This window comes from Acinetobacter sp. TY1, from assembly GCF_048551395.1.
Taxonomy (GTDB): Bacteria; Pseudomonadota; Gammaproteobacteria; order Pseudomonadales; family Moraxellaceae; genus Acinetobacter.
On record NZ_JBLYZK010000019.1, the window covers coordinates 1 to 57671 of the forward strand.

Annotated in this window: 52 protein-coding genes (1 of these 52 running past the window's edge); 25 read left to right on the forward strand and 27 right to left on the reverse strand. The window is 36.5% G+C overall.

Features of this window, described 5'->3' with window-relative positions; genetic code table 11:
* Window positions 1-1180: Ig-like domain-containing protein (locus ACK2M2_RS11240; RefSeq protein WP_419348454.1), on the reverse strand; the 1180-nt coding region annotated here is incomplete at its 3' end.
* 349 nt (window positions 1181-1529) lie between these two features.
* On the opposite strand from ACK2M2_RS11240, the gene ACK2M2_RS11245 reads away from it, so the two are divergent.
* Window positions 1530-2900 carry a phosphomannomutase CpsG gene (locus ACK2M2_RS11245; RefSeq protein WP_419348457.1) on the forward strand — a complete coding sequence of 457 codons (1371 nt, stop codon included), beginning with the start codon at window positions 1530-1532 and terminating at the stop codon, window positions 2898-2900.
* A gap of 76 nt (window positions 2901-2976) precedes the next feature.
* On the opposite strand, the gene galE is transcribed toward ACK2M2_RS11245, so the two are convergent.
* Genes galE through tviB form a run of 17 tightly spaced genes read right to left on the reverse strand, consistent with a single transcriptional unit; the run spans window position 2977 to window position 20936 of the window.
* Window positions 2977-3996 carry a UDP-glucose 4-epimerase GalE gene (galE, locus tag ACK2M2_RS11250; RefSeq protein ID WP_419348460.1) on the reverse strand — a complete coding sequence of 340 codons (1020 nt, stop codon included), beginning with the start codon at window positions 3994-3996 and terminating at the stop codon, window positions 2977-2979.
* 3 nt (window positions 3997-3999) lie between these two features.
* Window positions 4000-5652: a glucose-6-phosphate isomerase gene (pgi, locus tag ACK2M2_RS11255; RefSeq protein WP_419348462.1), complete on the reverse strand. Its 1653-nt coding sequence runs from the start codon at window positions 5650-5652 to the stop codon at window positions 4000-4002.
* Complete coding sequence (locus ACK2M2_RS11260; RefSeq protein ID WP_419348465.1) at window positions 5649-6905, reverse strand: UDP binding domain-containing protein; 1257 nt, start codon at window positions 6903-6905, stop codon at window positions 5649-5651. The genes pgi and ACK2M2_RS11260 overlap by 4 nt, the downstream gene beginning before the upstream one ends.
* Window positions 6906-6923: 18 nt before the next feature.
* Window positions 6924-7799 (reverse strand): UTP--glucose-1-phosphate uridylyltransferase GalU, encoded by an 876-nt coding sequence (gene galU, locus ACK2M2_RS11265; RefSeq protein ID WP_419348468.1) that lies wholly within the window; start codon window positions 7797-7799, stop codon window positions 6924-6926.
* Window positions 7800-7820: 21 nt separating this feature from the next.
* On the reverse strand, window positions 7821-8441 hold the full coding sequence (locus tag ACK2M2_RS11270; protein ID WP_409512221.1) for a sugar transferase: 621 nt from the start codon (window positions 8439-8441) through the stop codon (window positions 7821-7823).
* Window positions 8425-9585, reverse strand: a complete 1161-nt coding sequence (locus tag ACK2M2_RS11275) for a glycosyltransferase family 4 protein (protein WP_419348470.1) — start codon at window positions 9583-9585, stop codon at window positions 8425-8427. Before ACK2M2_RS11275 ends, ACK2M2_RS11270 begins: the two co-directional genes overlap by 17 nt.
* The gene (locus ACK2M2_RS11280) at window positions 9575-10669 is read right to left on the reverse strand and encodes a glycosyltransferase (RefSeq protein ID WP_419348472.1); all 1095 of its coding nucleotides are present in this window, start codon (window positions 10667-10669) and stop codon (window positions 9575-9577) included. Before ACK2M2_RS11280 ends, ACK2M2_RS11275 begins: the two co-directional genes overlap by 11 nt.
* Complete coding sequence (gene wzy, locus ACK2M2_RS11285) at window positions 10666-11844, reverse strand: oligosaccharide repeat unit polymerase (RefSeq protein WP_419348475.1); 1179 nt, start codon at window positions 11842-11844, stop codon at window positions 10666-10668. The genes ACK2M2_RS11280 and wzy overlap by 4 nt, the downstream gene beginning before the upstream one ends.
* A 7-nt stretch (window positions 11845-11851) precedes the next feature.
* Window positions 11852-12793, reverse strand: a complete 942-nt coding sequence (locus ACK2M2_RS11290) for a glycosyltransferase family 2 protein (protein ID WP_419348477.1) — start codon at window positions 12791-12793, stop codon at window positions 11852-11854.
* The gene (locus ACK2M2_RS11295; RefSeq protein ID WP_419348480.1) at window positions 12790-14301 is read right to left on the reverse strand and encodes an oligosaccharide flippase family protein; all 1512 of its coding nucleotides are present in this window, start codon (window positions 14299-14301) and stop codon (window positions 12790-12792) included. Before ACK2M2_RS11295 ends, ACK2M2_RS11290 begins: the two co-directional genes overlap by 4 nt.
* Window positions 14302-14865: a GNAT family N-acetyltransferase gene (locus tag ACK2M2_RS11300; protein ID WP_419348483.1), complete on the reverse strand. Its 564-nt coding sequence runs from the start codon at window positions 14863-14865 to the stop codon at window positions 14302-14304.
* The gene (locus ACK2M2_RS11305) at window positions 14862-15842 is read right to left on the reverse strand and encodes a hypothetical protein (protein ID WP_419348485.1); all 981 of its coding nucleotides are present in this window, start codon (window positions 15840-15842) and stop codon (window positions 14862-14864) included. Before ACK2M2_RS11305 ends, ACK2M2_RS11300 begins: the two co-directional genes overlap by 4 nt.
* A 34-nt stretch (window positions 15843-15876) precedes the next feature.
* Window positions 15877-16581: a WbqC family protein gene (locus tag ACK2M2_RS11310; protein ID WP_419348488.1), complete on the reverse strand. Its 705-nt coding sequence runs from the start codon at window positions 16579-16581 to the stop codon at window positions 15877-15879.
* Window positions 16582-16595: 14 nt separating this feature from the next.
* Window positions 16596-17696, reverse strand: coding sequence for a DegT/DnrJ/EryC1/StrS family aminotransferase (locus ACK2M2_RS11315; RefSeq protein WP_419348491.1), 1101 nt, complete (start codon window positions 17694-17696; stop codon window positions 16596-16598).
* Window positions 17696-18571, reverse strand: a complete 876-nt coding sequence (gene rfbA, locus ACK2M2_RS11320) for a glucose-1-phosphate thymidylyltransferase RfbA (RefSeq protein ID WP_419348560.1) — start codon at window positions 18569-18571, stop codon at window positions 17696-17698. The genes ACK2M2_RS11315 and rfbA overlap by 1 nt, the downstream gene beginning before the upstream one ends.
* Before the next feature lie 5 nt (window positions 18572-18576).
* A complete protein-coding gene (gene rfbB, locus ACK2M2_RS11325) occupies window positions 18577-19635 on the reverse strand; it encodes a dTDP-glucose 4,6-dehydratase (RefSeq protein WP_419348493.1) in 1059 nt (352 codons plus the stop codon).
* A 26-nt stretch (window positions 19636-19661) separates the two neighbouring features.
* Window positions 19662-20936: a Vi polysaccharide biosynthesis UDP-N-acetylglucosamine C-6 dehydrogenase TviB gene (tviB, locus tag ACK2M2_RS11330; RefSeq protein ID WP_419348495.1), complete on the reverse strand. Its 1275-nt coding sequence runs from the start codon at window positions 20934-20936 to the stop codon at window positions 19662-19664.
* A 216-nt stretch (window positions 20937-21152) separates the two neighbouring features.
* Here tviB and ACK2M2_RS11335 point away from each other — a divergent pair, with 216 nt between their 5' ends.
* From ACK2M2_RS11335 to ACK2M2_RS11355, 5 genes are all read left to right on the forward strand, one after another.
* The gene (locus ACK2M2_RS11335) at window positions 21153-22250 is read left to right on the forward strand and encodes a polysaccharide biosynthesis/export family protein (protein WP_419348497.1); all 1098 of its coding nucleotides are present in this window, start codon (window positions 21153-21155) and stop codon (window positions 22248-22250) included.
* Complete coding sequence (locus ACK2M2_RS11340; protein WP_409512212.1) at window positions 22250-22684, forward strand: low molecular weight protein-tyrosine-phosphatase; 435 nt, start codon at window positions 22250-22252, stop codon at window positions 22682-22684. Before ACK2M2_RS11335 ends, ACK2M2_RS11340 begins: the two co-directional genes overlap by 1 nt.
* A gap of 14 nt (window positions 22685-22698) precedes the next feature.
* The gene (locus tag ACK2M2_RS11345) at window positions 22699-24891 is read left to right on the forward strand and encodes a polysaccharide biosynthesis tyrosine autokinase (protein WP_419348500.1); all 2193 of its coding nucleotides are present in this window, start codon (window positions 22699-22701) and stop codon (window positions 24889-24891) included.
* A gap of 225 nt (window positions 24892-25116) precedes the next feature.
* The gene (locus ACK2M2_RS11350) at window positions 25117-25821 is read left to right on the forward strand and encodes an FKBP-type peptidyl-prolyl cis-trans isomerase (RefSeq protein ID WP_409512210.1); all 705 of its coding nucleotides are present in this window, start codon (window positions 25117-25119) and stop codon (window positions 25819-25821) included.
* Window positions 25822-26057: 236 nt separating this feature from the next.
* Window positions 26058-26744: an FKBP-type peptidyl-prolyl cis-trans isomerase gene (locus ACK2M2_RS11355; RefSeq protein WP_419348503.1), complete on the forward strand. Its 687-nt coding sequence runs from the start codon at window positions 26058-26060 to the stop codon at window positions 26742-26744.
* A gap of 79 nt (window positions 26745-26823) precedes the next feature.
* Here the strand turns inward: ACK2M2_RS11355 and murJ are convergent, their stop codons facing one another.
* A complete protein-coding gene (gene murJ, locus ACK2M2_RS11360) occupies window positions 26824-28374 on the reverse strand; it encodes a murein biosynthesis integral membrane protein MurJ (protein WP_419348562.1) in 1551 nt (516 codons plus the stop codon).
* A 77-nt stretch (window positions 28375-28451) separates the two neighbouring features.
* Window positions 28452-29024 carry a 1,6-anhydro-N-acetylmuramyl-L-alanine amidase AmpD gene (gene ampD, locus ACK2M2_RS11365; protein ID WP_419348505.1) on the reverse strand — a complete coding sequence of 191 codons (573 nt, stop codon included), beginning with the start codon at window positions 29022-29024 and terminating at the stop codon, window positions 28452-28454.
* Between the two features lie 177 nt (window positions 29025-29201).
* On the opposite strand from ampD, the gene nadC reads away from it, so the two are divergent.
* A complete protein-coding gene (gene nadC / locus ACK2M2_RS11370; RefSeq protein ID WP_419348508.1) occupies window positions 29202-30047 on the forward strand; it encodes a carboxylating nicotinate-nucleotide diphosphorylase in 846 nt (281 codons plus the stop codon).
* A 178-nt stretch (window positions 30048-30225) separates the two neighbouring features.
* A complete protein-coding gene (locus ACK2M2_RS11375; RefSeq protein ID WP_419348511.1) occupies window positions 30226-32097 on the forward strand; it encodes an LTA synthase family protein in 1872 nt (623 codons plus the stop codon).
* A gap of 83 nt (window positions 32098-32180) precedes the next feature.
* Here ACK2M2_RS11375 and rph read toward each other — a convergent pair whose 3' ends face one another.
* From rph to ACK2M2_RS11395, 4 genes are all read right to left on the reverse strand, one after another.
* On the reverse strand, window positions 32181-32897 hold the full coding sequence (gene rph / locus ACK2M2_RS11380) for a ribonuclease PH (RefSeq protein WP_409512204.1): 717 nt from the start codon (window positions 32895-32897) through the stop codon (window positions 32181-32183).
* 331 nt (window positions 32898-33228) lie between these two features.
* A complete protein-coding gene (locus tag ACK2M2_RS11385) occupies window positions 33229-35382 on the reverse strand; it encodes a TonB-dependent receptor (protein ID WP_419348564.1) in 2154 nt (717 codons plus the stop codon).
* Window positions 35383-35642: 260 nt separating this feature from the next.
* Window positions 35643-36782 (reverse strand): fatty acid desaturase family protein, encoded by a 1140-nt coding sequence (locus ACK2M2_RS11390; protein ID WP_419348513.1) that lies wholly within the window; start codon window positions 36780-36782, stop codon window positions 35643-35645.
* A 137-nt stretch (window positions 36783-36919) separates the two neighbouring features.
* A complete protein-coding gene (locus ACK2M2_RS11395) occupies window positions 36920-37939 on the reverse strand; it encodes a ferredoxin reductase (protein ID WP_419348516.1) in 1020 nt (339 codons plus the stop codon).
* 190 nt (window positions 37940-38129) lie between these two features.
* Here ACK2M2_RS11395 and ACK2M2_RS11400 point away from each other — a divergent pair, with 190 nt between their 5' ends.
* On the forward strand, window positions 38130-38777 hold the full coding sequence (locus ACK2M2_RS11400) for a TetR family transcriptional regulator (RefSeq protein ID WP_409512201.1): 648 nt from the start codon (window positions 38130-38132) through the stop codon (window positions 38775-38777).
* An 85-nt stretch (window positions 38778-38862) separates the two neighbouring features.
* On the opposite strand, the gene ACK2M2_RS11405 is transcribed toward ACK2M2_RS11400, so the two are convergent.
* Entirely contained in the window at window positions 38863-39477 is a 615-nt protein-coding gene (locus tag ACK2M2_RS11405) for a thiol:disulfide interchange protein DsbA/DsbL (protein ID WP_419348519.1), read from the reverse strand.
* Window positions 39478-39669: 192 nt separating this feature from the next.
* Between ACK2M2_RS11405 and ubiG the strand changes: the two genes are divergently transcribed.
* From ubiG to ACK2M2_RS11470, 13 genes are all read left to right on the forward strand, one after another.
* Entirely contained in the window at window positions 39670-40383 is a 714-nt protein-coding gene (gene ubiG, locus ACK2M2_RS11410) for a bifunctional 2-polyprenyl-6-hydroxyphenol methylase/3-demethylubiquinol 3-O-methyltransferase UbiG (protein WP_409512199.1), read from the forward strand.
* The gene (locus tag ACK2M2_RS11415; RefSeq protein ID WP_419348522.1) at window positions 40383-41069 is read left to right on the forward strand and encodes an HAD family hydrolase; all 687 of its coding nucleotides are present in this window, start codon (window positions 40383-40385) and stop codon (window positions 41067-41069) included. The genes ubiG and ACK2M2_RS11415 overlap by 1 nt, the downstream gene beginning before the upstream one ends.
* A 42-nt stretch (window positions 41070-41111) precedes the next feature.
* Window positions 41112-41858 carry a YciK family oxidoreductase gene (locus ACK2M2_RS11420; RefSeq protein WP_409512197.1) on the forward strand — a complete coding sequence of 249 codons (747 nt, stop codon included), beginning with the start codon at window positions 41112-41114 and terminating at the stop codon, window positions 41856-41858.
* Between the two features lie 162 nt (window positions 41859-42020).
* Window positions 42021-42176 carry a hypothetical protein gene (locus ACK2M2_RS11425; RefSeq protein ID WP_409512196.1) on the forward strand — a complete coding sequence of 52 codons (156 nt, stop codon included), beginning with the start codon at window positions 42021-42023 and terminating at the stop codon, window positions 42174-42176.
* Window positions 42177-42439: 263 nt separating this feature from the next.
* Window positions 42440-42832 (forward strand): RcnB family protein, encoded by a 393-nt coding sequence (locus ACK2M2_RS11430; RefSeq protein WP_419348526.1) that lies wholly within the window; start codon window positions 42440-42442, stop codon window positions 42830-42832.
* A gap of 196 nt (window positions 42833-43028) precedes the next feature.
* Entirely contained in the window at window positions 43029-43430 is a 402-nt protein-coding gene (locus tag ACK2M2_RS11435) for an RcnB family protein (protein ID WP_419348528.1), read from the forward strand.
* Between the two features lie 204 nt (window positions 43431-43634).
* Complete coding sequence (argA, locus tag ACK2M2_RS11440) at window positions 43635-44987, forward strand: amino-acid N-acetyltransferase (protein ID WP_419348531.1); 1353 nt, start codon at window positions 43635-43637, stop codon at window positions 44985-44987.
* 332 nt (window positions 44988-45319) lie between these two features.
* Complete coding sequence (locus ACK2M2_RS11445; protein ID WP_419348533.1) at window positions 45320-46294, forward strand: sulfonate ABC transporter substrate-binding protein; 975 nt, start codon at window positions 45320-45322, stop codon at window positions 46292-46294.
* 48 nt (window positions 46295-46342) lie between these two features.
* On the forward strand, window positions 46343-47332 hold the full coding sequence (locus ACK2M2_RS11450) for a sulfonate ABC transporter substrate-binding protein (RefSeq protein WP_419348536.1): 990 nt from the start codon (window positions 46343-46345) through the stop codon (window positions 47330-47332).
* Between the two features lie 30 nt (window positions 47333-47362).
* Complete coding sequence (gene ssuD, locus ACK2M2_RS11455; RefSeq protein ID WP_409512190.1) at window positions 47363-48568, forward strand: FMNH2-dependent alkanesulfonate monooxygenase; 1206 nt, start codon at window positions 47363-47365, stop codon at window positions 48566-48568.
* Entirely contained in the window at window positions 48565-49386 is an 822-nt protein-coding gene (ssuC, locus tag ACK2M2_RS11460) for an aliphatic sulfonate ABC transporter permease SsuC (protein WP_409512189.1), read from the forward strand. The genes ssuD and ssuC overlap by 4 nt, the downstream gene beginning before the upstream one ends.
* A 26-nt stretch (window positions 49387-49412) precedes the next feature.
* Complete coding sequence (locus ACK2M2_RS11465; protein ID WP_419348541.1) at window positions 49413-50252, forward strand: ATP-binding cassette domain-containing protein; 840 nt, start codon at window positions 49413-49415, stop codon at window positions 50250-50252.
* Between the two features lie 414 nt (window positions 50253-50666).
* Window positions 50667-51296 carry a TetR family transcriptional regulator C-terminal domain-containing protein gene (locus ACK2M2_RS11470; RefSeq protein WP_409512187.1) on the forward strand — a complete coding sequence of 210 codons (630 nt, stop codon included), beginning with the start codon at window positions 50667-50669 and terminating at the stop codon, window positions 51294-51296.
* Between the two features lie 83 nt (window positions 51297-51379).
* Here ACK2M2_RS11470 and ACK2M2_RS11475 read toward each other — a convergent pair whose 3' ends face one another.
* A complete protein-coding gene (locus ACK2M2_RS11475) occupies window positions 51380-51943 on the reverse strand; it encodes a 5'-nucleosidase (RefSeq protein ID WP_419348544.1) in 564 nt (187 codons plus the stop codon).
* Between the two features lie 117 nt (window positions 51944-52060).
* Window positions 52061-53197 (reverse strand): TDT family transporter, encoded by a 1137-nt coding sequence (locus ACK2M2_RS11480; protein ID WP_419348547.1) that lies wholly within the window; start codon window positions 53195-53197, stop codon window positions 52061-52063.
* A 203-nt stretch (window positions 53198-53400) separates the two neighbouring features.
* On the opposite strand from ACK2M2_RS11480, the gene ribF reads away from it, so the two are divergent.
* The 3 genes from ribF to lspA all read left to right on the forward strand — a co-directional run.
* The gene (gene ribF / locus ACK2M2_RS11485; RefSeq protein WP_419348550.1) at window positions 53401-54402 is read left to right on the forward strand and encodes a riboflavin biosynthesis protein RibF; all 1002 of its coding nucleotides are present in this window, start codon (window positions 53401-53403) and stop codon (window positions 54400-54402) included.
* A 64-nt stretch (window positions 54403-54466) separates the two neighbouring features.
* Window positions 54467-57313, forward strand: coding sequence for an isoleucine--tRNA ligase (ileS, locus tag ACK2M2_RS11490; protein WP_419348553.1), 2847 nt, complete (start codon window positions 54467-54469; stop codon window positions 57311-57313).
* A protein-coding gene (gene lspA, locus ACK2M2_RS11495; protein ID WP_409512182.1) for a signal peptidase II crosses the window boundary here: on the forward strand, window positions 57306-57671 show its 5' portion. It continues 174 nt past the right edge of the window; the window shows 366 of its 540 coding nt (coding positions 1-366); it begins with the start codon at window positions 57306-57308; its stop codon lies beyond the right edge, outside the window. The genes ileS and lspA overlap by 8 nt, the downstream gene beginning before the upstream one ends.

A 57671-nucleotide genomic window follows, 5' to 3' on the forward strand; every position in this document is an offset into this window, starting at 1 on the left:
CAATTACTTTACCAGTCGTATCTTTAACTTCGATGTCGCTGTTCGGCTGTGCTTTACCTGTGACAACTTCACCTGTCTTTTGATCTACAGTTGCTGTCGGTGCATTCGGTGGTGTTAAATCTGGTGCTTGTGCATTTGTCGCAGGTGATTTACCGCCTGCATCTGATGCTGTAACGGCAACCGTTTCACCATCTTTCTGTGGCACATCTAGTTTCACAGAATAATCACCATTTGCATCTGTTTTGCCCGTACCAATTACTTTACCAGTCGCATCTTTAACTTCGATGTCGCTATTCGGCTGTGCTTTACCTGTGACAACTTCACCTGTCGTTTGATCTACAGTTGCTGTTGGTGCATTTGGTGGTGTTAAATCTGGAGCATTCACTTCTGTTGGTGGTGATACCAATGTTGTATTTAAATCAGTCGCTGTTACAGAAACTGGTTCACCATTTTTTTGTGGAACATCCAATTTAATTTCAAAATTACCATTAGAATCAGTTATCCCTGTTCCAATATCTTTACCATTTGCATCTTTGATATCAATTTTTTGACCTGATTCAGCTTTACCTGTAACAGTCGTACCACCATCGACAACTTCAACATCAGTGGGTGACTTTGGTAAAATAACCACTGGAGCTTTCACCACTGCAGGCTCAGATATCAAGTCACTCAAGTCCATCGCTGTAACTTCGATCTCTTGACCATTTGTTAAAGCAGGTTTTATAGTTACTGAATACGTCCCATCCTTATCTGCAATTGCTGTAGCAATGATACGGCCTGAGGCTGAATCAACAATTTTAATTCGGGCATCAGGTTCACTCACCCCTGAAATATTACTACCAGCGGCATTAAACACAACAGACGGTGGTTCTGGTGGTGTAATATCTGGAGCAGTAGCTCCCACTGGCAATGAAGAATTTCCGTTCCCATCTGTTAATGTTGCAAATAATTTTTCACCATTTAGCTGTGGTTTTGTTAAATTAAATGAATAGCGGCCAAGGCTATTATATAAACCACTACCGACAATCTCGCCTTTCTGATTGGTAATTGTAACTGTACCTGTAAAGCCAATCTCCCCTAGTCCAGACACGTTAAGACCATTTAGACCTACGTTGAAAGTAGGTGAAGGAAGAATGCTTGCAGTGACTGCGTTCAAATTTGTAATATCTTGATTAGACATATTTTTATACCTTAAGCAAAGTTGCATGAATTTTTATAGATGTTGCAATATTTTTTGCATTTCTGTGATTTGGTAGGCATTTTTAACATTTTTATTTAAATTGATCAATTTTTTTTCAACCCCCTCCGAAATTTCCGATCAATAACATTTTCACGTATCACATCAATATTCATAACAATTTGTTTTTCTAAATCTTTTAATAATTTATAAAAATATCTGACAGTTTATCGGAATATATAAATTTAAGTTTTGCTTTACATTTCTGACCAACAAACAAGAATCTGATCATTTAATCCAATTTAAGCTATACTTTTGATATATGTCACTAACACTAAAGAACGATCGAAGAATGAATAAACTCACCTGCTTTAAAGCCTATGATATTCGTGGAAAGCTCGGGACAGAGCTGAATGAAGATATTGCCTATAAAATAGGTCGGGCTTATGGTCAGATCTATCAACCAAAAAAAATTGTAGTCGGATGTGATGTTCGTCTAACCAGTGAAGCTTTAAAACAAGCCACGATTCGGGGCTTAAATGATGCGGGTGTGAATGTTCTTGACCTAGGTTTGACAGGTACGGAAGAAGTTTATTTCGGTGCATTTCATTTAGATGTACAAGGTGGTATTGAAATCACTGCCAGCCATAATCCAATGGATTACAATGGACTTAAGCTTGTACGTGAAAATGCTCGTCCCATTGGTGCGGATTCTGGTTTAAAAGAGATTCAGACTTTGGCTGAATCTGAACAATTCATTGAAGTAAATCAAAAAGGCTCAACAGAAAAATTTAATATTCTTCCTGAATTTATTCAGCATTTGATGGGATATATTAATCCTTCTTCAATTCGTCCATTAAAACTCGTGATGAATGCTGGCAATGGTGCAGCAGGTCATGTCGTTGATGCAATTGAAGCTCAATTTAAGCAGCTCAATATTCCAGTTGAATTCATTAAAATTCATAATGATGCTGATGGTACATTTCCAAATGGTATTCCCAATCCAATTTTAATTGAGAATCGTGCAAGTACCTCAAATGCTGTACTTGAGCATCAAGCAGATATGGGTATTGCATGGGATGGTGATTTTGACCGTTGCTTCTTATTTGATGAGAAAGGGCAATTCATTGAAGGCTATTATATTGTTGGTTTACTAGCACAGGCTTTCTTATTGAAACAAGCTGGGGAAAAGATTGTTCATGATCCGCGCTTAGTTTGGAATACGCTTGATATCATTGAAAAATATCAAGGTATTGCTGTTCAATCACAATCTGGTCATTCATTTATTAAAGATAAAATGCGTGAACAAAATGCAGTATATGGTGGTGAAATGAGTGCTCATCATTATTTCCGTGATTTTGCCTATTGTGATAGTGGTATGATTCCGTGGCTATTGGCGATAGCCGTATTATCTGAAACTAAACAATCTCTTTCCTCTTTAGTTGAAGGGATGATTGCTAAATTTCCATGTAGTGGTGAAATTAACTTTAAAGTTGAAGATACTCAAAAGACCATTCAGAAAATTTTTGACAATTATGTAGATCAACAACCTACGATTGATCGTACCGATGGTGTAAGTCTTGATTTCGGTGCATGGCGTTTAAATATTCGCGCCTCGAATACAGAGCCGTTGCTCCGTTTGAATATTGAAAGCCGTACAGACAAAAATCCAAAACCGATGCAAGATTATGTAAATGAATTGACCCAATTGATTCAAGGTTAATCTCCTGTCGATTAAAAGAAAAAGGAGCCCTTATGGACTCCTTTTTTCAATCTGAATAAAACTGTCTTTATATCAATCAGTTTTTATAGCCTGTTGGATTCTGCTTCTGCCAGTTCCAGCTATCAGCAAGCATGTCTTCCAATTGATATTTTGGTGTCCAATTTAATTCTGAAACAGCACGAGCATTATCGGCAAATGAAATCGCAACATCGCCCTCACGACGTGGTGCAAATTTAAATGCAACAGGAACACCATTTACTTTTTCAAAGGCATTTTTCACTTCTAAAACAGATGAACCATTACCTGTTCCAATATTCCAAGCACGGCAACCTGTTGCAAATAAGCGATTATTCAATGCACATAAATGTGCATTCGCTAAATCAACCACATGAATATAATCACGTACACCTGTACCATCTATAGTGTCGTAATCATTACCATAAATAGAAAGCTCTTCACGGCGACCCACTGCAACTTGCGTGACAAATGGCATTAAATTATTTGGAATTCCTTGAGGATCTTCACCAATTCGACCACTTTTATGTGCACCAACGGGATTAAAATAGCGCAACAAAGCAATTGACCAACGCTCATCAGAAATCGATAATTTTTCTAATAATTGCTCTACAATCAATTTAGTATAACCATAATTATTGCTTGGCATACCTGTTGGCATTGTCTCATTTAAAGGTGAAACATTAGCTTCATCGTAAACTGTTGCTGAAGAACTGAAAACCAGTTTCAAAACATTTGCTCGAGCCATCGCTTGAACAAGGTTAATTGAACCCGCAATATTATTATCAAAATAAGTAAGTGGAATTTGCTGGCTTTCACCTACCGCCTTTAAACCTGCAAAATGAATCACTGCATCAATCTTATACAGACTAAAGAGTTGATCCAATGCTTTAGCATCACGAATATCACCCTCAATAAACGTTAGGGTCTTATTAGCTAACACCTGAGCTCGCTTGAGCGATTCTTCTGAACTATTAGACAAATTATCTAGTACAACAACATCATGCCCTGCCGTCAATAATTCGACACAAGTATGTGAACCAATATAACCTGCACCACCTGTTACTAAAATATTTGCCATTTTTTAAATCTCTTCCTGATTCAAGAGGACTTTAATCAACCCCTGAGTTGATGCATCTAAATGTTCAAAATTATGTGCTGTACCATTTAAAATAGGTAACAACTGGTTGGCAATTTCTTTGCCTTTTTCTACGCCCCATTGATCAAATGGGTTGATATTCCAAATCACCGACTGTACAAACACTTTATGTTCATAACTCGCAATTAACATACCCAAGCTATAAGGATTCAGTTCTTTGAGCAAAATTGTCGTACTTGGTTGATTGCCAGTATATTGTTTATACATGGGTAATGATTCAATTTCTTGCTGATTTAAAGCTTTGTTACCAAACGCCAATAATCTTGACTGGGCCAAACAATTCGACAACGCTAAATGATGCTGTTCAATCAATGCTTCTGCATTTTCTGCATAAGTAAATTGGTTGGCTTTGTAACGATGTACAGGAGCAATAAAATCACAATGTACCGAATGTGTCCCTTGATGCAATAGTTGATAAAAGGCATGCTGCGCATTTGGCCCTACTTCACCCCATAAAATCGGGCAAGTATCCATATCGACAGACTGTCCATTGCGTTGAATGGATTTGCCATTTGACTCCATTTCTAACTGCTGTAAATATGCCGCAAAATATTTTAAACGACCATCATAAGGTAATACCGCATGTGTCTGAATATTTAGAAAGTTATTATTCCACACCCCCAACATTCCCATTAAAACAGGAATATTTTGCTCAAATGGCTCGTTCTGAAAATGCTCATCTATCGAATAAGCACCTGCAAGAAATTGTTTAAAGCCTTCTACACCAATAGTTAATGCTATCGGGAAACCAATACATGACCATAAAGAATAGCGCCCCCCCACCCAGTCCCAAAGTAAAAACTGGTTATCAGGATGAATCCCCCATTCGGTCATCTTTTCAGGTTTAGTTGAAACACCAATAAAGTGACTTTTAACAACACCCGTATCTTGCCCCAGTGCTTTTTCAAGCCATTGACGAACCGTGTGCGCATTGGAAAGCGTATCAATGGTGCCAAAAGATTTAGATGAAATAATAAATAAAGTCGTTTCTGGACGCAGTTGATGTAACAATTCTGATAGCTGACTACCATCAATGGTCGAAACAAAATGCACATCTAAAGATTGCGTTGTGTGAACCTTAAAATCTTGTAATGCATGACTGACCATCAATGGCCCAAGATCAGAACCACCGACACCAATATTCACCACATCACGAATGACTTCCCCCGTATAACCACGGTACTGTCCAGCATGAATTTTTTCAACGACTTGATACATCCGATCAAGTTGTTGATGAACATCATGATTAATCTCAGTTTGCACATGTTTAGGCACACGCAAAGCCCAATGCATGGCTGCACGTTGCTCTGTATAGTTAATCTGTTCATCTGAAAATAATCGATGAATCCATGACTTTAATTGCTTTGATATTGCAAATTGTAATAAAACATCCATCACAGGTTGCTGTAGACGCTGCTTACTATAATCAAAAACCAATTGTTCAAATTGCGTAGACAATTGCTCAAAACGCAAATTATCTTGATCAAAGAGATCATTTAAATGTAGTTCTGAAAATTGTTCAGATAATAGTTTTAACTGTAAAAAGGTCGGATCTTTTATCTGATTTGAATCACTCATGAACGCCCAACCCCTTGATAAGTAAAACCTTGAGCTTTCACAAAAGCTGGATCATAAACATTACGCCCATCAAGCAACAGTAAATGCTTCATTTGAGATTTTAATTTTTGAAAGTCAGGACTTAAATATTGTTTCCAAGCTGTCATCAAACATAATGCATCGGACTGAGCAGTCGCCTGATATTGATCCTCAAATAAGATTAAATCTGAACGATCACCATAGTACTGGTGAATTTCAGGTAAGGCTTGAGGATCATGTAAATGTACGATTGCCCCTTGCGCCCACAAGGCTTCAAGCAAAGCATGGATGGGTGCATTATGAATACTTGAGGTATTTTCTTTAAATGAAGCCCCCCAAATCGCAATTTTTTTATGTTTTAAATTAGTTTGAAAATGATTCCATAATTTTCGGAATAACACTTCTTTTTGTCGTTCATTATTTTGCCAAACTTGTTCAAACAATTGACTTCGTACACCAATATCTGAAACTGTATTCGATAAAGTTAAAATATCATGTGAAAAATTTTCACCACCAAAGCCTGCACCTGCTGACAAATAGGCCGAACCAATTCGACTATCTGCGGCTAGACCTTGTTGTACATTAAAAATATCAATACCAAGCTTTTCTGATACCAATGCAAGATCATTCATATATCCAATACGCATTGCCAACATGCCAGAAATACTCAATTTTGTAAATTCCGCATCAAGAATCGGCATAAATAAATACTGATGTTGGAATTGAAAAAATGGACGGAGCAGCTCTTGCATCATTGACTTCACATCATCATGATCTACACCCACAATGACTTGTTTTGCATAGGTAAAACTACCAAGCGCATTCCCTTCCTGAATAACATCAGGTAAATAAGCCCAGTTTTCGGTATTTAATTTTTGTTTGAGTGCTTCAGTACCGTGCAAACCAAAAGTTGACCCATTGATGAACAAACCCTTTGGTTCAACTGTAATCTGATGGATACGATCCAATAAGGCTAATGCACGATCTTGCTCAGTTGCGGCATAACTAAAAACATACACATCATTATCTAAAGGTAATTCATCAAAAGAGCCTTGATGTAAAAACCCTGATATAACTTGTTGTTGAATCAACCGATTCACATCTTCATTTTGATAATGAACTTGATCCTTACGACTAAGTTCATTTGAACACCAAAATACTTGATGCCCATGTTCTGCGAACAATCCCGCAAGTACACCCGCTTGCAGGGTCGCTCCAAAAACATTAATTTTCATGCAGCACCTAAAATTTTATTATAATTTTAACGCTTGAATAAGCTGTTTAAATTCATCACCCAATTTTGGATGTTCAATGCCATAATGCAAGACTGCTTTCAGATAACCAATTTTACTACCACAGTCAAAGGTTTGACCTTTCATGCGGTAAGCTTCAACATTTTCAATTTTTTGTAACGCTGCAATTGCATCTGTGAGTTGAATTTCTTTTCCCGCACCTTTAGGCGTATTTTCTAATAACTGCATAATTTTTGCAGGTAAAACATAACGCCCCACCACAGATAAATTTGATGGTGCTGTGCCTACAGCGGGCTTTTCAACAATACCTTGCATGATTGAACTCTCACCTTCAGCAGGTGCTTGAGCAACATCAACAATTCCATACTGATCAACTAGATCATCGGGCACAGCTTCAACCATAATTTGTGCTGCTAAGGTTGAATTAAAGCGTTGAATCATCAAGTTCAAATCATTAGCAGTAGCAGTATTTTTAATCAATACATCGGGTAAAAGTACGGCAAAATCCTCATCACCAATAATTTCTTTAGCGCAAAGTACAGCATGACCTAAGCCCAAAGGCTGAGGTTGACGTACACTGATCACAGACACATGTGGAGGTAAAATTTCAGTAATTTCTTTCAGTAAATCAAATTTTTTCTTATTTTCAAGAGTCGTTTCAAGTTCAAAATTACGATCAAAATAATTTTCAATGGATGCTTTTGAAGAATGCGTGACAAGTACAATTTGCTCTATACCTGCTGCTACAGCTTCCTTAACAACATACTCAATTGCAGGTCGATCGACAATGGTGACCATTTCTTTTGGAATAGATTTACTTGCTGGTAAAAAACGAGTACCCAAACCTGCAACTGGAAGAATAGCTTTTTTGATCATATTTAAACTTCAATTTTCAATTTATGACTTTACTTCATCATTTGTTTTTTGTGATTCATTGCCTTGAAACAATGAAGGACCAACATGACCAGGAGCATTAATGCCCTCTTTATTAGTCATAACGGAAACTGTTTTAAACATAATTTTAAAATCAACAAATATATTATGATGATCGACATACCATACATCACATTTGAAGCGCTCTTCATAATCAAGATCGTTACGACCACTGATTTGTGCAAGTCCTGTCATACCTGGACGAACTTCAAGGCGTCGAGCTTGCTCAGGCGAGTAAAGTTCAACAAATTCTTTCAACATTGGACGCGGACCAACTACACTCATATCGCCTTTAAGTACATTGATGAGTTGTGGCATTTCATCCAAACTTGTTGAACGAAGTTTTTGACCAAATGGTGTAATTCGCTGTTCATCGGGTAATGGATTGCCTTGGCTGTCATTCGCATCTTTCATCGAGCGAAACTTCATCATTTTAAAAAGTTTTCCATTTTTACCAGGTCGTTCTTGGTAAAAGAAAATTGGAGAACCCAAATTTTTACGAACTTTGAAAGCAACCAATATAAAAACAGGGGAAAGTAACAACAACGCTATTGATGCTATGATGATATCAAGTAATCTTTTCATTTGACTGTTTTAAACCCATTATTTCAAATAATTTTTTATTTGCCTTATCAGCATCGAAGTGCTCTGTGGCCATTTTATGACTTTCAAACCCCATCAAGCCGACTTGTTCTGGATGTTCTATAAAATAACACATTTTTTCTGCCAATGCTTCAGGATTCCAGCAGGGAACTAAAAAGCCGTTCACACCATCAACAACAGTTTCACGGCAACCAGGTACATCCGTAGTTATTATTGCTCGCCCAATAGCCATTGCTTCTTGAGTGCTACGCGGTACACCTTCCCTATATGATGGCAGAACAAACACACTACTGTCAGCTATCCAATTTTGTACATTTGTAACATAACCTGGATATTCAAATAATTTCTCTTGGATTAACTGATTTAAGGTATCTTGGTTTAAAGCCCCCATATTTTGATGATCAATAGCACCTAAAATTGTAAAATGTGCTTGTGGATAATTTTTCTTTACAATACGCATTGCTTCGATAAGTTCAAAAACTCCTTTTTCTTTAAGCAACCGACCTATAAATAAAAATTTTATAGGATCTGATGATGCTATTGAAAAAGGATATTGATCTAAATGCAACCCAATTCCACCCAAAATATGTACTTCAGGAACATTTAAACCATATGTATGCATCAAATCTTGTTGATCATCTTTATTAAGAAAAATCATTTTATCTAAACAAGGAAATGCAATTTTATAGAGCATAACCTGCACACTTTTGACTAATTTGGTTTTATTGCTTTGCCCTTCTGGTTGATTGGTAAATGTGTAACCCAACCCTTCTAGCATACCAATAACACTTGGAACACCTGCTGCCTTAGCTGCTAAACTTCCATAGATCACAGGTTTTGCAAAATATGAAAATACTATATCTGGTTTAAGTTCTTTTAAAATACGCTTTAACTGTAAATAAGAAGCAATATCTGCAAAAGGATTAAGACCACCTCTATTTAAGTTATACGTAATTGGCTCAGCACCTAATGCTTTGATTTTATCAATACATTGCTCTGTATACTCAGATGTAAGCGCATATACATAATGTCCTTCCAACACTAATTTTTTAATTAAATCTGCACGGAATCCATAGAAACTCGCACCTGTAGTACCAATTAACGCAATCTTTTTTTTATGACTCATATATTTCGATCCATTGCCCTACGATGTTGTCCAATGCAAGGGTGTTTTTTACGTATTGCAATGCACCAATACAATTATTGTCTTTTTCACTAGAATCCAATTGCAATGCATGTTCGATAGCTTCGGCAAGTAATTTAGAATCACTTTTGGGAACTAATGTGCCAAATCCCCCCATGACTTCTTTAACTCCACCACAATCAGTAGCAACAACATACGTTTCGCATGCCATAGCCTCTGCGACAACTAAACCAAAACCCTCAAATGAAGATGATAAGATAAATATATCTGCAGCTGACATCAATTGTGGAATATCGTTTCTTCTACCAAGTAAATGCACTTGATTCTTTAGTTCTTTATCTATAATTAATTGTTCTAATTCCAGTTTTAAATCACCATCTCCTACCACAAACAGATGTAGATGCTTATATTCAACATTATTTTTCAATAATATTTCAATAGCATTAAATAAATTCGGATAATCTTTAGCTTCATGTAACCGTCCAACAGCCAATAACATTATATCACTATCTAATAAACCTAGAGATAAACGCATATTATGATCCGTTTGCTCTGGGCTATGAAAACGATTTAAGTTTATTCCATTATAAACGGTTGTTATTCCATTTTTAGGAACAGCGCCTAAAGTTTCAAAACTTCGAGATGCAGACTGACTAACATTGGTTGTCAGATCAGATAAATGGTGCGTTAATCGGTAAGCGAACATCCGCCCCTTTCCACCTTCATTATTACTATGTGCGGTACAAATTAACTTTGGAACTGGAAAAAATATTCGTGAGATACGTGCAAAAATATTTGCATGTACCATATGTGCATGTACGACATCAGGCTGAAATTTTTGTAAGAGTTCCTTATATTTTTTATAAACACTTTTTGAATTTTTTACAGACTCTAACCCCAAATATACTAACTCAATTTCTCTATTTTCAGGACGTACAACGACCTCGCCCTTTAAATAAGCTATTTTGACTTGGTAACCACGTTGGAACATTTGGTCTGCCAAATCAGCAACAACTTTTTCAGCACCACCACCGCCAAGACCAGTTACTAAATATAATATATTCATAATTTGATCTTACTTAAAAAAATTATTATTAAAATATAAGTACAAAAAGTAATATATGCAAACAGCCAACCATGAAATAAATAAAAAATAGAAAAAGTACTCAACATTAAAAAAAGTCTTCTATCTGCATATTTAGCAACGAATGAGAAAGGAATAAATAAAATTAATAATATATATAAAATATAAAATATTACTTTATATCCTAAAATAAAAAACCAGCCTGCCATTCCTACATTTGTAGTCCAACTTTGAGCTAACGAAACTTTAAACAAATACATTGTTGCAAATCTTGAAAATGTAAGATTCCCATCAATATGTGCAATATTCATAAATATTGATTGTATTAAGCCCTCTGCCCAATATGGTACCATATTACTCATATGGTCATATTTCATGCTCAAATAATCACTATTGTCCAATATTAAAGCAACATGACCTACATGCTGAAACCTATTAAATACATAATTCATAGATTCCATCAAGTACTCTTCATAACCAAATTTATTTACATTTTCAATCACATCAATAATATCGTAATTACCTCTAATTACCCATTTTAATTCTAACAAATATGGACAAATTAAAAAAAATATAATAATTGAGATCAATATTTTAAACAAATTCTTCCCATTTATATAAAACCCTTCTGTTCTACATAAAAAAGCAAACAACAAAAGCAATGGAGCACCCATCCATCCTCTTGATAAATTTGAAATTAAATATATCAAAGAATTCAAATAAAATAATCTATTGCTTTTCAGAGAGACACCAAGTATAAAAAATAGAATGTCAAAAGGTAGTAATATAAAAAAAATATTCAACAATGGGCTACCAGAAAATACTTCTGAACTACCAGCTATATTCGCACTATAAATAAGATTTATTATTAAGTAAAAAATTTGACCAAATAATAAAAAACAACCTAACTTATCAGAATACTCAAAAGATTTTTTAAATCTAAAATTTCCTGAAGCAAAAATATAAGCAAATACAATAAAAAAAATTGAAATTAGTTGAAATAAAAATGCGTAAACAAACGAATTCCTATCAATAACTTTGTATTGAAACTCAATTTCCATAGCACCATTATAAAAACCAATAATTGCATAAACAAAATTAACAATAAGGTAGAAAAATACGAGCAAATAAAAAGGATTGATGTGAATTTTTTTCATATACTATTTACTTCGCTCGATTCCTAATCACTAATATTTTTTTAAAAAAATTAGGACAAATAAAAATAATATTAAAAAGCAAAGTCAATAAACTATATTCATAACTTTTAGACTTTCTCAAATAATCCTTAGCTAATTCATTATCATCATTCAAAATATAATGATTAGAATATTGTAATAAAATATATGCGTATTTTTTATTAACTCTATTAACATCAGCCACTGTAAATTTATTTACGTCAAACTTATCATAGATATCTTGAATACGCTCAGGAATAAGGGGATTAATTAATTTATCCTTATATGTTACTCCAACAAATTGCCTATAACTACCTAAACACTCTTCCAAAAAATAGATATTACCTTGTTTAGCTTGCTCGATATGTATCTCGATATCTAAAGCATTTTCATTTAATTGATCAATATATTCATCAATTTTATTTACAAACATCTTAGATGAATGAATAAAAAAAGGGTTGATTAAATACATATCAATCAAACTATATTTTTTTTCATCAAAAACTGTAAATTCTATCTTCATTGGAATTGAATTTTTATCCACAGCATTCATATTATGAACACAAATAGAACAATCTAAATTTTTTTCTAAAATATCAAACTGCTTTTGTAATTTCCCTGGTAATGCCAAATCATCACCATCCAAATGGGCTATATATTTACCTTTTGCTTTTTTGTACACTTGTTTAATATTTTCAACTGCACCCAGATTATTTTGATAAAATAAAGGTATGATTAAGTCTGGGTATTTATCTACATAATTCTGTACAATTGCACGAGTGCCATCTGTCGAACAATCCTCTCCAACTATAATTTCATATTTAAAGCTTGTTACTTGGTTAACTAAACTATCAAGACATTCAGCAATAAAATTTTCTTGATTGTAAGTAACAACACATACAGATACTTTAATTCCGTTTTCTACAGTCATAGAAATCTCTTTAACACTCTTAACTGAATGATTTTTATAACTTTTCTAGAGCTAACCAGTGACACAATAAGGCACATCAAGCTAAAAAAACAAATTTGTAAAAATGCAATACTTCTCTGCTCTGAAAAATTCATAAAATGAATAAGTATATAGGATACTATAGCAACACTAGCAACACTTGGTAAAAAACACTTAAACCACAGTACATTAATATTTGGTTCAATAATTTTATGCACATAACTTACCCATAGTAAAAGATAGATAAATTGTATTGATAACCAAGCCCAACCTGCACCTATTGCACCATAGTTTTTAGCAGCCCAAATTATGGCTGGAATTAATAGTATTGCTGTAACAATATTGCCAATAAAGTGTAACCTTAAATTACCTTTGGCATACTGTAAATAGTAAGGAAAAGCACCTAAAGTTAAAATAGCATTGCCCAAAGCATACAACTGTAAAATAGGTGCAGCATTTTCTGAAAGTGCCACATCACCTGTCCAAACATAAAGTACAGGCTTAGCCAATACAGCTAAAACTAATCCAGCAGTTACCACAATAGCGGTAACAAATTCAGTCGCTCCTAAATAAACCGCTTTTACTTCCGCATGTTTATTTTCACCTTGTAAACGTGCCATTCTTGGCATAATTGCTGAGCTAATTGGAGTACCTATCTGCAAAATACCCCCAGCCACTAAAACGGCCAAAGTAAAATAACCATACTCAGACAAAGGTAATATGCCTGATAATATAAATTTATCGAGTTGAGTCAGTAATACCCAAATAGAAGAAGTAAATGCAATGGTTAATGCAAAGCCTAAGACTGGTTTAACAGGATTAAAAGACCAGCCAATATTTTCTTCTTGATCCGTTTTGGGTAACAGTAAATAAGTCTTAAAAGCCAAAACAACAAATTCAATGATTGCAACAATAAGCTGAAATCCAAAAAAGCTTTGAACAGTAAAACCAACATAATGCATATACAGCAAAACACCTGGAAATCTTAAAGTAGCAATAATAATATTTACCACACTTAACCAAACAATTTGCTCAAAACCTGATACTACACCTCTATATAGTCCAGTCATCCACCTGAGCGCGACACAGACCGCCATAATCTGTAAGCAAAACAAAACTTCTGAGATATTGAGATACTCCAATTTTAACCAACTAACCGCAATATAATGGTTAAAATAAAAAAGTAACCCGCCACCTATAAGCGCTATTGCTGTAAAAATAGCACTGAGCGACCTAAAAAGTTGACGAAAACCCAAAGCTGTTTCTGCACCGGCATTATATAGTGCTGTTTGTCTACTAATCGTTGGTGTTAGTCCAAAATCCAACAAACTAAAAAGTCCCTGTAGCATTGCAAAAAAGCCTACTAAACCGTAGGCTTCAGCCCCCATATATTTCATATATATAGGCAATATTGCGATACTAATAATCACCAAATAAATCTGGCTAGTATAGCTAGCCAAAACATTTATTTTTAATGATAGTGCTGACACTTAATTATCCCAGTAATTATTTTTTGCTATATGCTCATCATATTGAGCATGGGTTATGCCACAAATAACTTTGTCATGAAACCTACCATTTCTGTAGAACCAATCAGCCTTTTTACCCTCCACAACCCAACCACATTTTCTTGTATAAAAGTCTATTGAGCGCTCATTATAAGCGATCATTTCACCATCTAAACGATTTAACCCTAATTCTTTAAAAGCATAACGCATCACAGTCATAACAGCATCTAATGCATAACCTTTTCCACGACTATCTTTGTCACCCAACATAATCCCATTAAATGCTGTACGATTTTTCCAGTCCATATCGACCAAATTTGTAGTCCCAATAAATCCCATTTCCTCAGTTTCAATCGCAAAATTTTGAAATTTCATATTATTATGATTAATATTTTTAATATATTCTTCAGTACTTAGACTTGAATATGGGAAATGCCATCCTCCCAAGTTATACCAAATTTCAGGTGAATTTGACCATTTTGTTAAAAGCTCTAAATCACCTATTTCTAAAGCTCTTAATGTAACAACCTTACCTTTGATGTTCATTTTAAACACTCCTGTACTTTATTTATTTGAAACTGCATTTCTTTTTCCCCATACCGTTGATCACAAATCAAATGAGTAACATTTGATATAAAATTATTTTCAAAACTATCTTTTGTCACTCGTTTTAAACTATCTAACCAATATGTCGGAGTATAAATCTTAGACTGGATAAGCATATTTGAAAGTTTTTTATCTAGTAACAAAGGATATGTTAACGGTGACTCAATATCTTCAATATTCACCTTTAACTGATTAAACTCTCCTAATTGAGAATGCAACAGTTTAAAATTTTTTAACCTTTGTTCTTTAAAACTTGCATAATCAAAACTCTCAAGCATTTGTCCAGTAATTTTTGATATTTCCCTTGGTAAACAATCTTCAAATGCTTTTTCATTGTGTTGAAAAATATTATAGGCATGAGTTGCTGTCGATACACTTCGTAACAACGCATGTTCATATTGTTTGACCATTTCTTCTGCTGTTCTTTTGTAATACTCTGGAACAATATTTTGATTTGTAACTAACAACCCCCCCTCTGCAACTGGTAAAAACTTTCTTGGTGAGTAAACTGTGGCGTAACAATCAAGTGGTTGCACAAAGAAAGCTTGTGAGTGATCGAAAATAATTTGCTTTCCCGAGTATTTTCGTAAAATTCTTCTTTGAACTGATGTACATAATCCAAAATAATTTACATATAACAAATACTCATTTGGCATTAATACTTCAGGGAGTATCGGGGAAAAATCAGAATTCAAGTCATAAAAACAAATTTCAACCCCCAAAAGATTCAATGGCTCGATCATTGAGTCACAAATAAATCTAGGGATCCATAATTTTTCAATAAATGTATTTTTCAACAAATCATAAAATGCTGAACGAGCAGAGTTATATTGCATTGCTATTGGATACGGAAACTGATTTAGCCTAGATAAACCAAATTCAAAAAAACCACCTATTTCATCATGGCTAAAATCCACTTAGCTTTCCTCTAAAAGATCTGATCCATCACTATTAAACAAGATCAAAATTCATTAATTGTTCTTGAATTTCCTCAATATCATTAAACATCATTACGTCAATGATTGATAAAAATGGAATAAATTCACCCGAAAATTGCTTATATATTGACTTATTTGATTGAATAAAGAATAAATCCATACCATGCTCTAAAAAAACCTTTTTGGAATACAATTCCACTCCACCTATAGGATTAATATAGGTCTGTACATTTTCATTTTCACATATATCAAGCACACGATTCTGACCCGACAAGTGAGTATTTTGATATATTTCACTGCTAATTTGAAACTCAGTTTTAATTCCCAAATACTGTGAAACCTCAATTACACTTCTAATAGCTAGATCTGAAATTGTTTTAGGTTGCGACTCTAAAATAGAACGAATTAAATTAGAAATAGGTTCATAATTTTTGGCTTTTTTATAACTAAAAAGTATAGAATTTAGAAAAGATTTTTTCCATTTTTCATAAGTTTTTTCAGTAATTAGTACATCTCTTATCAATGCATGTGAACTTGCATTTGATAAAGGAATACTAAATAAACTAGCTTGATTGTTAATCAATATTTGATTTCTGTTAATCCAACCTTGTTTAATAAATGTAACATCATCATAAAAAATAAATTTATCAACCGAATTAATTAACTGAAAATACCCAATATATGGCATAAAGTACGGTTGCATAATTGCTAATTTCATTATGTATACCCTAATCACATTACACTTTTAATAACATTCACAATCAATTGAATTTGTTCAATCGTTAACTCTGGATACATTGGCAGACAAAGCACTTGTTGAGAAAGTAATTGCGCTTGTGGTGTCTCAGCACTGTATTTTTGATAAATTTCCAAATCCGTCATAATTGGATAAAAGTATTTTCTTGCAAATACATTTTGTACTTTAAATTTTTCAAATAATTGATCACGAGTTAAAGGATAATCTTCAGAAATTACTATTGGGAAATAAGAACAGTTATCCTTTTCCATATTTAATCGTGAAATACATTTAATGCCTTGCACATCTTGTAAAAGTTTGCGATAAATCTGATCAACTTTTTTACGCGCTTCTAATGTTTCATCAATCGTTTTTAATTGTAGTAAGCCAAGTGCAGCATGAACTTCACTCAATTTCCCATTTAACGAAGCATCAATAATTGTTGTTTCATTTACAATACCAAAATTTTTCAACTGATCTATACGTTGCTTCATTTCAGCACTATGACAAACAATTGCACCACCTTCAAAAGTATTAAATACCTTCGTAGCATGAAAACTAATTACACTTAAATCACCATAATTTAATAAGCTTTGCCCTTGATACTTGCACCCAAATGCATGCGCAGCATCATAAATGAGCTTTAAATTATTTTTATCAGCTATTTTTTGTAGTAACGCTACATCACAAGGAATCCCATAACAATGCACAGGTAAAATAGCGACAGTTTTATCCGTTATTGCTTTTTCAACCTCATTTGGATCTATATTAGATGTAATCGGATCAATATCTACAAATACTGGTTTCAACTTATTCCAAACAATAGAATGTGCTGTAGCGACAAAAGTATACGGTGTAGTAATCACCTCACCTTGATCTAAATCTAATGCTTGTAATGCTGTAACAAGTGCAATCGTTCCATTATTAAATAGCGAAATAAATGGTACATCTAAGTATTCACACAATTCCTTTTCTAATTGTTGATGTAATGGACCACAATTAGTCAAAATTTTATTTTCCCAAATCTGTTCCAAATATGGAATAAAAGCTTCTAATTCAGGCAAAACGGGCTGGGTAACATAAATAGGCTCATTCATTACAGCTCTTCCACCAAAGAAATTAAATACTGACCATAATCATTTTTACTCATACTTTGACCAATTTCTAGAACCTGTTGTTTAGACAACCAACCATTATTGAAGGCAATCTCTTCGAGACAAGCCACCTTATAGCCTTGACGTTTTTCGATGGTTTCTACAAATTGAGCCGCTTCAAGTAAACTTTCATGAGTTCCTGTATCTAACCAAGCAAAACCACGACCAAGCAACTCAACACTTAAATCACCACGCTCTAAGTACATTTGATTTACGGTTGTAATTTCCAACTCCCCACGTTCAGAAGGCTTAACTTCTTTTGCAATTTTTACGACATCATTATCATAAAAATATAACCCTGTTACAGCAAAGTGCGACTTTGGGTACATCGGTTTTTCTTCTAAAGAAATAGCACGTTTCTGCTCATCAAACTCAACTACCCCGAAGCGTTCAGGATCTTTCACTTGATAACCAAAAACAGTCGCACCTTTCTGACGAGCAATAGCTTGCTTAAGCATAGGAGTGAAACCTTGACCATAAAAAATATTATCGCCAAGTACAAGACAAACACTACTGTTGCCAATAAAGCTTTCACCAATAATAAAGGCTTGAGCCAAGCCATCTGGACTTGGTTGAACTGCGTAAGTTAATTCGATTCCAAACTGTGATCCATCACCAAGTAGTCGTTTAAAACCATCTATATCATCAGGAGTACTGATAATCAGTACTTCACTAATACCTGCCAACATCAACACAGACAATGGATAATAAACCATTGGCTTATCATAAATAGGCAGCAATTGTTTGGAAACACCCTTTGTAATTGGGTATAACCGTGTTCCCGAACCGCCTGCTAATATTATACCTTTCGTTGTTATTGACATTATATACTTACACCTAATCGTTCACGTTGATAGCTACCGTCTTGAACCCTACGGCACCATTCCATATTATTTAAATACCATTCAACTGTCTTTCTAATCCCAGTTTCAAATGTTTCTTTTGGCTTCCAACCTAATTCATTCGCTATTTTAGATGCATCAATGGCATAACGTAAATCATGTCCTGGACGATCTTTTACAAAAGTAATCAGCTTATCATAAGCTTCGTGATTGGCCTGAGGCTTCAATTCATCTAAAATTTTACAGATTGTTTTCACAACTTCAATATTCTGCTTCTCATTGTGTCCACCAATATTATAAGTTTCCCCGATTTCACCTTCAGTGACAACCTTATATAAAGCCCGTGCGTGATCTTCTACATAAAGCCAGTCACGAATCTGATTCCCTTTACCGTACACAGGCAAGGGTTTTCCATCGAGTGCATTTAAAATCACTAATGGAATTAATTTTTCAGGAAAATGATAAGGGCCATAGTTATTTGAGCAGTTAGTTACAATAACAGGAAAATTATAAGTACGATGCCAAGCTCGAACTAAATGATCTGAACTTGCCTTACTTGCAGAATAAGGCGAGCTGGGTGCATAAGATGTGGTTTCTGTAAACAGATCATCAGTACCATCTAGATCACCGTATACTTCATCTGTTGAGATATGATGAAATCTAAATTGTTGTTTTTCTTGTTCGTTGAGTTGCATCCAATATTTTCGAGCGACTTCAAGTAAAGTATATGTTCCAACAATATTTGTAGTAATAAATTCTGCTGGGCCATCTATTGAACGATCAACATGTGATTCAGCCGCCAAGTGCATTATTAAATTTGGCTGAAAGGTTAAAAATGCTTGAGTTAATGCTTCTGCATCACAAATATCAATCTGTGCAAACTGATACTTCGGGTCTTGATCTACTTCCGCCAAAGACTCCAAGTTTCCTGCATAGGTTAATTTGTCTATATTTAGCACTTCATCTTGCGTATTTTTTATAATATGACGAACAACTGCTGAACCAATAAAACCAGCACCGCCAGTGACTAAAACTTTCATATAATTCCTAGATTTATTAATTTTACTTACAAACGAATATCGCTTTGCTCTTTATCCAATACATATTTTAAATCATATAAAACATATTGATCCTTGCCTAATTTTTTAAAATCATCCATCGACATTTGTTTGAATTCATCATGGGCAACAGCAATGACAATTGCATCGTACTGACTTTCAAGCTCAGAAATAGGAGCAAGCCCATATTCATTTTCGGCTTCAGACACATCAACCCACGGATCATAAATATCTAAATCAAGATCATATTCTTTTAATGCCTTAACCATATCTACAATTTTAGTATTTCGAATATCTGGACAGTTTTCTTTAAAACTTAACCCCATAATTAGAATTTTTGAGCCAACAACCTGAATACGTTTTTTAACCATTTCTTTAATTAGTTGGGTTGCAACATATTCACCCATACGGTCATTTAAACGACGAGCTGCAAGAATAATTTCAGGATGCAAACCAATTGATTGTGCCTTATGTGTTAGATAATAAGGATCTACACCAATACAATGACCTCCGACCAATCCTGGTCGGAAATTCAAAAAGTTCCATTTAGTTCCTGCTGCTTTGAGCACTTCCTCAGTATCAATACCCATCTTATTAAAAATAAGCGCTAGCTCATTAATTAAAGCAATATTGACATCGCGTTGGGTGTTTTCAATGACTTTCGCAGCTTCAGCAACTTTTAAAGATGGTGCTTTGTATGTGCCCGCTTCAATAATTAGCTTATAAACTTGATCAATATAATCTGCAACTTGCTCAGTAGATCCAGATGTAATTTTTAGAATATTGGTTACATGGCGTTGCTTATCACCAGGGTTAATACGTTCTGGACTATAACCCACAAAGAAATCTTGATTAAACCTCAATCCTGACATTTTCTCTAATACAGGTATACAGACTTCTTCTGTAGCACCTGGATATACTGTAGATTCATAGACTACGATATCACCGTTTTTAAGTACCTTTGCGATACTTTCAGATGCTTTAATAAGTGGTGTTAAATCTGGTTGTTTAAAATCATCAATTGGTGTTGGTACAGTGACAATATAAAAATTGCTTTGATCCAATTGTGCTATGTCTGATGTATAGCTCAATAAAGTTTGCTTTTGCAACTCTTGCTGAGTTACTTCAAGCGTATGGTCAAAACCATTTTTTAATTCATTGATTCGTGTGGTATTAATATCGAAACCTACTGTTGAAACATGTTTTCCAAATTCAACAGCCAAAGGTAAACCAACATAGCCAAGACCAATAATTGCAATTTTAAGCTGTTCTATTTGAAACATATTTTTATCCAACAGGAATTAAGAGTGTTAATACAAACAAACTCAAACTTTATATAAGCGTAAATATAGCAGATTTTACCTGAGTATGCTGTGCTTGATACACTTGGTTAATACATTAAATATACCCATTGGATAAATTATAGAATACAATCAAAAAATATAATGGATACATTTTAAGTAAACGCAAATAGCACTACAAAATTAAGGGTCTTGAATGTGAAGTACCAACGCACATTATTTTTTTTAGCAATTTCTTTGTCTTTTTCTGGTTGTGCAGTCACATCTGGTCTACAAACCTATGATCTTCCAGATCAAGGATCCTATAAAACTGATCAAGGTGCTGAGCTATCTGTAGTTCAACTTACTCAAAATAGCCTTCCTGAAATCGCACTTAGTACCACTCAAAGTACAACGAATATCATCGGTTTATTTAAAAATCAACAAAGCATTTATAAATTAAGTCCTGGTGATGTTCTTTCCATTCAGCTCTGGGCTTATCCAGAAATTACACCACCGATACAAGATGCAACCAATATTAAAGCTGTCGGCTACCCAATTGATCCAAATGGAAATGTCTACCTGCCTTTAGTTGGTCAAATTAAAGTCGCAGGTAAAACACTTGCTGACACCAACCAATTGCTCCGCAATCAATTTGCTAAATATTTAAAACATCCTGATGTTGTTGTTCGTGTATTGTCTTATGAAGGGCGTCGCTATTTTGTTAATGGGCAAGTACTTCGTAGTGGGCAGTTTACTTTAAATGATCAACCCATCAGCATATATACAGCACTTGGACAAGCTGGTGGTGTTAATCCTGAAACAGGTGATAACACTAACATCCAACTTATTCGTCAGGGTCAAACGTATAATCTCAATGTACTGACTTTAGAGAAACAAGGCCTATCTTTACACAACCTACTCATTCAACCTAATGACACTATTTTTGTAAATACTAAGCAAAATCAGAAACTTTATGTAATGGGTGAGTCTAATAAAAGCCAAGCACTTCCGTTACGTGATCAGGGCATGACTCTCAGTGATGTTCTGGGTGAAAGTGAAGGTATTAATCCTTACTCTGCAAGTGCTGCTAAAATTTATGTGATGCGTACTGACTTAACGACTCGCCACTCTACAATTTATCACTTGAATTTAAGTAGCCTTGGTAACTTCTCTTTAGCTAATCAATTTGCCATGCAAAAAAATGATATCGTTTATATTGATGCAACGGGTCTGACTCGCTGGCAGCGCATTATGAACCAGATTGTACCATTCTCAAGCGCACTATATTCATTTGATCAATTAGGGGGTAATTGATGCAAATTAGAAATATCCTCGTTGTTTGTGTTGGTAATATTTGCCGTAGCCCGATGGGTGAGTTCTTACTCAAAGCCAACCACCCTGAACTACAGATTGATTCTGCTGGATTATCTGCAATGGTTGGACATTCTGCGGACGATAAAGCAATTCTGTGTATGGATACATTGAATATCGATATGCGAAGTCATGTTGCAAAACAAATCAACTCGGAACTGATCAAAAAATCTGATTTAATTCTTGTTATGAGTACAAATCAGCAGAAACATATTGAGCAGACTTGGCCCTTTGCTAAAGGTAAAGTATTCAGACTTGGACACTGGCAAAGTCAAAACGTACCTGACCCTTATAAGCACGATCAGGCTTTTTTTGACGAAACTTGTATTAACATTCAAAGCTATGTTTCAGATTGGCAATCACACCTTAAAATTTAATCAGTTATTTACTTATGAATCAGAACTCAAAAACTAGCGAAGATACTATTGATTTAAAAGAGTTATTTTTCTCTTTGATTGAACAATGGAAAGTAATTGCTCTTTGTGTCGTACTCAGCTTAATCTGCGCTTTACTTTATTTACGGGTTACACCTTCTAGTTATTCTACAGATGCAATGATTCTTGTAGAAGATGGGAAAAGTGCTGCGTCTGCCGCACTTCTAGGTCAGCTTGGCTCTTTAGCTGATGGTGTTGGTGGTAAATCACCTGCGGATGCAGAAATTGAAATCCTAAATTCAAGATTAATTTTAGGTCAAGTCATTCAAAATTTAAATCTCAATATCCGAATTGAAGACAACCAAAATAATTTATTTGACCGTTTAGTTTCACAAGATAAAATTAGCCTTGACTATAAACCTGATGCTGTTATTTATACACGTAATCAGTCAAGCTTCTTCATCAAAAAACTTGATGTACCAAGCTATTACAATGACAAACCATTAGTTTTAAGTTTTATAGACCAAAATCGATTTAATTTAAGCTATAAAGATGAAATCGTTTTCAAAGGTAATTTGAATCAGATTAATCAATCTTCCGATTTAATGGGTCTTTGGAATGTTCAAATTTATAGTAAGACACCATTTAAACAAACATTCACTTTGAAAAAACTATCACTCCCATCTGCCATGAAATTGGTTACAGCAAACTATGCTGTCGCTGAAAAAGGTAAAATGACGGGTGTAATTGGATTAAATTATTCTGGGACAGATAAAGCAACGATTACAGAAGTATTAAATAATATTCTTAATGTTTATACAGCACAAAATATTGAACGTAAATCGTTAGAATCTAAACAAACGCTTAGTTTTTTGGATAAACAGCTTCCTGAATTAAAAAAACAACTCGAAGAGTCTGAAATTAAGTTCAACCAATTCCGTGAACAATATAATACCATTGATGTCACGCAAGAATCTGAGCTTATGCTTAGGCAAAATATCGATCTTGAAAAAATGAAAATCGAGTTGAAACAGAAGCAAGCTGAACTTTCTGCAAAATATACACCTGATCACCCATTAATGGCTGAAATCAATGCACAAGTCGCTTCACTCAATGAAAAGACGGCTGAACTTAACCAATCTATTAAAAAGTTACCTGAAACACAACGCTTGTACTTACAAATATATCGTGATGTAAAAGTTAATACTGAGCTTTATACTTCTCTACTTAACAGCTACCAACAATTGAAGATTGCTAAAGCGGGCGAAATTGGTAATGTTCGGATTATTGATACTGCTGTAGAGCCTGTTAAACCTGTTAAACCTCGTAAACTCATTATTTTAATTTTATCGCTATTTGTTGGTGGGTTTATTGGCGTTCTTATTGCATTAATACGCAATATGCTACGTTCAGGTATTAAAGACTCTGCTCAGATTGAAAATGAGCTTAATCTTCCTGTATATGCAACAGTTCCACGCTCTCCTATTCAGGAAAGTCGCATTCAAATACTCAAGAAAAAGAAATCAATTCCTATTCTTGCAATAAAGAATTCGGAAGATGTAGCGATCGAAAGCTTACGCAGTATTCGAACCACAATTCATTTTGCTTTGGCAAATGCCAAAAATAATATTATTGCAGTTTCTGGCCCTGCACCAGAAGTCGGTAAATCTTTTATTTCAACCAACCTTGCTGCAATTTTTGCACAAAGTAATAAACGTGTTTTATTGATTGATGCCGATTTGCGTCGTGGGTATTTACACAAATATTTTGATCGTGAACCTGCACCAGGGCTAACTGAATTAATGGCTTCGAAAATATCTTTGGAACAAGCCATTCATAAAACAACCGTTGCAAATCTAGACTTTATTGCGCGAGGTAAGAATCCAGGAAATCCTTCTGAAATGTTATCTTCAGTGCAATTCAAAGAATTACTTGAGCAATTGTCTACGCAATATGACCATATCATTATGGATACTCCACCAGTACTTGCAGTAACAGATGGCATTATCATTTCACAATATGCTGGTGTGAATTTGATCGTTGCTCGTTTTGCTAAAACGCAGATTCAAGAACTTGAAATAACAGTGACCCGCTTTGAACAAGCTGGTAGTAAAGTGCATGGTATAATTCTCAATGATATTCAGAAAATGGCAGGCAGTAGTGCATACAATTATTCCTATGCCTATACCGCTCATAAAGATTTAGACTGATTTAAAAAAGCTGGGTTCCAACCCAGCTTTTTTAAATCTAATTTTTTTTATAAAAAAGCCAATCTATAAGCAAATGCTAAATCTAGGAATAAAATGATCCTGCACAATATTTTTCATTGATTTTATTCAAAAATGATATCGTTTGTTATACAGAAGCGATATGCTTTATCAATTAAACTATGACGATTAATTTCGTGTTGTAATGATTAAAAACTGAGAAAACCTATGAGTAAAGCCTTACCCATTGCTGTCGCTGTCTTATTAGGCGGTGCTGCACTTGTACCTGTATATTATGCAACGCAGCATCCTGCTCAACCTACCGTTGCAACCATGTCTAAAGATGCAAAACCGATTGATAAAATCAGTTATGCTTTGGGTTATGAAATTGGTCAACAAACGCCTCCTGAGCTTAATGTTGATGGCTTCATTACTGGCATTCGAGCGGCACATGCAAAGCAAGAGCGTATTTATACCGATGAAGAGCTTAAAGCTGCTTCTGCATTGCTTCAAAAAGAATTAGAACAAAAACAAGTAGATGCTGCTAAAACTACAGTATCAACGAATGATCAATTCCTTGCTGAAAATGCTAAAAAACCAGGTGTAATTACGACTGCATCGGGTCTACAGTACAAGATTACTAAAGAAGGTACGGGCGCTCATCCAACGGCAACGTCTATGGTTAAGGTCCATTACAAAGGGCAATTAGTTGATAACACAGTTTTCGATAGCTCTTATGACCGTGGTGAACCGATTGAATTTCAGCTGAATCAAGTGATTCCAGGGTGGACTGAAGGTTTACAACTGATGAAAGAAGGCGGTAAAGCGACTTTATATATCCCTTCTAACCTAGGTTATGGTGAACAAACAGCGGGTTCTATTCCACCGAACAGCGTTCTCATTTTTGATGTAGAGCTCATTAAAGTTAAATAATTTAAAATTAAAAAGATGGGAGAGCATGCTCTCCCTGTTTAAGTAACATAAAATTAAAATCAATATTTATTCAATCTTTTAGCGACAACATACATTATTGGTTTTCTTAATTATGTTATATCTATACCCCTAAAATATTCACTTTTGCAATCTACAGCATCGAACAAGCATCCACAAATATTTGCCTTCTGAGCTTGCATAAATATTAAGCCTTTTGTTAAATCATGGAAATATATATGAAAAATATGGTTTTAGCGATCTCGCTCCTGAGCCTTAGTGTCATCAGTACGGCAGCCCCAATCACCACAAAAAGTACGCAACAAGATCAATTAGGCTATAGCTATGGCTATGTCATGGGTCGTAGTAATGCTGAAACCTTAAAAGATATTAATTTAGATGCATTTATACAAGGTATTAAAGAAGGTTCTAATGGTCAAAAAGCCACATTAACCGATGAAGAAATGGCAAAAGCGCTCGCAAATTACAAACAACAAAGTGAAGCGAAACAATTACAAGACTTTAAAAGCCTTGCGATCAAAAATGCTAAAGAAGGTGATGCGTTCTTAGCTGAAAATGCAAAAAAATCAGGTGTTATCACTCAAGCAAGTGGTTTGCAATATCAAGTTTTACAACAAGGTACAGGCAAATCTCCTTCTGCATCATCTAAAGTACTTGTGCATTACGAAGGTCGTTTAATTAACGGTACAGTTTTTGACAGTTCAATTGCTCGTGATCAACCTGTAGAATTTCAAGTCAGCCAAGTCATTCAAGGTTGGACTGAAGGCTTACAACTGATGAAAACTGGTGCTAAATATCGTTTCTTTATTCCTGCAAAATTGGCTTATGGTGAAATTGGTGCAGGTGATACCATTGGACCGAATAACACACTTATTTTTGATATTGAACTGATTAAAATTTTATAAAATTGATCTGAAAAATAAATTTTTGATATAAAAAATCGCACAATTTAAGGTGCGATTTTTTATACTTATTATTAAAATATTAATGCTTTAATTGGCGAGGTCTAAAGCCTGTAACCAATAATCCTACTGCATAAGCGACAACACCGAGTACACATAATCCAACTACTTCGACTATACGAAGCCATTGTGATGCATTGCCATCATACCAAGTTAAGCCATACCACAACGCTGCAATCATAACGATATTGGCTACTGCAAATTGTATAAAAAGTTTTTTCCAATGAGCGCCAAAACGGAAAATATCACGCTTATGTAAATAAAAATATAATAAACCTGCATTGACCAATGCTGAACCTGATGATGCGATCGCAAGCGCCATATGTTCTGCTTGCCAATCAATCAGTTTAAAAATACCAATAAAAATGATGTTTAAAATTGCATTGGTTGCAACAGCAATTAAGCCCACACGGACAGGCGTTTTAGTATCTTGAATTGCATAAAAACCTGGTGCAAAAACTTTAATCAACATAAATGCCAATACACCGCCACTCATACATTGCAGTGCCATAGCTGTCATTTGCGTATCACGCACATCAAATGCACCATGCTGAAATAAGGCTTGAATAATTGGGGTTGAAAGCATGAAAAGTGCAATACTCGCAGGTACACCGACAAGCACAATAATCCGTGCGCCCCAATCGAGCATTCTACGGAATTTCGCTTGATCTTCTTCTGCCTTACTCATTGAAAGTGATGGCAAAATCACAGTACCAATCGCTACACCAATCAAGCCCAAAGGTAATTCAGTCATACGTTCTGCACTATATAACCATGACACTGAGCCATCTTGCATAAATGATGCCCAAATAGTATTGAGCAATAAATTGATTTGCGTTACTGATACACCAAAAAGCGCAGGCAACATCAATTTTAAAATACGATCAACACCTTCATGTTTAAAATCGACTTTGGGTGGAATCAGTAATTTTTTCTTCCACAACTCTGGAATCTGAATCGCTAACTGTAAAATACCTGCGACGACCACTGCCCAACCGAGTGCCATAATCGGCTCAGCCATATATGGCGTTAACAACCACGCCCCTGCAATCATCGCCAAATTCAGCAAAACAGGCGAAAATGCAGGTGATGCAAATGATCCGTAACTATTTAAAATGCTACTCGCAAATGCTGTCAGTGACATAAACATCAAGTAAGGAATGGTCAAACGGAACATATCAACCGCAAGATCAAATTTTACAGGATCACTGTGAAAACCTGGTGCATAAAGATACAAAATTGCAGGTGCTGCAATCATCGCGATCAAGGTCAGCGTTGACATTGCGAGTAATAAACAACCGAAAACACGACTAATCAGAATTTGTACTTCTGTATGCAATTTTGTTGTTTTATATTCAGTTAAAATAGGAATAAATGCCTGAGAAAATGCCCCTTCGGCAAATAATCGCCTGAAAAAATTTGGAATACGAAATGCAACTACAAAGGTATCGAAGTCTTTACCTGCGCCAAATACATTCATTAGCACGATGTCACGAACCAATCCTAGAACTCGTGACAGCATTGTCATTGCACTGACAATAAAGGTCGATCGCCAAAGCGCCATCGTATATATCCCATTATAATAATGTCGCTATTGTAATTAAGTTGGCTTAAAAATACGTTGTTAATTCTTAATTCGATTGGCTATTTTTAGTCACTACGTTGCTGTGCCAACATTTCACGGAATTTTGCCCATTCAAAGTACATGCCTGGATCGGTTTTACGTCCTGGTGCAATATCAGAATGTCCTGCAATATGTTGCTTAATTTGAGGATAGGTATCTTGTAATGTGATGACTACATCGATAAGGCTTTGATATTGTAAAGCTTCAAAAGGTAGATCATCACTACCCTCTAATTCAATCCCAATTGAATAATCATTACATTCTTGCTTTGCCAAATAAGTCGAACGACCTGCATGCCACGCCCGATCCTGACAATTGACAAACTGTAGGACTTCACCTGTACGTAAAATCAAAAAATGTGTTGATACCTGCATGCCTTCAATGGTTTGAAAATAAGGATGTACAGACCAATCGAGCTGATTTTGAAAAAATTGCTCAATGTAGCCACCGCCAAATTGAGAAGGTGGCAAACTAATATTATGAATCACAATCAATTGAATTTCAGTTTGATCAGGGCGTTGATTAAAATTAGGTGAAGGAATTTGCCGAGCCCCTTGAAGCTGACCATCAATAAGCTGAAAATTTGCGGTTGCAGACATGATTTCATCCTAAGATTGATTGCACATTTTGATTCAATATGGAGTCGAGTATCCGACCATAAAAAATCAATGATTGTTGTGCAGTGTACTCTGAACACATACAAATAAAAACTTCCTCAAACTAATACGGACAATGCTAATATATCGCTCAGTTTTTGAGGGATATAAGGGATTTCCATGAGCATACCTGCCGCACTGCTTGAACAAGCGATTCAAATCAACATTCAACATGCTTTACAGGAAGATATTGGTGATGCCGATATTACAGCTTTACTGACACCTGAAGATGAGCAAGCGACCGCGACCATTATTACTCGTGAAAATATGGTGCTTGCAGGTCAACCTTGGGTCAATGCCTTAATTCAAGCCTATGATCCCTCTGTACAAATCACTTGGCTTAAAAATGATGGTGATGCTGTTTCTGCCAATGAAACTTTATATACCCTAAAAGGTTCTGCACGTAGTTTATTGACTGTTGAACGTCCTGCATTAAACTTTATTCAAACCCTGTCTGCAGTTGCTACTAAAACTGCGGAGTATCTAAAATATTTAGAAGGTACAAATACTAAATTATTAGATACACGTAAAACTTTACCAGGCTTACGCATCGCACAAAAATATGCTGTTGCCATTGGTGGTGGGCAAAACCACCGTTTAGGTTTATTTGATGCATTTTTAATTAAAGAAAATCACATTATGGCAGCAGGTGGCATTGCACAAGCCATTGCTAAAGCGCATCAAATTGCCCCAGGAAAATTGGTCGAAGTCGAAGTCGAAACATGGGATGAACTCAATCAAGCACTTGAAGCCCAAGCAGATATCGTGATGTTAGATAACTTCAGTCAACAACAAATGATTGATGCGGTTAAGTACGTTGCAGGACGTTGTAAATTGGAAGCCTCAGGCAATATTACCCTCGATAATTTACGCGAAGTTGCAAGTACAGGTGTGGATTATATTTCCATGGGTGTCTTGACCAAAGATGTACAAGCAATTGATTTATCTATGCGTTTTAATGCTTAATCCTTGCTCTTTAACTCACAATTTTATATCAGCTTCGGCATATCTATTTTTCTTTAAATAGATATGCCGTTTCACCTTAAAGTTGACCACATTTTATACAAATATTTTCTTCTAAAAACCTATTGGGAAGCCTATAATATCGCTCCACTCATTTATTGATATTTAGGCATAAAAGCGCATGAAGACATTAGGACAACAAGTACTTTTTCTACTTGTAGCTTTCTTATCTGTATTTGCTTTTTTTCTCTATCAAGAAGATATCAATAAATTCTTTCAATTAAATGACATCTATCTAAAACCTCGTTTATATAAATATGCATTTTCAGTGCTCATGAATTATGCATTTATTAGTTTGTTTTATGTGTTTTTAAGAAAAATGTGGTCAAGTCTATTTTTCAGCCAATTTATTATTTTTTTATTGACGTTTATTAATATCAAAAAAGAACAGTACTTGTCTGCAAGCCTTGTACCTAGTGATTTTTTACTATTTAAAGAAACGTTTATTGCATCCCCCCTGATTTTAAAATTTGCGGTTTTTGGTGGAATTACAGCATTTATCGCTCTCTTTATATTTTTATATAAAAAAGAAAAATTTGGTTCAAAGCCTAATTTTTGGGTCAATACTGTACTTAGCGTTGCGATTTTAGGTTTTTTTGTCACCGCAAATTTTAAAAATAATTTTAGTGCAAATTGTCCTGTTCGAATCAAAGGGACTTTATGTGAATATGCAATGTATTTGCCTGCAACACGTGGCGATTGGATCGGTGATCATCTCACTATAAAATATTTAGGATTCTCTACCTTCTTTTTTTCAAAGTCTGTTGATGGTCTGAACACTAAAATTTTTCAAACTGAAAATATTCCTGAAGATAAAATTCAGGCTTTATACCCAAACACACCTGTACAAGTTGCTCCTGAAGCAGCACAATCTACGGTCAATACAAATAAAGAAACAATTTTACCCAATATTATTTTTGTCATGAGTGAATCACATTGGGATGCAACACGTTTAGATAAAAGCATACCTAAAAATGTCACACCAACAATTAATAAAAATCAAGTGTCTAGTGTACTCTCACCAAGTTTCGGTGGAGGAACGGCAAATGTTGAGTTTGAAGTCTTAACCAGTCTGAATGTCTATTTAAATCACAATGAATTGGCTTATGTATCTAAATTAAAACGCCCAACATATTCACTTGCGACCTATTTAAATTCATTAGGTTATGACTCAACTGCCATGCATAATAATGGCAAATATTTTTATAATCGTAGTGCCGTTTATCAAAACTTAGGTTTTCATCGTTTCACCTCGCTTGAAAATATGGTCAACACCCAAGATCGTAGTAAATACATCAACCAAGCAGGTTGGGCAACCGATGATTTACTGTATAACGGTATTCGTGACCAGCTCAAAAATACCGACCAACCGCAGTTTATCTATGCCATTAGTGTAGAAAACCATCCAATGTACAGTGATGACCGTTTTGGTAAAGATCATTTTAAAATTACTAAAGAAGGCATCAGTGATTCAACAAAACAGGCTTTAAATACTTATTTAACCGGTATGCAACGAGCTGATGAGAAATTTAAAGGCTTGATAGAAGATGTGAAGCAGTTAGATCGTCCAACGATTATTGTTTTCTTTGGTGATCATTTACCAAACCTGCAACAAGTTTATGATGAATATGGCTTCTTTGCCTCTACTCAAGAAAAAGTGGAGAAAAAGGATGTAAAATTCTTTGAAACCCCACTTGCTGTATGGGCAAATTTCCCTATTGAACGTAAAACATTGCAAGAACCATTTATTCCTGCACACTTCCTTGCGCCTCGTATTTTAAGTGCTGCAAATATTCCATTGTCACCTTATTATTCATTTATTCAACATGTGAATAGCTGTTATAAAACAGTACATCAAACAGGTATTCAGCCACAAATGAGCTGTGATACCCCTACCGATCTAGTTTTACAGCAATATAAAGACATGAATATGGATGTACTCAATGGTAAAAACTTTACCTATAAAATCTTAGAACCAAAAGCTGAAATTTAATCCTAAATCATTTTCAGCCCAAATAAAAAACGCATCTCATGATGCGTTTTTTATTTTCAAAACTTTAAATATAAATTAAATGCTTACCAACCTAATGCTTCTTGCTGTTTTTTCACAAGTTCTGCAATACCTTTTTCAGCCATATCGAGCATTGCATTAGACTGCGCGCGAGTAAATGGTTTTTCTTCAGCAGTTCCTTGAATTTCAATAAACTCACCTGCTTGCGTCATCACCACATTTAAGTCAGTTTGGCAATTTGAATCTTCTTCATAGCAAAGATCAAGCAGTACTTCATCTTGGAAAATACCAACTGAAACTGCTGCAACTAAACCTTTTAATGGGTCTTGTTTGATTTTCTTTTTCTCTAAAAGAACATTCATTGCATCAATGAGTGCAACTGCTGCACCTGTAATGGCTGCTGTACGTGTACCACCATCCGCTTGGATTACATCGCAGTCAATTGTAATAGTATTTTCACCAAGCTTTTTCAAATCGACCATTGCTCGTAGGCTACGACCAATTAATCGTTGAATTTCTTGAGTACGACCTGATTGTTTACCACGAGCCGCTTCACGGTCACTACGTGTATGAGTAGAACGTGGCAGCATGCCGTATTCAGCAGTGACCCACCCTTGACCTTTACCTTTTAAAAAACGCGGTACAGAATTATCGATACTTGCAGTACAAAGTACTTTTGTATGACCAAATTCAACCAATACTGAACCTTCCGCATAACGCGTATAATTACGAGTAATTTTAACATCACGTAATTGGTCTAATGCACGTTGGTCAATACGCATAATTTGTCCTAAATTTTGACTGAAAATGAATTGCGCAACATTATAGCAGAAGCGAGTCGGATGGTTTTGTTACATCTTGGTGGTTTTTAAAATTGGCGATATCGTTCATACAATACGTGAACCACAAAATTATAAAATGTTGCTCTTTTTTGACAGATATCCTGTGATCTAAATCTCTAGTTTATGAGCGTAAAGCCATCATGAACTAGAGATTTTATTAACGGATCATATAAGGACTTAAATAAATTTCTAACCAAGAAATTTTATATCAAAACTATGCTGTAAATAGTTCCGAAACTCTTTGCCGAAGCCTTGTCATTAAAACCTTATATTAGAAATAATAGTTGAGTTTCAATAAATAATTTCTTGGCGTTCCAGGCATTGAACTTGAACGCCAATATTCCTTATCTGCTAAGTTATTTACTGCAACAGTTGCGCCCCAATTCTTGTCTTTATAACCTAAAGCTGCATCTAGACGTGTCCAATCAGGCATTTTGGCTGTATTTTCATCTGACGTATAGTATGAACCCATATACGTTGCACCAATTTCACCATAGAATTTTTCTGTAGGTAAATATCGAACAAAAAGATTCCCCGTATGTTTAGAAACATTACGTAAATCATTATCGACTAACTCAGGCTTAAATTTGTTTTCAGTAATCTTCGCATCTGTATAACCATAACCACCTCGAACATATACTTTCGAGAATGCTTGACCAATGAAACTAAATTCTAAACCTTGTGATTCATTTTCACCGACAATTACATAAGGTGAACTCGTATCATCTGGATCTTCATGCGCTCGTATATTGTGCTTTTGAATATGAAATACTGAAAACTGAGTATTTAGCTTTGAATCTAGCCATTCACTTTTGATACCCACTTCATATTGATCAAGATATTGAGGTTCATCATTAAATGCATTTAAATCCTCAGTTGCCGATACTGCATTGACCCCCATATTCCCACCAAAAGGAACAAAACTTTTACTATATGAAGCATATAAGCTTTGTGCTGGGACAGGTTGCCATACAAAACCAATATTCGGACTTAGTGTTTCATTTTCTACAGTTTTAGATTGACCATAGCTTGATGAACTTTCAAGCTTATTTGTTGTTTTCGCTTCATAGTAATCATATCTTGCCCCTATCATCATTTTAATTTGGTCATTAAAACTGATCAAATCCTGTAGGAACAGACCGTAATTTGTCCCTTCATTATAGTTATGTGAAGTCACAACATGACCACTACCACGATTACTAAATCGATCACCTGTTAACGGATTAACAAAACCATATATTAATGAACCATCTTGATTTTTATTTGACAGTAATGGCTCACGTTGCTCATAAGTCCAATCTGTTCCCACCAGAACATTATGTTTTAACGAGCCTGTTGTGAATTCACCCGATATATCCCACGTATTTGCAGTCGTTTTATTTGTGGTTTGTTGCCAATAATAAATTTGATTGATATAACCTTTATAACAGCCCTTATCTTTTGCTGTTGGGGTCTTATCAGCCGTACACATTGACCCTAAATAAAAATGATCAAAGTTCTGTTCTGCTTCACGATGGCTTAAGCCCCAATGAAACTTCCACCCTGGTGCAAACTCATACTTCACATCTGTTCTTGCCGTTTTTAAAACATCTTCAACATAGTCTCCGCTTTGTGCAAAGCCCATTTTAATTGAAGTTCCATCAGGCAAGTTTTCATAAGATGGACCACGATCAGGAACACGATTTAAATCGTCATAGGTAAATTCGGTTGTCCACAATAATCTTTCATCATCACTACGATAGGTAAAGCTTGGTGATATCATTTCTTCATTTGAACCAATACCATCACGGAAACTGTTGGTATCTGATTTTTCACCGACTAAACGTACAGCCCAGTTGTCATTTAAGACCTTATTGATATCAACGGTTCCACCTACATTTTCATAAGAACCAGCATATGCACCAATAGTACTTGGTGATTCAAAGTTAGCAAATTTAGTCACCATATTGATGACACCACCACCTCCACTCCGACCATACAAAACGGAAGCAGGTCCTTTTAAGATCTCAATGCGTTCAACATTGGCTGTACTACGTCTTACTTGACCACTTTCACGGACACCATCTCGATAGATATCACCAGTATCTGCACTAAAACCACGTAGCATAATGCCATCGCCACGCATATCGTAAGATGTTGATACACCTGGTGTACCTTGTAACATTACGCTTAAATCATTTGCCCCATAAAGTTTGTATTTTGATACATCAATGGTGTCTACAGTCTGTGGAATATCTTTTTTGTCCAATCCATTTCTTGTGACATTTGCTTGCTTATAGTCAACATATGTTTTTATTGGATCACCTTCCGCCATTGCCTCAATCACAATAGTGGGCAAAGTCGCCGATACTTTCACTTGTTCATTCATTTCTGAATTTGCGAAAGCTGCTGAAGATACAAAAAGATACCCTGTAGAAAACATCATCAGAGCTAAAGTTTTTTTTGCGTAAGGCACAGACACACCAACAGTAAATGATAATATTTCTCAATTATATTATTATTTACAACAAGACCACAATAATATTCATGAAAAAATTCATAATTTATTCACAATTAAACATAACTCTTTAGAAATACAGAATAAATAGTTTTGCATAATGTGGAAAGCCCAATGACTTACATTGGACTTTATGAATGAATATTGATCTTTCAACAATAATTTTTATACAATTTTATTTTGTGAGACTAAGCAAAAATTCCTTTCACTTTTTGCAAAGATTGCGTGATTTTAGCTGTCATATTATTTGGCAGAGAATGCTTTGCTAAACGTACCCATACGCTACCAAACTGTTGAAAAAAATTCGCTTCGTTATAGTTAATTTCATATTCAGCACATAATGCTTTAATTTTTGGGGCAACTTCTGCATAACGATTAGCAGGCATATCTGGAAATAAATGATGCTCAATTTGATGGCTCAAATTACCACTTAAAATATGTAGCCATTCTGTTCCTGTAAAATTACTTGAACCGCGAATTTGACGTAAATACCATTCAGCACGCGTTTCATTCTCAGTATTATCCATTTCAAAAGTTTCAGCATCTTCCGTAAAATGACCATTAAAAATTACAGCTGAAGACCATAAACTACGAATGACATTGGCAACCGCATTACCTACAAATACAGGTAAAGCATTCGGCCCTGCAATTACAGGAAAAAATACATAATCTTTTAAAACCTGACGGCGGACTTTCTTACGGAATTTAGCCGCATCTGCCCAAACTTGTTTCCACGTTTTAGTCTTATAAATTAAAGCATCTTCCAAATGTAGATTTTGAACCCCCACATACCATTCAAAAAATACCATCAACTGAATTGCTAAAGGAATATTAAATAAAAAACGAGGTTCCCATTTTTGCGACTCACTCACTCGAAGTAAACCATAGCCAACATCATGATCTTTACCAACAATATTGGTATAGGTATGATGCAGATAATTATGGGTATATTTCCAATCATCGCCCGATGACATCGTATCCCAATCATAATTTGCACCGTTTAGACTCGGATCATTGAGCCAATCAAACTGACCATGCATTACGTTATGACCGAGCTCCATATTTTCTACAATTTTAGAAATGCCCAATAAACCTGTTCCGATCACCCAAACAGGTGGAATCCAACCACCAAACATCAACATGCCACGAGATGCAATTTCGCTATACCGAACAAAATTGCGAATTTTATAAATATATTTCGCATCTTGCTCACCTAAGCGATCCATTACTTCACGGCGTATTTGGTCAACACGGCGACCAAATTCTTCAGTTTGTTCAGGACTTAAATGCTTCGACTTACTGCTTGGAAAATTCACTGACATATTCATCTTTTCTACTCCTACACAGTGCATTTTGAGCGACTGTGACTAAATTTTATGTGCAATTTCCCCGAGCTTTAGATTCAATGAATCGAAAACGATTTGATCTTGAAATTGCGTAAAGGATTAAAAATTAAATTTTTATATTACAAATTAATCGTTACTGGACTAATTGCCTGACTAATACACAGCTTGATTTGAGTATTTGATCCATGATCAATTTCGCCTGTCAGCACATTTCTAGTTGAACCACTCACTTTGGTACAGGTGCAAGTATTACAAATTCCCATACGACAACCATGCGTTGGTCTTAAACCTGCTTTTTCTGCACTTTCTAGCAAATTACTTTGTGCTTCAAACTCTTGCTGTGAGCGTAAGAATGTCACAGGCTGCACAGCTAGATTTTCATCAACCGTAATTTTGAAATATTCCTGATGTAATTGATGCTGTAAACCATGTTGCTTATAAATTTGATTCAAACTTTGCATCATTGTACTTGCACCACATGCATACGTTTGGCGTTGCGTAAAATCAGGAATCAATTGTTCTAATAACGCTAAATCTAAGTGCTGTTTCTGCGTTACTGTATTGATGTGATGATATTTCAAAGCCGCACACTGTTGTGCTAACTGCTCAAGTTCCACGTGAAATGCACCATCACGACTAAAGTAAATGAGATCAATCTGATGCCCTTTTTGTATAGCTTGTTGTAACAATGAATAAATTGCAGTAATACCACTACCTGATGCGAGCAATAGCAACGGAGATAAATCAGCTTGCAGTGTAAAATTACCTTGCGGTTGAGATAACTCAACAATACTTCCTAAGTCAGCTTGTGTAATAGCTTTAGATACAAGACCTTGCTGTTTGACACCAAGAATAATATCGCCATTACTTAGAAATTTGACTACAGAGTAATTACGCTGTTGGCGCACACCAGCAATTTCTACAGTGACGAGAACACTTTGCCCTGCTTTAAACTGTTGATGTTTAAAATTACGATTCGGACGTAACTGTATTTGATAAAAATCAGTACTTAAACTCCGAATTTTAATAATACTGGCTTTGACCTTTTTCCAAGCCCAAACAGGATTGATTTTTTCAGCGACAAAATCGACAAAATCTTCACGTACCCATTGTGGCTGATACTGCATTTGGCTACTCATAAAACGTTCCTCTTTATGCTTGCTATTTATTGAGTGAACAAATGTTCTTTTAGTGAACACTCGTGCACTATAATTTATTTTTATAATTTGAGTCAACAGGTGTGCACTGACATTCATCGCTTAATTTATCATTATTTTTATATCGCTATTTTTGATAGACTCATCACACCACAAAAATACAGGTGTACACATGTCAATACGGGATGAACGCAAACAGCAAAGTCGTCAGGCTTTACTTGATGCGGCTTTGACATTAAGCACTTCAGGTCGTTCATTTTCCAGTATTAGTTTGCGTGAAGTAGCCAGAGAGGTTGGTTTAGTTCCAACGGCGTTTTATCGTCATTTCCAAGATATGGATGAACTTGGCAAAGAGTTAGTTGATCAGGTTGCGCTATATTTAAAAAGTGTAGTGCATCAACTTGGGCATGGCTTAGCACAGCCGAATGCTAAAGCTCAAACCAGCATGGAACACTTTTTTCATGCGGTTGATGTCTATCCACAACAGTGGATTTTTATGATTGCAGAGCGTTGGGGCGGTTCAGAAGTTGTGCGTCATTCCATTGCACGAGAAATTGAGTTTCTCAATGACGATCTTGCTAATGATCTGACCAAATTTGAGATTGTACAAAATTTTGATGATGTTGCTGATTTACGTGGACTCACCAATATTCTCATTAATCTTTCTTTTACTTGGGCAATGTCGTGGATTAGCCTCTGCCGTCAATACAAAGGTATAGAGCTTGAACTACAAAAAATGGTTCTAAAAAAGCAAGCTGTGACGCAAGTTCATTTAATTTTTAAAGGTATTTCCAATTGGGAAGGTCGTAAAGAAGTATAAAAAATAATGTATCACGTCATTTTTCTAATCATTAAATCAAAAAAGCCAATCAAAATTGATTGGCTTTTCGCTATAAGTCTAAGAACTACTTCGACTTACGTTCTAAATTAACTAAATAATCAACTACTTGAGTAACTTTAGCATCTTCACCAGTAACAACATATTTACCATTTACAACCACAGCAGGAACACCTGAAAGTTGGTACTGTTGTGCAAGTTTATTTGACTCAGCCACTTTTGCAGTAATTGGGAAAGAATCATACATACTATTAAATTTTGCTTCAGGTACACCATAATGCGTTAAAAACTGAGAAAACTCTGCTTTTTGTAAAACTTGTTGACCATTTCCATTTGCATGGAAAATTGGTAAATGCGTATTTTTACGCACACCAAGCGCTTCCGTTACATAATATGCACGAGCACCTTGTTCCCAAACTTTATTCATTGCGGCAGGTGTACGCACAAAGTAAATATCTTTTGGCAATTTTTTCAGCCAAGTCTGCATATGTGGTTCTAACTTGATACAGTGAGGACATCCGTACCAAAAAAATTCACGAACTTCGATTTTACCTGGAACCGCAGATTTACCAGGGTTCTGAATCACGGTGTAATCTTTACCTGCAACATAATCTGCTGCCATTGTGTTTGCAGAAAATGCCATAACCATAGCGGCTACACCGCCAAGAATAAATTTTTTCATTACAATTTTTGTCCTCTATGCATCATCTTATATAGCTGTCATTAGCTTATCTGCTAACTATAAAACAAATATGGGAAAATCGTTTTCCTTCTGTGAAGATTTTTATACGATTCATCGCTTTTTTCAGAATTATGGTTACACTAGCACATAAACTTATTTTTGATGAAAACAATTGATTTAGAGGTGACTTGCATGTCGCAACTTAACGTTGATCCACAAGAAATTGCAAAATTTGAAGCCCTTGCGGCACTTTGGTGGGATCAGCAATCTGAGTTTCGTCCACTACATCAAATTAATCCACTACGTTTAAATTGGGTTGATGAACACGTAGGCGGTTTAAGTGGTAAAAAAATTCTCGACGTCGGCTGTGGTGGTGGTATCTTGGCTGAAAGCATGGCACGTCGTGGTGCAGATGTTTTAGGCATCGACATGGGTGCAGCACCACTCAATGTTGCTCGTTTACATGCAGAACAAGAAAATGTAAATAATATCGAGTATCGCCAAGTTCCTGTAGAGCAACTTGCCGAAGAACAAGCAGGACAATATGACGTTGTGACCTGTATGGAAATGCTTGAACACGTACCGAATCCAGCATCCATCATTCAAGCCTGCCAAAAACTCGTCAAACCAGGTGGTCATGTCTTTTTCTCGACCATTAACCGTAATCCTAAAGCCTATTTACTAGCGATTATTGGTGCAGAATACGTTTTGCGTATGCTAAAAAAGGGTACGCATGATTATCACAAATTTATTAAACCATCAGAACTTGCACATGACATTCGTGGAGCAGGCTTAAAACTCAAAGATATGACAGGTTTACATTTTAACCCACTGACTCAAAACTATTGGTTAGCCCCAAACGTTGATGTCAACTATATGGTCTATACCGTAAACGAAGGTGTGTAATGCAAGCCGTACTTTTTGATCTTGATGGAACCTTAATTGATACTGCTGCTGACTTCATTCGCATTATTCAACAAATGTGCCGTAATGAAGATCGTACTGTTGTCGAAGCCGATCTGATTCGCACCCAAGTATCTGAAGGTGCACGAGCGATGATGAAATTAGTTTATCCTGAACTAGAAGTGGATGACCCGATTTTTCTTGCACATCGTCAGCGCTTTTTAGATTTATATGGTGCAGATATTGCGGTAAATACAGACCTTTTTGAAGGTATGTATCCCCTACTTGAACAGCTTGAACAAAATAATATTCCTTGGGGAATTGTCACCAATAAACCGCGTGGTTTAAGTGAGTCATTACTCGAAGCACTCAATTTGACGGAGCGTTGTGCAGTTTTAGTTTGCCCTGAAGATGTCAGCAAAACAAAGCCTGATCCTGAACCAATGTATTTAGCAGCAAAGCAGATTAATATCGCGCCTGAACAATGTATCTATGTGGGTGATCATCCACGAGATATTGATGCTGGGCGTCATGCAAATATGTATACCATTTTAGCAGCTTATGGCTATTTACCATTGCAACACAAAGATGATCTTGCTGCATGGCAAGCAGATGCCATCGTAAATAATGTCGTCGAATTACATCAACTCATCGAAAACTTAGTAGATATTCCATCGACAACAGCGTAATTTAGCATTTTCAAGCATCATAAAAATTACAGGAGGTCACGCATGAAGTATTCAGAATATCAACCTCGTCCCGACTTATTGAAAGATAAAATTATTCTGATCACGGGTGCAGGTGATGGAATTGGTCGTGCTGCTGCAATTAGTTATGCCCTACACGGCGCAACGGTGGTTTTGCATGGTCGCACGCTCAATAAGTTAGAAGTGATTTATGATGAAATTGAAGCTCTTGGCGCACCACAACCTGCCATTTTACCGCTACAACTTTCTACCGCTTCTGCAAGAGATTATGAATTATTAGTCGATACACTCGAACAACAATTTGGTCGCTTAGATGGAATTTTGCATAATGCTGGCATCTTAGGTGAACGTGTCCCTTTAGCACAATATCCTGAAGAGGTTTGGGATGATGTCATGGCAGTTAACTTACGCGCACCTTTTGTACTGACGCAAGAACTTCTGCCTTTATTGCAAAAATCTGAAAATGCGTCTGTCGTCTTTGCGAGTTCTGGTGTAGGTCGTGAAGCACGTGCAGAATGGGGTGCATATTCGGTTTCAAAAATTGCCATTGAAGCCGTCAGTCAGATCTTTGCTAAAGAAAATACTTATCCAAACATTCGTTATAACTGCGTTAACCCTGGTGGCACACGAACGGCAATGCGTGCCAAAGCCTATCCACAAGAAGACCCAAAAGTATTACCAACACCTGAAGCTATCATGCCTGCATATTTATATCTCATGGGTGACGACAGCTTGCATATGAATGGTCAGAGTATTGACGCCCAAGATTAAACTCTGATGATTCATTTTTATCTTACCCGATTTTGTTTATGAAATCGGGTTTTTTTAATCGCTTTACCCAATTATTATTAGATTTTTAATCCATTTAACACATTGAATAAAATATTCTATGCTCTACTTATCATTCACAACATACTGAGTTAAGTAGATCCTATGAAAGACCAGAAACATAAAGTTGAAATCATTCGTTCAATTGAGCAATTTCAATTACCTCAACATTTAATCCAAGCTTTAGACAATCCTCACCATGCTAAACAAGTCATTGAAGCCGTAGATTATTTAAATTTAATGCATGAACAGTGGTATTAAGTCAGCGTATTTTCACGTTATATTGCAAAATATTCTCTTTTCATATAAATATTTACAAATTAAAATGAACTACGTCACACTCTAAAGTTCGTGAGAAAACACCGTACAGTGAGGTTTTGCAGGAAATACTTTCAAGCGATTTGAAAATATGTTCTTATTATCTCTGTAGTTTTAATCGAATTACTCTTTATTCTTCACAGTTTCTCTGCATTTTGGCAGTACATTAGTCGGGTCAACAAAAATATCATCCACGAGGACATTACATGAAAAAGATAATTGCTATTTTGGCTATTTCTTTCAGTGCGTTAATGACGAGCCATATCGCCATTGCTGGTCCACATTGGGACGATGACCGTGGCTCTGAACGTGGTGGACAAGGTAAAAAATATCGAGATTATCAACAAGATGATAATGATGATGAACTTCGTGAAAAACGCCGTGAGCGTGAAGAACGGGGTGTACGTCGTCTACAGCAACATAAGTGGCAAACAGGTTATGTGATGCCGCAACATTACCGTGGTAATAGTTATAAAGTCGATTATAAAGATACCAATTTACCAAAACCTGCTCGAAATCAACAATGGTACAAAATTAATAATGACTATATTTTAGTTGATTCAGATAGCAACAGTATTATAAATATTCGGGGCATGTAAATTTTTTAAATACATTCAAAACTCAGTCAATGCACTGAGTTTTTTATTTTTATCATTTCATCGAAAGCCTTGTTAGTTACAGATCTCCATAAAGCCTCCATATACTTCACAATTCAACTAAATTTCCCTCACCATTTATCTCTAATCCACACGTAATCTAAAACGATCGAAGGATGCGAACATTTAGGTGAGCGACATGAATAAAGTATTTACAGCAATTACATTTTCTCTTGGTGCACTACTTACAACATCAAGTATGGCAGCCTCATATGATCATGACAGATATCAGAATGACCGTCATGGACAAAATCCAGGTTGGAATTCAGATCGCTATAATAATGATCGCCACGATCATTACGATAATAAAGATCGTTATAATCAGCAATATGCACGCTACCATTCTCGTGTAAATCCAAGCCGTGAATGGCGTTCAGGTCAAATTTTTCCAAGTCAATTAAATTCGTCACGTTATGCAGTGAGTCATAAGAGCCACCGTGATTTGTATAAACCTGGAAAATATCAACAATGGTATAAAGTGAATGGTGATTATGTTCTAGTCAATGAACGTAGTAATCGTATTATCCGCATCATGGGTTAATGACTGCAATATTGAATAAAATGAAACGACCCCAAAGCCTAAATTTAGTTTAGGCTTTTCATTGTCTCTAATGTTAAGCCGATCAAAACGCCCCTTACAAGCACTCGTTACATCATGTTCGAGTGCTTTTTTTATTTTCACTCTTCTTCTTTCTCATTTTTTGTTTAGAATCTCTATATAGAAATGGGTGATACTGAGGTAAACATGCAAACTGATCTGACTGAACCAACTCAAAGTACGACACAAAACTATGTGCATTGGTTTCGTCATTCTGCACCTTATATCAATGCACATCGTGGCAAAACCTTTGTGCTTATGTTTGGTGGTGAAGCGGTTCAGCATGAAAACTTTCAACATATTATTCATGACATTGCCCTTTTGCACTCACTCGGTATTCGCTTAATTTTAGTTCATGGCGCTCGTCCACAAATTAATGCAAATTTAAAATCTAAGCACATCGCAAGCCCAATTCATATCAACCGCCGTATCACAACACGCGAATCTCTATCTTGCGTTATGGATGCTGTTGGTTCAATTCGCCTACAAATTGAAGCTTTACTGTCGATGGGACTTGCCAATTCACCGATGTTTGGTGCACGCATTGATGTCGTTTCAGGTAACTTCATTACCGCAAAACCTTATGGCATCCGAGATGGGATCGATTATCAACTTACAGGTGAAGTCCGCACTATTGATACCGAAGCGATTCAACGTCATTTAAATAATCATAATATTGTGGTTCTTGGACCAACAGGATATTCCACTACAGGTGAAGTGTTTAATCTTTTAGCAGAAGAAGTTGCAACACAAACTGCGATTCGACTACAAGCGGAAAAATTGATTTTTCTCGGTAACCAACAAGGTCTACTCGACGAGTTTGGACATTTACTCCGTGAAATTACACCTCATCAACTCGATCAACACATCACTAAATTTCAAGATTCCAATTTTGAAATTGCACTGCATTTACACAATGCCAAAACAGCTTCCTTGAATGGTGTACATCGGGTTCATTTGTTGCCTTATGCTTATGATGGGGCACTCATTGAGGAATTATTCACCCGAGATGGTCACGGGACAATGATTACCGATGCACATTATGAAGATGTGCGTATGGCAAATATTGGTGATGTCGGCGGGCTGATGAACCTACTCCGCCCACTTGAGGAAGAAGGAATCTTGGTCTATCGTTCACGTGAACGCTTAGAAAATGAAATTGAACAATTTGCCGTGATTGAGCGTGATGGTACTATACTTGCATGTGCTGCTTTATATCCAATTCCAACAACCGATTCTGAGATTAAATCTGCGGAAATTGCCTGTGTTGCTGTTCATCCGAGTTATCGAAAATCGAATCGAGGAACACAAATTTTACATTTCCTTGAAGAAAAAGCACAACAATTGCAGATTCAACAACTTTTTGTTCTTACGACACGTACGGCGCATTGGTTCATCGAACACGGATTTACACCTGCAACAGTCGATGATCTTCCTGAGACACGTCAGGCGCTTTACAATTATCAGCGCAATTCAATGGTTTTTAAAAAAATGATTTAAAGCAAATCTTGTATATAACGGTGTTGTGTTAGCAGAATTTTTGCAAACCTTATTCAATTGTTTAAATTAAATTCTCTTACCGAAGGCAATAGGCAGATGTTTAAACATCTGCCTATTTTTAATTTGAATCCATTATTTTATTTAAATTCAACATAATAAGATAAAAATCAAAAAAAATAATGTTATGTTTTTATTGCACTTTTTAAGATAAATTGTGCACTTTATCTTTTATCTTTTTTCCTGATAAATAATGTTGGAAAAGTTATTTTTTTTGCAATGAAAATCCCGACAGCATAAGTGAATCTTCTCCACTTTGCTGACGGACAATCTTCATGGCTCGCAATACTTCAAAATCTTTACTCAAAATCACTGCACTTAGTTTGGGTATTGCAAGCACGATGCTCCTTTCAGGATGTGACAAAAAACAAGAACAAATCACATTAAATATTGGTTATCAAAAATACGGCTTACTGCCAATTATTAAAGCCCGTGGCGACCTCGATAAAACCTTAAAAGAAAAAGGTGTCAACGTGAAATGGGTTGAATTCCCTGCTGGTCCTCAGCTTCTTGAAGGTTTAAACGTAGGAAGTGTATCTTTTGGTGAAGCGGGTGAAGCACCACCCATTTTTGCACAAGCAGCCAATGCCAATTTGGTTTATGTTGCCAACCAACCGAGTGCCCCACTTGCTGAAGCGCTGGTTGTCCCAAAAAATTCAGCCATCAAATCTGTTCAAGATTTAAAAGGCAAAAAAGTTGTTTTAAACAAAGGTTCAAATGTTCACTATTTATTATTAAAAGTGCTTGAAGCCAACCATTTAACACTCGCTGATATTGATGTGGTTTATCTACCGCCTGCCGATGCCCGTGCTGCCTTTGAAAAAGGTGCTGTAGATGCTTGGGTGATTTGGGATCCTTTCTTTGCCGCAGCTGAACAGCAACTCGGTGCAAAAGTAATTGCCAATGGTCAAAGTGCTGACGGTAAAAAATTAGTCAATAATTATCAATTTTACCTTGCTGATCGTAAATTTGCCGAAAAACACCCTGATATTTTAAAAACAGTAGTGAATGAGCTCAATACGACAACACAGTGGGTTGCACAGCATCAAACAGATGCAGCAAAACTTTTGGAAAAGCCTACGGGTCTGCCACTTGGCGTGTTAAACACCTCAATTCAACGCATGGGCTCTGGTGTTCACCCCATTTCAGATGAGGTTGCCAAAGAGCAACAATATGTTGCTGATGCATTTTATCAGCAAAAACTGATTCCCAATAAAATCAACATTAAGGCAGCAATTTTAGCCAATTAACATTCACCAATTCACTTAATAAAATGCCACTAAAAAGAGGATATAACAATGACTCAACTTGCTTTGCATCACTCATCTTCATGGTTCAAAAAAACAGGGCATGCTCTGACTACGATTATGCTTGGTTGTGCAATGTTGGGCTCATCTTCTGTTTGGGCAGTTGATCCAAGTGTAAAAGAATTACGAATTGGCTTTCAAAAAAGTTCGATTAACTTTGCGATTGCTAAACAACAAAACCTTTATGAAAAAGAATTTCCAAACGCAAAAATTTCTTGGAATGAATTTCCTGCAGGACCGCAAATTTTAGAAGCATTGGCTGTCGGTTCAATAGATGTTGGCGTAACAGGCGATACACCGCCTGTTTATGCACAAGCTGCAAAAAAACCGGTGTTTTACATTGCCTATGAAGCGGCTAAACCGTTGGCATCTGCCATTTTAGTTCCACAAAATTCAAAATTAACGCAGTTAAGCCAACTCAAAGGTAAACGCATTGCTCTACAAAAAGGTTCAAGTGCGCATTACTTATTGGTACAGGCTGTACGTAAAGCAGGCTTACAGTGGTCAGATATTCAACCCATTTGGCTCAGCCCAGCTGATGCTCGAGCAGCCTTTCAAAAAGGTGCTGTTGATGCTTGGGCAATTTGGGATCCATTTTTTGCCTCAGCGCAACTTGAAGATCACGCCAAAATTTTAGCTTCAGGACAGGGGTTAAGTCCAAATTATACATTTTATTTAGCATCCCCTGAATTTGTTAAACAGCATCCTCAAGCAGTCAAAGGCATCATTCAACAACTCAATGTTGCCGATCAATGGGTACAAGCAAATCGTATTGCAACGGCTCAGGCCATTGCAAAAAGCACAGGCTTAAAACCCCAAGTGAGTCAGACGTTTATTGATCGTCGTCCCCGCCCATCGGGTGCTGCGCCACTGTCTGCCAAAGTTATTGCTGACCAACAACAGCTCGCAAATCGCTTTACTGAACTCAAAATTATTCCAAATAGCATCGACATTAAACAAGCTGTTTGGGCAACGAAATAGCATTTAAATATTTTTCTAAGGATGAAAAAAATGAAGATTTTTTGGTTTATTCCCACACATGGTGACAGTCGTTATTTAGGTACAAGCAAAGGTGCACGCCAAGTTGATCATGCCTATATGAAGCAAATTGCGGTTGCTGTCGATAATTTGGGTTATGAAGGTGTACTCATTCCAACAGGGCGTTCTTGCGAAGACCCATGGATCACGGCGGCGAGTCTGATTGATGCGACAAAAAATCTAAAATTCCTTGTCGCATTACGTCCAGGTGTCACTACACCTGCACTTGCAGCACGCATGGCAGCCACATTTGACCGATTATCGAATGGTCGTGTTTTGCTAAATTTAGTGACGGGTGGCGATGAACAAGAACTCAAAGGTGATGGTGTTTATGAAGATCATGCTACACGTTATAAAACCGCAGCCGAATACACCACTATTTGGCGTGAAATCTTAAAACGTTCACATACAGGCGAAAGTTTTACGTTCAATGGTGAACGACTACAAGTCGAAGATGCAAAACTTCTTTACCCACCCATTCAGCAGCCTTACCCACCACTTTGGTTTGGTGGATCTTCAGAAGATGCCATTGAACTCGCAGCAGAACAAGTCGATACCTACCTCACTTGGGGCGAGCCACCTGCATCAGTGAAAGAAAAAATTGCTGTGGTTAAAGCACGTGCTGATGCTAAAGGACGTCAATTAAATTATGGTATTCGTCTACATGTGATTGTTCGTGAAACAAATGAACAAGCATGGCAAGCAGCTGAAGAGCTTCTGCAATATGTAGATGATGCCACCATTGCAGCGGCACAAGCAAAATTTAAAACGATGGATTCAGTTGGACAACGTCGTATGGCTGAACTACACAATGGCGACCGTAGCAAACTCGAAGTTTCACCGAACCTTTGGGCAGGTGTGGGCTTAGTTCGTGGTGGTGCAGGTACAGCGTTGGTCGGTGATCCACAAACGGTTGCTGACCGTATTCAAGAATATGCTGACCTTGGCATTAGTACTTTTATTTTCTCAGGCTATCCACACTTAGAAGAGTCTATTCGTTTTGCTGAATTGGTCTTCCCACTATTACCAATCGAAACCCGTAAAAAATTAACTCAGCCAAATTTAACCGGACCTTTTGGTGAAATTGTGGCAAATAACTACCTGCCGAATGCAACAAAAAATGAGACAACGCTAGCAAGTGTCGCTCAGCACAAAGATTCGCTGAAGGAGCTTGCATGAATGTCTTAACGCCACCAAATACTCAGCAAAAAAAATCCATGGTTTCACGTGGAACACAGCAACTTTGGCAGCGTTTGCTGCCATGGGTTGTTCCGATCCTACTTGTGACTATTTGGCAAATTGCATCTAAAACAGGATTATTACAAAGTCGTATTTTACCTGCACCTACTGCTGTCCTCTCCGCTTTTTGGACACTACTCGTCAGTGGTGAGTTATGGCAACACGTTAAAGTCAGTGCAGGCCGTGCATTGATGGGGCTTTTTGTCGGTGGAGGCTTAGGGCTAATTCTTGGGCTACTAAATGGTTCATCAAAAATAGCATCAACCTTACTTGATACAACCTTGCAAATGATCCGAAATATTCCGGCTTTAGCACTTATTCCATTGGTGATTTTATGGTTCGGTATTGATGAATCTGCAAAATTATTTCTCGTAGCAATCGGTGTATTTTTCCCTATTTATATCAATACCTATCATGGTATTCGTTCAGTTGATCCACAGTTAATCGAAATGGGAAAAAGCTACGGCTTAACTCGTTGGCAATTATACAAAGAAATTATTTTACCAGGTGCTATGCCTTCAATTTTAGTCGGTTTACGCTTTTCTTTGGGCTTGGTTTGGGTCTTACTTATTGTCGCAGAAACTATTTCAGCTCAAGCAGGCATTGGTTACATGACCATGAATGCACGAGAGTTCTTACAAACCGATATCGTACTCGTTGGTATTTTACTGTATGCCCTACTTGGCAAACTTGCCGATGTATTTGCGCAAGCACTCGAAAAATATCTTTTAAGATGGCATCCCGGCTATCAATCCTAGGCAATCTCAATCATAGGAGTCAGATCATGACCGATTTAAGTATTAGCCAATATGCCAATGATGCAGCTTCAACAAATGACGCTGCGCAAAAAAAAACAACGAAAATACACCACGATCAGAACCTTCCCTCGTCACAGCAAAATCTTGTCGGTGCAGAGATTCTAATTGAGCAACTGCATAAGTTTTATGGCGATGTTAAAGTCCTCGAAGACTTGGACTTACATATTGGTGCAGGGGAATTTGTTGCAATTGTTGGGCGAAGCGGTTGTGGTAAAAGTACCCTTCTACGTCTAATTGCAGATTTAGAACAACCAAGTTATGGCGAAATTAAATTTAAATCTTTGCAAAATTTTCGTGAAGGTATTACATCCAGTGATATTCGAGTCATGTTTCAAGACCCACGACTGTTGCCATGGAAAAATATTCTCAGCAATGCACAGCTTGGCTTGAATAAAACACATTTCCCTAAGGCGATGCAACTGCTTGAAAAAGTCGGTTTAAAAGATAAGGTTTTACTATGGCCATCACAGCTTTCAGGTGGGCAGCGTCAACGTGTTGCGCTTGCTCGTGCTTTATCGCATACCCCTCGTATTTTATTACTTGATGAGCCTTTGGGTGCACTCGATGCCCTCACCCGCTTAGACATGCAAAATCTCATTGAAAAGCTTTGGCTTGAACAGGGTTTTACCACTATTTTAGTCACGCATGATGTCAGTGAAGCAGTTCAGTTGGCAGACCGTATTATTTTGCTCGATAAAGGACGAATTGCTCAACAATTTAATGTCGATTTACCTCGCCCTCGTCAAAAAAATATGGCATTTACTAAACTTGAACAGCAAGTTTTAAATGCTGTTTTGTCTACCTAAAATGCACTCATTCAAGCATTGAATCGATTTTTTATACCGCTCATGCTTTTCGATTTAGTTTGGGTGGTGAAGTCATTAGATATACACAGGGAAAATTATATTTCACACTCCATTTAGAAAATAAATAAAGGGTTGAAATATACCGAAAATGATCCTATAACGCCTTTTATTTGAGGTCACTCTTACCAAAAAACCTTAATTAAAAAAAATGAAAATATGATTCAAAATATTATTTTTAAACGTATTTTATGCCCTTATTTTGTGCAACTACACACGAACATCATCGAAATAGATTAAATACATCATTCTTACTATAAATTATTCGATTTTATTTAAAAATAAGCCATTCACTTGTGCACAAATCAGACATTTTACCGTACAATTTAAAGATCATTTTGAAGATATACAGCTGAGATGGAACAAAAAAAGAGTATGCAAAAAAGGCAGCAATTACTTGCCGCCGCATTGGATGTATTTTCACTCTATGGCTTTAATGGTGCGAGCCTCGATGAAATTGCCCAAATTGCAGAAATGCATAAATCCAATATTTTTTATTATTATGAAAATAAAGAAGCATTGTATGTAGAAGTCCTCACGACTGTTATGCAGAAATGGCTTGCGCCATTGCAAGCACTTGAAGCAGAGCTTGAGCCTGTAGAAGCACTTACGCATTATCTGATGACCAAAATTGAAACAGCAAAAACTCAACCAAAAGCCTCTCGATTATTTGCTTTAGAAGTAATTCAAGGTGCGCCACATATTTTGCCAATCTTAAAAGGTCCACTGAAAAAACTGTTTAAACGCAAAGCTAAAGTCATTTCAAATTGGCAAGAACAAGGTAAAATTTCAGCCGGAATTGATGCTGAATTACTAATTTTAAATATTTGGGGCTTAACGCAAAATTATGCCGATTTCCACACCCAAATTGAAATGGTCACAGGAAAGTCTTTACGTAATAAAAGCATGTATCAACGTATGATTGAACATACCATTCACATGATTTTATACGGTGTGATTCCACGCGATCAAAACCCGCAAACATAAATAGACCTAAAGAATTCTTTAGAATTATTTTTGGCATACGACCATAGTTCCCCTATGGTCGCCGAATTTTGAAAAATACAATCTCAGATACTTTCATATAATTCTAATAATTTCTGAGCCCCTAATAATAAATTCTCTTCCCACTCTAAATGTGCTGTATCACCTGCACCATCGGTAATATATTTGACAGAAATAAGGCGTACACCTAGTTTTTTACATACTTTTGCCAAAGCATAACCCTCCATATCGACCAAATTACACGATACTTTAGATAAACCTGTTTCAAAGTTATCCCCTGTACCACATACACCTTGTGTCAATTGCTCAAAATAACGTTCAAATTCAATTTCAGCAGGATAATCTTGATCCATGGGTGTAACTCCCACTTCAAATCCAAGCGGTGATACGTCCATGTCACGTTGTACAAACTGCACTACTTCAACCAACTCATGTGCATTGAAATGTGAACTACCTGCTGTGCCTAGATTGAGTAAAACTTTACAGCCTGTTTGTTGAATGACCTCAAAAGCTTTAAATGCGGCATTGACCTTGCCAATACCACTGTAATGCACCTTAATACCAGCTTGTTCAAATAAGCCTTTCGACTCACTCGGTAGTGCCATAATTAAAGCGAGTTGATCTTTCATACCATACGATCCACAAAATTTTTGCTCATTTAAATGCAAAATGCACCAATCTGCAAATATCGATTGATGCATTTTATAAATAGTGAGCTTCGTCAAATTGACTTTAAACCCAGATACTTAAACCTGCTCACGTTGTAGTAAATTTTGCAAACATGGGGAATGGAATAAATAACCTTGATACATACCACGCAATGTTTTCAGCATCACCATCCCCCATAAAGCAATCAATAAGACCGAAAGTGCTAAACCACAGTTTACGATAAAATTAACCTGCAACTGATGCCCTAAATTAAGGATGGCAAGCGTAAATACACCGAGTGGAAATGTCAGCCCCCACCAACCTAAATTAAACGGTAAACCTGTTTTCACATGACTCAATGTAGTGAGAACAGCAATAGCAAACCACCACACACCAAAGCCAATAAGGATTAAACTACTTGCAATACCTGCATAGTGCAAAAAATCTGCTAAGCCATTTAAATGATAGGCTTGTAAAATATGCGGTGCTTGTGCGCCTAAAACGAGTAATGCCAATGCTCCTGTTCCTATTGGACCAAGTGCCAACCAACTGCTGATCGCAAGCTCTTTACTTGGAAGCTGATGCAAGGCTAAACGCAACAATAAAATCGTCAAAATCGCAAATGCAGGTAACACTGACATGCCCCACAAAATGTAGCTACCAAATAAAATACCTAAAGTGGTCTGTCCCACAGCCAAATGTTGAAGCAATAAACCTCCGCTCGCTGCCGTAACTTCACATGCAACAATCGGTAGTAGCCACATCGCAGTCATGGTTTTTAACTCATGCTTTTGGCGACTAAACATTAAAAATGGAACAAAAACACCAATCAGTACCGCCAAGAATACATCGACATACCAAAGCATTTGTGCAATCTGTATAGCAATATCACCATATAACACTACACCAAACTTTAAGAAACCATTGATAATGGTCGCAAGTCCCATGGGAATTGTACCCAAAAACAATGCCATACTTGAGTGAGTAAAAATTTGTCGTGCTTCATGCGGATAAATAAGCCATCTCAATATATAGAGCACGCTAAATAATGAAAATAACACTATATTCATTTGCCATAATAAAGTCGCAAACATATTAATCGACTGTGCGAAGACAGAAAATTCAGCTAAAATCAATGCCACAACACCCGTCCCCATGGTGACAGTGAACCAGTTTGGTGTGAACTGTCGAATTACATCATGTCGTTGTTTAAGTTGATACAAAGGCTTTTTCATCGTCTGAACCTCTTAAGTCGATGTTTATATCTTACAAACATTTTATAATAAATAAAATTGATTAATATTTATTAAATGAATCAATTTAATTGATATAAAACTCAATAATTCAAAAAATATTTTGAGTAAAAACACAACAACAAGACGAATCTGTGAGAATATGGCAATATATATCCTTTCAAATTTAAGCCTATTTTGAAATCATGAAGCTGTTACGTTTAAATGCTTTAGCCACTGACTTACAATTGCCCGAAACCGCAGTGACGATCGGCAATTTTGACGGTGTCCATTTGGGTCATCAAGCCATGATTTCTCAGCTTCAGCAATTTGCTGAACAGCGCCATTTAAAGACAATGGTGATGATTTTTGAGCCACAACCGCTCGAATTTTTTAAAGGTTATGATGCCCCACCTCGAATCAGTTCATTACGTGAAAAAGTAGAATATTTAGCTGAGCTTGGTGTTGATTATGTTGCGATTGCTAAATTTGACAATCAATTCCGTAGTTTAAGTGCAGAAGCATTTGCCGAAGTACTCAAAAATAAACTCAATGCACAAAGCCTTATCTTAGGTGACGACTTTCACTTTGGCAAAGACCGTCAGGGCAATAGCGATTTTTTAAAACAATATGGCTTTGATGTCACTAATCTTAAGACTGTTGAATTTGATGGTGATCGGGTCAGTTCAACACGCATTCGCCAAGTCTTACAACAAGGTAATTTAAACCTTGCAGCCAAATTACTTGGTCGTCCTTATAGCATGACAGGTCGTGTACAATATGGCGACCAGATTGGTCGTACATTGAATTTCCCAACCATCAATGTACGTATGAACCGTCATAAGCCTTGTTTAAATGGCATTTATGCGGTGGAAGTCGCATGTGAAACCACACCATTGGCAGACAAAGTTCGTGCTGCGCACCCTGAATTACACGGTGTTTCAGGCTATCATGCGCAAACACTTTTTGGTGCAGGGCATGTCGGCACACGACCAGCTATTAAGCAGGAACATCCAGAGTGGCGATTGGAAGTACATTTCCCCCAAGTTTCTGCTAATCTGTATGGTCTATTAATGCGGGTAACTTTCCTCGACTATTTACATGGCGAGTTAAACTACCCTTCGCTTGAAGCACTTCAAGCAGGAATTGATGATGATGTCGTGAAGCTCCTTGAGTTTCGCCAAAACACCCCCAAATTCCCTTTATAAACTTAACTATTTTTCTTGTAAAACGTGTCAGCAATGATGCTGATAATATTGGATGACAACTTGCATGAGCGATAAGCAAACTACTGAAAATGCAGTAGATTATAAATCTACGCTAAACCTGCCGGGTACTGAATTTGCAATGAAAGCAAATCTTGCAGTACGTGAAGCGAAATGGTTGGAAGAGTGGTATGCCGACAACATTTATCAGCAGATTCGTACATCGCGTATTGGCAAGAAAAAATATGTTCTGCATGACGGTCCTCCTTATGCCAATGGTCAAATCCATTTGGGTCATGCAGTCAATAAAGTCTTAAAAGATATCATTATCAAAAGCCGTATTATGGATGGCTTTGATGCACCATACGTGCCAGGTTGGGACTGTCATGGTTTACCAATCGAACTTAAAGTTGAAGAAAAAGTCGGTAAAGTTGGCGTTAAAGTCGATGCCTCAACTTTCCGTAAAGCCTGCCGTGAATATGCGTATACACAAGTCGAATTACAGAAAAAAGACTTTGTTCGTATGGGCGTGTTTGGCGATTGGGACAATCCATACCTGACAATGAACTTCAAACAAGAAGCTGATATTGTTCGTTCTGTCGGTGAAATTGCCAAAGCAGGTCATATTGAACCGGGTCTAAAACCAGTCAATTGGTGTTTAGATTGTGGTTCGTCATTGGCTGAAGCTGAAGTTGAATATGAAGATAAAAAATCGGATGCGATTGATGTTGGTTTCACTGTCGTTGATCTTGCTGATTTATCTGCACGTTTAGATCTAACCGTCACTGATTCAACTGACATCGTGATTTGGACAACGACGCCTTGGACGCTTCCAGCTAACCAAGCGGTTGCCCTACACGCTGAAATAGAATACCAATTAGTACAAGCAACAGGTGAAAATAAAGTTGCTCAAAACCTTATTCTTGCTAAAGATTTAGTTCAATCTGCAACTGAACGCTATGGTTTTGAAGCATTTGAAGTACTTGCTGATTTTGTCGGTAGCAAACTTGAAAACTTACAATTACAACATCCTTTAATTGCTGAACGCCAAGTGCCTGTGATTTTAGGCGAACACGTTATTGCAACGAGTGGTACAGGTGCTGTGCATACTGCGCCTGGTCATGGTGTGGACGATTATAAAGTTGGCTTAATCTACAACTTAAAAGTGGATAATCCAGTTGGTGGTAACGGTGTATATTTGCCGACTGCGCCAATTTTTGCAGGTGAGCACATTTATAAAGCCAATCCAAAAATTATTGCGACACTGACTGAGTGCAGTAAACTTTGGGCACATGTAGTGATTAAACACAGCTATCCACATTGCTGGCGCCATAAAACACCGATTATTTTCCGTGCAACACCGCAATGGTTCATCAGCATGGATGCACAAGGCTTACGCCAAAAAGCACTCAATGCGATTGAAAATGAAATCAGCTTCGTGCCTGATTGGGGTAAAAACCGAATTCAATCAATGATTGAAGGTCGTCCTGATTGGTGTATTTCACGTCAACGTACTTGGGGTGTGCCAATTCCATTCTTTGTACATAAAGATACGAATGAACTGCACCCTCGTACACCTGAATTGATTGAAGAAGTTGCTCAATTGATTGAAAAAGAAGGGATTGATGGTTGGTACAACCGTGACGCAAAAGAGTTCATCGGTGATGATGCTGAATACTACAACGCTATCCGTGACACGCTTGATGTATGGTTCGACTCAGGGACTACACATTACGCAGTATTACGTGAACGTGAAGAACTGACTGATCCTGCTGATTTGTACCTTGAAGGTTCAGATCAACACCGCGGTTGGTTCCAATCATCATTACTTACATCAATTGCAATTAATGAACGTGCGCCTTACAAAGGCTTATTGACTCACGGTTTTGTAGTCGATGAAAAAGGGCGTAAAATGTCGAAATCCATCGGCAATGTGATCACGCCACAAGAAATTATTAAAGATATGGGTGCAGATGGCTTACGTTTCTGGATCGCATCTGCGGATTACCGTTATGAAATGACCGCAGGTAAAGAGATCTTTAACCGTGCGTCAGATGGATACCGTCGTATTCGTAATACCCTTCGTTTCTTGCTTGCGAACTTAAATGGTTTTGAGCCATCAAATGATTGCTTAGCGATTGATGATTTAATTGCACTTGATCAATACATCTTGCAACGTGCAACTGAAGTTCAAAAAACCATTCAACAATCCTACGAAGAGATGAATTTCCATCTTGTGACCAATGCTTTAACCAATTTCTGTATCAATGACTTAGGTGGTTTCTATTTAGACATCATCAAAGACCGTCAATACACGACTAAAGCAGATTCTCAAGCTCGTCGTTCTGCACAAACTGCGTTGTATCATTTGGTACAAGCTTTTGTCCGTTGGATGGCACCAATCTTGACCTTTACAGCACAAGAGGCTTGGCCACTGATTCCAGGTCAAACTGAAAAGTATGTGTTCACAACAGAATGGTATGATATTCCTGTTGCATCTACAGAAAACGTCGTGACTGAAGCTGAATGGCAAACTTTGATTTCAGTAAAATCTGCAGTAAATAAATTTATCGAAACAGCACGTACAGCAAAAACTGTCGGTTCTAATTTATCTGCAAAAGTTGAACTTTGGGCAAATGAAGAATTGAAAACTGTACTTGACCGTTTAGGCGATGAATTACGTTTTGTTTTGATCACCTCTCAAGTGATCGTCAATACTTTTGATGAAACTCAAGGCGAAGCTTCTGATCTTGACGGTTTACGTGTTCAAGTTTCAGCAGCTGAAGGTGAAAAATGTGCACGTTGTTGGCATGTACTCCCAGATGTAAATACACATCTAGCACACCCAGGTCTTTGTTGTCGTTGTATTATTAACCTTCCTACAGGTCAAGGCGAAGAGAGAAAGTATGCCTAATCCAGAAAATAAGAAGGGATTATTCCAATTCTACCCACACAATTTAGTGTGGGTGGGTTTATCCATTGTCGCAATTATTTTGGATCAATGGACAAAATGGATTGCCACTGAACATCTAATTTATGGTCAGCAAAATCCAGTATTGCCCTTTTTAAATTGGACATTATTACATAACTATGGCGCAGCCTTTAGTTTCTTGTCCGATGCTGGTGGATGGCAACGTTATTTCTTTACAGGTCTTGCAGGTGTTGTTTCCATCATTTTTTTATTTTGGTTAATGCGTATGCCAAAAAAAATGATGGTTCTACCTGCTGCCATTGCTTTAATTTTAGGTGGTGCCGTCGGTAATCTAATTGAC

Coding starts and splice junctions, on each gene's coding strand:
- ACK2M2_RS11450 (WP_419348536.1), top strand. CDS start 46,343: ATGACTCAACTTGCTTTGCATCACTCATCTTCATGGTTCAAAAAAACA.
- ACK2M2_RS11420 (WP_409512197.1), top strand. CDS start 41,112: ATGAAGTATTCAGAATATCAACCTCGTCCCGACTTATTGAAAGATAAA.
- ACK2M2_RS11350 (WP_409512210.1), top strand. CDS start 25,117: ATGAGTAAAGCCTTACCCATTGCTGTCGCTGTCTTATTAGGCGGTGCT.
- ribF (WP_419348550.1), top strand. CDS start 53,401: ATGAAGCTGTTACGTTTAAATGCTTTAGCCACTGACTTACAATTGCCC.
- ACK2M2_RS11340 (WP_409512212.1), top strand. CDS start 22,250: ATGCAAATTAGAAATATCCTCGTTGTTTGTGTTGGTAATATTTGCCGT.
- ACK2M2_RS11475 (WP_419348544.1), bottom strand. CDS start 51,943: ATGAAAGATCAACTCGCTTTAATTATGGCACTACCGAGTGAGTCGAAA.
- ACK2M2_RS11260 (WP_419348465.1), bottom strand. CDS start 6,905: ATGAAAATTAATGTTTTTGGAGCGACCCTGCAAGCGGGTGTACTTGCG.
- ACK2M2_RS11405 (WP_419348519.1), bottom strand. CDS start 39,477: ATGAAAAAATTTATTCTTGGCGGTGTAGCCGCTATGGTTATGGCATTT.
- ssuC (WP_409512189.1), top strand. CDS start 48,565: ATGAATGTCTTAACGCCACCAAATACTCAGCAAAAAAAATCCATGGTT.
- ACK2M2_RS11290 (WP_419348477.1), bottom strand. CDS start 12,793: ATGACTGTAGAAAACGGAATTAAAGTATCTGTATGTGTTGTTACTTAC.
- ACK2M2_RS11270 (WP_409512221.1), bottom strand. CDS start 8,441: ATGAAAAGATTACTTGATATCATCATAGCATCAATAGCGTTGTTGTTA.
- pgi (WP_419348462.1), bottom strand. CDS start 5,652: ATGAGTGATTCAAATCAGATAAAAGATCCGACCTTTTTACAGTTAAAA.
- ACK2M2_RS11310 (WP_419348488.1), bottom strand. CDS start 16,581: ATGAAATTAGCAATTATGCAACCGTACTTTATGCCATATATTGGGTAT.
- ACK2M2_RS11280 (WP_419348472.1), bottom strand. CDS start 10,669: ATGAATATATTATATTTAGTAACTGGTCTTGGCGGTGGTGGTGCTGAA.
- argA (WP_419348531.1), top strand. CDS start 43,635: ATGCAAACTGATCTGACTGAACCAACTCAAAGTACGACACAAAACTAT.
- ssuD (WP_409512190.1), top strand. CDS start 47,363: ATGAAGATTTTTTGGTTTATTCCCACACATGGTGACAGTCGTTATTTA.
- rph (WP_409512204.1), bottom strand. CDS start 32,897: ATGCGTATTGACCAACGTGCATTAGACCAATTACGTGATGTTAAAATT.
- ACK2M2_RS11300 (WP_419348483.1), bottom strand. CDS start 14,865: ATGAACATCAAAGGTAAGGTTGTTACATTAAGAGCTTTAGAAATAGGT.
- ACK2M2_RS11445 (WP_419348533.1), top strand. CDS start 45,320: ATGGCTCGCAATACTTCAAAATCTTTACTCAAAATCACTGCACTTAGT.
- ACK2M2_RS11480 (WP_419348547.1), bottom strand. CDS start 53,197: ATGAAAAAGCCTTTGTATCAACTTAAACAACGACATGATGTAATTCGA.
- ACK2M2_RS11395 (WP_419348516.1), bottom strand. CDS start 37,939: ATGAGTAGCCAAATGCAGTATCAGCCACAATGGGTACGTGAAGATTTT.
- nadC (WP_419348508.1), top strand. CDS start 29,202: ATGAGCATACCTGCCGCACTGCTTGAACAAGCGATTCAAATCAACATT.
- ACK2M2_RS11275 (WP_419348470.1), bottom strand. CDS start 9,585: ATGAGTCATAAAAAAAAGATTGCGTTAATTGGTACTACAGGTGCGAGT.
- ACK2M2_RS11315 (WP_419348491.1), bottom strand. CDS start 17,696: ATGAATGAGCCTATTTATGTTACCCAGCCCGTTTTGCCTGAATTAGAA.
- ACK2M2_RS11435 (WP_419348528.1), top strand. CDS start 43,029: ATGAATAAAGTATTTACAGCAATTACATTTTCTCTTGGTGCACTACTT.
- ileS (WP_419348553.1), top strand. CDS start 54,467: ATGAGCGATAAGCAAACTACTGAAAATGCAGTAGATTATAAATCTACG.
- ACK2M2_RS11375 (WP_419348511.1), top strand. CDS start 30,226: ATGAAGACATTAGGACAACAAGTACTTTTTCTACTTGTAGCTTTCTTA.
- ACK2M2_RS11345 (WP_419348500.1), top strand. CDS start 22,699: ATGAATCAGAACTCAAAAACTAGCGAAGATACTATTGATTTAAAAGAG.
- ampD (WP_419348505.1), bottom strand. CDS start 29,024: ATGTCTGCAACCGCAAATTTTCAGCTTATTGATGGTCAGCTTCAAGGG.
- galE (WP_419348460.1), bottom strand. CDS start 3,996: ATGGCAAATATTTTAGTAACAGGTGGTGCAGGTTATATTGGTTCACAT.
- wzy (WP_419348475.1), bottom strand. CDS start 11,844: ATGAAAAAAATTCACATCAATCCTTTTTATTTGCTCGTATTTTTCTAC.
- galU (WP_419348468.1), bottom strand. CDS start 7,799: ATGATCAAAAAAGCTATTCTTCCAGTTGCAGGTTTGGGTACTCGTTTT.
- ACK2M2_RS11425 (WP_409512196.1), top strand. CDS start 42,021: ATGAAAGACCAGAAACATAAAGTTGAAATCATTCGTTCAATTGAGCAA.
- ACK2M2_RS11355 (WP_419348503.1), top strand. CDS start 26,058: ATGAAAAATATGGTTTTAGCGATCTCGCTCCTGAGCCTTAGTGTCATC.
- ACK2M2_RS11245 (WP_419348457.1), top strand. CDS start 1,530: ATGAATAAACTCACCTGCTTTAAAGCCTATGATATTCGTGGAAAGCTC.
- ACK2M2_RS11470 (WP_409512187.1), top strand. CDS start 50,667: ATGGAACAAAAAAAGAGTATGCAAAAAAGGCAGCAATTACTTGCCGCC.
- ACK2M2_RS11390 (WP_419348513.1), bottom strand. CDS start 36,782: ATGAATATGTCAGTGAATTTTCCAAGCAGTAAGTCGAAGCATTTAAGT.
- tviB (WP_419348495.1), bottom strand. CDS start 20,936: ATGTTTCAAATAGAACAGCTTAAAATTGCAATTATTGGTCTTGGCTAT.
- rfbB (WP_419348493.1), bottom strand. CDS start 19,635: ATGAAAGTTTTAGTCACTGGCGGTGCTGGTTTTATTGGTTCAGCAGTT.
- ACK2M2_RS11385 (WP_419348564.1), bottom strand. CDS start 35,382: ATGATGTTTTCTACAGGGTATCTTTTTGTATCTTCAGCAGCTTTCGCA.
- ACK2M2_RS11415 (WP_419348522.1), top strand. CDS start 40,383: ATGCAAGCCGTACTTTTTGATCTTGATGGAACCTTAATTGATACTGCT.
- ubiG (WP_409512199.1), top strand. CDS start 39,670: ATGTCGCAACTTAACGTTGATCCACAAGAAATTGCAAAATTTGAAGCC.
- ACK2M2_RS11430 (WP_419348526.1), top strand. CDS start 42,440: ATGAAAAAGATAATTGCTATTTTGGCTATTTCTTTCAGTGCGTTAATG.
- ACK2M2_RS11465 (WP_419348541.1), top strand. CDS start 49,413: ATGACCGATTTAAGTATTAGCCAATATGCCAATGATGCAGCTTCAACA.
- ACK2M2_RS11400 (WP_409512201.1), top strand. CDS start 38,130: ATGTCAATACGGGATGAACGCAAACAGCAAAGTCGTCAGGCTTTACTT.